The organism is Mammaliicoccus sp. RAM2, assembly GCF_045897195.1.
In the GTDB taxonomy this organism is placed as follows: Bacteria; Bacillota; Bacilli; order Staphylococcales; family Staphylococcaceae; genus Mammaliicoccus; species Mammaliicoccus sciuri.
This window is the reverse complement of record NZ_JBJNWI010000009.1, coordinates 57672-115342: the sequence shown is the minus strand read 5'-3', so window position 1 is coordinate 115342 and position 57671 is coordinate 57672. Positions and strand designations below refer to the sequence as shown.

Genomic DNA, 57671 nt, shown 5'->3' with positions numbered 1-57671 from the left:
GAAAGAAAAATTCCGTTAATATTAGTATACGAAGGCATGGATGCAGCCGGTAAAGGTGGCAATATTAAAAGAGTTAGAGAAAAATTAGATCCAACCGGTTATGAAGTAAATGCAATAAGTGCCCCAACAGATGTTGAGTTGAATCATCATTACTTATGGAGATTTGCTAAAGATATGCCTAGAAGCGGCCATATTGAAATATTCGATAGAAGTTGGTACGGAAGAGTATTAGTCGAAAGAGTAGAAGGATTTGCTACTAAGAAAGAATGGAAACGTGCATATGAAGAAATCAATCAATTTGAGAAAATGTGGACAGACGAAGGTGCAATTATCTTGAAATTCTTCTTAACTTTAGATAAAGATGAACAATTAAGAAGATTTAAAGAAAGAGAAGAAACACCAGAAAAACAATGGAAAATTACAGACGAAGATTGGCGAAATAGAGAAAAATGGGATCAATATATCGAAGCAAGTCACGATATGATTAAATTAACAAACACAGATCATGCACCATGGCTTGTCGTACCAGCTGACAATAAAAAATCAGCTAGAATCGAAGTTATTAAATACATTATTAAAAAATGTGAAGAAGTATTATGGGGCGTTAAACAATATTAGAATATGTTAGGGACATAATTGTGAGAAATGTCTCTAAGAAGTGTCCCTCTAATTACCACAATTCAGAATAATGATAGGTAGCGCGTTCTAATTACCAGAATTCGAAATAATGGAAGTTAGCCGCTCTCTAAATACAAAAAATAAGCATATCACTTAAGGCTGAGTTCTTCAGTTCGGTGATATGCTTATTTTATTTTCATTTAGCTATACATGCTCAAGATTGTATGATAAATCAGTTGTGAAATTTGAGATTGCTTCTCTAATTGTTCGTTTACTTGATCTTTAAATACAATTTGTCCCAAAACAACTATACCGTTCATTCCCATATGCGCAATCATTGGTACGATGATACGTTTCGTTAATACATAAAGTCCACTAAATACAGTTCCCATTACAACATATATTAATGTATGTTCTGGATCTGAATGTGCTAATGAAAAGATAAAAGAACTGACTAATACTGCTACGATAAAGCTTAACCACTTAGGTGCTTTGATCATATTGTATATCTCTCCGAAAATTAATTTACGGAATATTAATTCTTCTAATATTGGACCTGCTAATACGATATAAATGATTAATATATGTGATTGTTGTGCAATCTTCATGAGATTTTGAGTATTGCCACTTTCTACTGGTTGATTAAATATATATGTATTAATCAAAGCGGCGATGATTTGTCCAAGCATGGCCATTATAATACCTGCAACACACCAGAAAATCACGTATACCCATGGTTCTTTCTTTTGTTGTTCTAATCGAGTTGGGTTTTTAATATTTGAGTTCATATACCATAATAATAAAACAGTAATGATAGCTGTTGTTGCCATCCAAGTTAAGCTGATTTCTAATCTTGTGACTTTAGATAATCCTGAATCAGCGTATAAACTATTTGGAATAATTGCGATTGTTTGTACAACACCAAATAGTAATAGGGTAGCAATATTAACAGTTAATCGATTAAATTGCATTTTCAATTCCTCCAAAAATAAACATGTAAACATTGTACCTTATTTAGCAGAAAAAGAGAAAAATTTAAGTTATATTGCTTGTAATTTTGACCAAATTTGATTATTATAAAAATGTAGTTAGCACTTAAGTATAAAGAGTGCTAACATTATTAGCGACAAGGAGGATTTTATAAATGTTAAAACCATTGGGAGATAGAATTATTATTGAGAAAACAGAAACAGAACAAACTACAGCTAGCGGAATTGTATTGACAGATTCAGCTAAAGAATCGTCCAACGAAGGAAAAGTTGTTGCTGTTGGACCAGGTAAGCGTCTGGAAGATGGTACAAGACTTACTGTAGATGTTGCTGTAGGTGATCAAGTTGTATATCAACAATACGCAGGAACAGAAGTTAAACGAGATAAAGAAACATATATTATCCTTTCAGAAGATGACATTTTAGCAGTTATTGAATAATTTAGATAATATTTTTGAAGATATTTTATGGAGGTTTTTATAAATGGCTAAAGAACTAAAATTTTCAGAAGACGCTAGACGTTCTATGCTTGCTGGTGTTGATAAATTAGCAAATGCAGTTAAAGTAACTTTAGGACCTAAAGGACGTAACGTCGTTTTAGATAAAAAATTCACTTCACCATTAATCACAAATGATGGTGTTACAATCGCTAAAGAAATTGAATTACAAGATCCATATGAGAATATGGGTGCTAAATTAGTTGCAGAAGTTGCAAACCAAACAAATGATGTTGCAGGTGACGGTACAACTACAGCAACTGTCTTAGCTCAAGCGATGATTCAAGAAGGTTTAAAAAACGTAACAAGTGGTGCAAATCCAGTTGGTATTCGTGAAGGTATTGATAAAGCAGTTAAAGTAGCTTTAGAAGAATTACACAATATCTCTCAACCAGTTGAGAAAAAAGAAGAAATTGCACAAGTTGGTTCTATTTCTGCTGCTGATGAAGAAATTGGTAAATTTATTTCAGAAGCAATGGAAAAAGTAGGTAATGACGGTGTTATTACAATTGAAGAATCTAAAGGATTCAGCACTGAATTAGAAGTTGTTGAAGGTATGCAATTTGATAGAGGATATACTTCACCATATATGGTGACAGATTCAGATAAAATGACTGCTGAATTAGAAAATCCTTACATCTTAATTACAGATAAAAAGATTTCTTCATTCCAAGATATTTTACCTATCTTAGAAAAAATCTTACAAACAAATAGACCAATTTTAATTGTTGCTGACGATGTTGATGGAGATGCATTAACAAACTTAGTATTAAACAGATTACGTGGTACATTTACAGCAGTAGCAGTTAAAGCGCCTGGATTTGGTGACCGTCGTAAAGCAATGTTAGATGACTTAGCAATTTTAACTGGTGGCCAAGTGATTACTGATGACTTAGGTTTAGACTTAAAAGAAACAACTCTAGATATGCTTGGTGAAGCAGGTAAAGTTCAAGTTACTAAAGACGACACTACAATTGTTGAAGGTCAAGGTGACTCAGTAAACATCGACGCTCGTGTTGGTCAAATTAAAGCTCAAATTGAAGAAACAACTTCAGACTTTGATCGTACGAAATTACAAGAACGCTTAGCTAAATTAGCAGGTGGCGTTGCAGTTATTAAAGTAGGTGCTGCAACTGAAACAGAATTAAAAGAACGTAAATTAAGAATTGAAGATGCTTTAAACTCTACACGTGCTGCAGTTGAAGAAGGTATAGTAGCAGGTGGTGGTACAGCATTAGTATCTATTTATAATAAAGTAGCTGAAGTTGAAGCGAAAGGCGATGTACAAACTGGTGTGAACATTGTGTTGAAAGCTCTTGAAGCACCATTACGTCAAATCGTTGAAAATGCTGGCTTAGAAGGATCAATTATAGTTGAAAAACTTAAAAATGCTGATGAAGGTATTGGTTACAATGCAGCAACAGATGAATGGGTAAATATGTTAGACGCAGGTATTGTCGATCCTACAAAAGTTACACGTTCAGCATTACAAAATGCAGCATCTGTAGCAGCAATGTTCTTAACTACTGAAGCAGTAGTAGCAGACATTCCAGAAGAAGAACCAGCAGCACCAGATATGGGCGGCATGGGCGGAATGCCAGGTATGATGTAATTCGGTAAATATAACCGACATTACAAATTTAGAGATATGTCTAATCCCCTTTCTAAATGGTATTAAACCATATGGAAAGGGGATTTTTATGTTAAAATGAATCTAATTTGTATTAAAGGAGTAGAAAATATGATTAGACCTGCTGTTAAAGAAGATGCGAAAAAACTAAGTGAGTTAATGTTTATGATTTGGCATGATATGGAACTACCTTTAGTTGTTCAAAATGATAAGGAAACTGTTTTAAGATTACTTGAACAAGCGAGTGTTGAGAGTGAATATAGAAACCATTATAAACATAGTCAGGTATATGAAGTCGATGGTGAAGTAGCAGGTTTTCTTAATTGCTATAGTGGTACTGACGAAAAACAACTTGAAGAAAATTGGTACAATATTGCATTTAAAGATTCTTTTAAATTAGAAGGAACGCCGTTACCTGAACATGAAGCGGATAATGGTGATTTATATATTGATTCAGTTGCGGTCTTTTCAGAATATAGAGGTAGAGGTATTGCTTCTAAACTTATAGAAGATGCTATTGAACGAGCTAAAGAAAGAGGATTTAAGCAAGTATCATTAAATTGTGAATTTGATAATGAAGGTGCAATGAAATTATATGAGAAACTTGGTTTCAAGTCATCATATGATCTAAAACTAAGTGGACATGACTACAAATATATGATTAAACATTTATAGTAAACTAAAAAAAGTAACATCGGTTGAAAATATTAGCTGATGTTACTTTTATTTTTCTCAATATCAAGCAAGATTTCTTTTCGTTCTATGCCACTGGAATATCCACCAATTGAACCATCAGCAGCTATCACACGATGACAAGGTACAAGAATCGTAATAAAATTCTTACCATTTGCATTAGCGACAGCACGAAAAGCAGTAGGTTTACCAATATTTTCAGCTAACTGCTTATAAGATATCGTCTCGCCAAACGGAATATCACATAAAGCACGCCACACTTTTTGTTGAAAAGTTGTACCAAAATTAAAATGTATAGGTGTTGTAAAATTAGAAAGATTACCTTCAAAATAAAGATTCAATTCCTCTTCAAGCTTATCTAAAACATGATTACTTTCATCATTAATTTCTGAATTAAGTTGTTTACGTACAATTTGTAACTCTTCTTCTAACGAAGGTTTATTCGTAAAATGTAACATTAATAAGTACTCATTATTAGCAATTGCTAACATTTCACCAGCATTCGTTTGAATTAACTTTTGATATAAAGCCATAATTATCACTCCTAATGAAAGTTTAACATATAGACAACTCATACTTTATGAATTTGAATAAAAATATATGTTCATATACAATTATGATAATAAGTTTGAAAGGGTGATGTATTATGTTGGATTTAAATCAATTGTTTCTTGTTAACTTAAGTATGGGTGGCCATAATTCCTAATTTATATAAATGGGGAGTTAAATGAAAATAGAACAATTAGGTATTAAAGAAGAACAATTATCATATTATAAGAATAATTTTAATGATGAATTTAAAATTGGAAGAATATCTTTCGTCTCTAAAAATCATTTTAAAGTCATAACAACCACAAGTCAGTATAAAGCAGAAATTACACAAAAATTAGTTAATCAAAAATTGATACCTGCTATAGGAGACTGGGTTGTCGTTAATGAACTAGATGATTTTAAATTGATAATTGATATATTACCAAGAACTAGTGAGCTAAAACGGCAATCTAAAAAACATGAATCACTTGACCAATATATAGCAACGAATATTGATGAAGTGTTTATTGTAATGGGACTAGATGGCGACTTTAATTTAAACAGGTTAGAAAGATATGCGATTCAAATTAAAGAAAGTGGTGCCTTGCCTGTTATCATTTTGAATAAGTTAGACATTATTGATGATTACAAAGAAAAAGTTCAATTAGTCAACAGGAGATTAAGTAATGTCCCTATTATCACTACTAGTGTGATTAAAAATATCAATATGGATCAAATTAAGAAAAGGTTCTATGAAGGTATGACTGCAACACTAGTAGGGTCGTCGGGTGTTGGAAAATCGAGTATAGCAAATTATTTAGTTGGCAAAGATATTTTAAAAACTCATTCAACAAGAGAAGATGATCAAAAAGGTAGACATACAACAACACATAGAGGCTTGTATTTGATTCAGCCTACCGGTGTAATAATTGATACACCTGGAATGAGAAGCTTAGGGCTTTCAGTTGACCAAGATAATATAATAGACAGTTTTGAGGATATTAAATTACTCTCCCAAAATTGTAAGTTTAGTGATTGTAAACATGAGACTGAACCTGGATGTAAAGTACAAGAAGCTTTAAAAAATGGTGATTTAGATATAAGTCAATATAACAACTATCTAAAACTTAAAAAAGAAATTGCTTATAACAATTCGAAAGTATCTAAAAAAGCGGCTTCTGAAAAGAAAAAACAATGGAAATCATTAACTAAAATGAATAGAAATAAACCAAAATATTAAACGAACTATTAAACAGAATTCTTCAATAGAGGATTTCTGTTTTTTTATTATGTTAAAAGTACAGTCATTTCACCAGCATTCGTTTGAATTAACTTTTGATATAAAGCCATAATTATCACTCCTAATGAAAGTTTAACATATAAAAATTTGATTGACTTTAGATTACTAAATGATAATATAGTAATTAAACAGATGAGTTTAGTCGGAATTAAGGGAGGCGTTTTTATGAAAAGATACATATTTTTAGCTTTGACACTTATTTTATCAGTTGTAGTAGCAGCTTGTGGAAATAATGATGACAAAGAAAAGAAGGAAATTACTATTGCTACATCACCGGGACCTTATAGTGAGTTGTTTTTGAAAGGTATTAAACCTGAATTAGAGAAGAAAGGTTATACTGTTAAAGATAAAGACTTCACTGAATTACTACAAGCTGATGTTGCTTTGCAAGAAGGTAGTGTGGATGTTAACGTTGATCAACATAAAGCGTATATGGATACGTTTAATAAAGAAAGAGATGCTGATTTAACGAATATTACTAAAATACCAACAGTGCCTGCACAAATTTTCTCTAATAAAAATAAAGATCTTAAAGGTATTAAAAAGGGAGATACAATAGCTATACCACAAGATCCATCAAATGCAGCTAGAGCTTATCGTTTATTAGAAAAAGCAGGTTGGATTAAATTAAATGCAGATAAAAATGATATTAAAATCACGAAGAAAAATATTTCTGATAATCCAATGAATCTTAACATCAAAACGATGGATTCTGCAAATATTCCTAGAATTTTAGACGAAGTTGATTATGCAGTTATACCAGGTTCAATTGTTTACGCTTCGAAAGTTGATCCAGCTAAAGGACTTCTAAAAGAAGATTTAGTAGAAGATTTATATTTACAAGTTGTTGTAGATAGTAAAAATAAAGATGCTAAATGGGTAAAAGATATAAAAGAGGCATATCAATCAAAAGGATTTAAGAAAGTATTAGATAAAGAAAATAAAGATGATTATTGGAAAATACCAAAGCAATCATAATATAAATATAGAGACTGGGACATTACCTTATGTTCCAGTCTCTATATTTTTTTACTTCTTTTTATTAGCCTTTTTTCGGTCGCCATTTCTACTTATAAATGCAGCTACTAAAAATAATATTGATGCGAATGTAAATTGAATGCCTGAGTTGCCGCTTATTTGAATGCCTATTCCAATAATTAAGCAGATTATAGCTAAACCAACGAGAACTTTTGTAATTGTAGACATATATTTTGCTCCTTTACTTTATTTATTATATCAATTATTTCTTTGTTATCCAAAAAGGGATCATTTTCTAAAATTAAATGATGAAATTTAGTGAACACACTTTTAATTTTCATAATTCTCGTCTAGTATAGAAGTATCATAACAATGAAAGAGGATGACTTTCTATGAACCCACTAGCATTAGAATTAAATGAACAACTGAAAAAAGAATATCCTGTTGTATTAGATATGCTTTCCGATTTAGGTAAATCTATTTATTATCCAAAGGGTATTTTATCACAATCTGGAGAAGCAAAAGGTACAAAGTATAATGCAACAATCGGTATGGCAACTACTGATGAAGGTATTATGTACACAGATGCTTTATATAACCAATTTGGTACCCAAGATCCAAGTGATATATTCCCATATGCACCGCCACAAGGTGATGAACGTTTACGTACATTATGGCAACATAAAATTTTAAAAGACAATCCTGATTTAAGTGCTGATGATATTTCTAAACCAGTCGTAACAAATGCATTAACACACGGATTATCTTTAGCTGGAGACTTATTTGTAGATGCCCAAGATACAATTTTATTACCTGAACATAACTGGGGGAACTATAAATTAGCTTTTGGTGTAAGACATAGTGCGAACATTGAAACTTATAAAGCATTTGAAGAAGATGGCAGTTACACTTTAGAATATTTCAAACATGCTTTAGAACAATATAATAAAGAAAAAGTTATTCTCGTTTTAAACTTCCCAAATAATCCAACAGGCTATACACCAGTAGTTGAAGAAGTAAAAGAAATGGTTGAAGCTATTAAACAATTAGCTGATAAAGGTACGCAAGTAATTACTTTAGTTGATGATGCTTATTATGGATTATTCTTTGAAGATGTTTATAAACAATCTGTCTTTACAGCAATAACTGCGCTAAATCATGAAAATATTATGCCGGTTAAAATTGATGGGGCAACTAAAGAATACTTCTCATGGGGCTTCCGTGTTGGTTTCTTAACATTTGGTAGTCAAAATGATGTTGTTAAAGATGTATTAGTTGCTAAATTAAAAGGATTAATTAGAAGTAACTTATCAAGTTGTTCTTTACCAAGCCAAACTGCAATTATTCATGCAATGGAAGATCCTTCTTTCCAAGATCAAGTTGATCATAACGTGAATATTTTAAAAGAAAGATATGAAGTAACTAAAGAAGTCGCTTATCGTGATGAATTTAAATCATTATGGAAGCCGTATGCATTTAATTCAGGTTACTTTATGGCACTTAAAGTGTTAGATGTAGACCCTGAGCAATTAAGATTACATTTAATTGAGAAGTATAGTATCGGTATTATTGCTTTAAATAAAACAGATATCCGTATTGCGTTTAGCTGTATTGAAAAATCTGATATAGAACATGTATTTGAATCTATTGCTAAAGCAATCAATGACTTAAAATAATAAAATTAAACAGAGTGTGTATATATATTGTATATACACACTCTGTTTTTTTGTGTCTAAAAACGCTAATTTATAAGCTTTTTGTTGAATATGTTTGACAAATATGTATATAATGTATATACTTTTTATACACAGTTATAGAGAGGGAGGTTAAACATGAAGATTCTACTTCAAAATAATAGTAATCAACCAATTTATGAACAGATTAAAGAACAAATCAAAGCACAAATATTACAAGGTAAAGTAGAACAGGGTGCTTCATTACCTTCTATGAGAGAGTTAGCAAGTGATTTAGGTGTCAGTTTAATAACAACTAAACGTGCTTATGTTGATTTAGAACAAGAGCAATTTGTCACGACCATAAGAGGGAAAGGCACTTTTGTAAAATCACAAGACCCCTCAATCATGAAAGAAAAACAGTTTATTGTCATAGAGGATTTAGCAAGAGATTTAACTAAACAAGCAAAGTTAATCGGAATGGATGTTAAAGAACTCAATGAAATCGTTAATTTGATTTATGAGGAAGGTGAATAAAATGGACAATGCGATAGACGTTAAAAATCTAAATTTTAGTCATAAAAATCTTAAATTATCAGATGTTAATTTTGAAGTACGTAAAGGTTATGTAACAGGATTTATTGGTGCGAATGGTGCTGGTAAAACTACTATTATTCGTATAATTATGGGCCTTCTTAAAGAACAAAGTGGAGATTTAAAAATACTTGGAGAATATTTAAGTGAGATTCCAGTTGAAATTAAAAATAAAATCGGCTTTGTCTATTCTGAATTATATATGTATGAAAACTGGAATATTAAAACAATCGAGAAAGTTGTCAGTAAATATTATAAACAATGGGACCACGATGTATTTGAAGGTTATATTAAAGAATTTAAATTACCTTATAAACAAAAAATTAAGCAATTTTCAACAGGTATGAAAATGAAATTGTCATTAGCAATCGCATTAAGTCACCATGCTGAACTTTACATTCTAGATGAACCAACTGCAGGACTTGATCCAGTCGTACGTAATGAAGTGCTTGAAATTCTACAAAGAGAGTTAATTGATGAAGAAAAAACTATCTTCTTCTCTACACATATTATTTCAGATTTAGAGAAAATTGCTGATTATATCGTTTATTTGAAAAATGGATCCATTGTTATTAATGAAAGTGTAGATGATTTAACAGATGGTTATCGAATCATTAAAGGAGACCAATCCATACTTGATGATGAATTAAGATCGTTATTAATCAGTGTGAAAGAAACGAATACAGGTTTCTCAGGATTAACAAGACAAAGCTCAGTATTTGTTGAGTTATTTGGAAATGAAGTAGTCGTTGAAACACCATCAATAGAGGATATTATGGTAAGAATTGAGAAAGATCAATTCGATAAGGAAGTGGTATAAATGAAAGCTGTTTTCTACCGGAACTTTCAATATGAGAAGGGGTATTACTTACTTTATTTAATCTGCTTCGGATTAGTATTTATAACGAAGTTTACTGTATCTTTTCAAAATATAGAACTCATGAATGTATTAGCGGTATATTTTGTCGCAGTAGTTTCAGTTCATAGTATTAATCATGCGATATTTTTAAATAAACAAAGTAGTCAAATCTTTTATATGAGTTTACCAATTTCTAAAGTTGATATTGTAAAAGGGCATTATTTATATAACTTATTAGTAACAGGTGTTTCATTTATCATGATTATGGTCATAGCATTCGTAAAACAAGACACAATATTTATTCAAGCTGGGTTATTTATTGTAGCAACGAATTTATTTACGTTAAGCATCGTTTATCCAACATTTGCTCATTTAAATATTAATCAATTAGGTGCTTGGATATTAGTTGCTATGTATGGCATATTCACAATGTTTTACTTTGGTATATATTCGAATCGACAATATCCATTTGCTGATTTATTAGGTTGGAAAATATTTTTATACTATACACCAGCAATCATATTATTAATCGTTGCAATCATATGGTTGATTCAGTTTAGTAGAGCTATCAAACAAGCGAAAAAAGATCAAGTTACGGTTTATGGAGGTATAAAATGAAGGCAATCTTATATAGAAACTTAATTTTATCAAAATCATACCTATATTTAATGTTGGCTACAACATTGTTACTACCATTAATAGTCATATTACCTGTCAATGGCTTTATTAAAATGGGTATTTTAGGCATAGTCGTCGTTATGATCTATGTCGTGTTCCTAGTACCAATGTATTTTTTATTTAATAGAATCAATAAAAATCATTCTGAGTATACATTTTTAAGCTTGCCTGTTAAGCAATCAACAGTCGTTAATGCACATTATTTAACAGGATTAATATTTATTTTATTAACACAAATACTACTTGGTTTATGTACGATTGTTGCTTTTTTAATACAAGAAAGAGGGATGGAGATATCATTTGATCTTACAGGAACTTTTATGAGTATTGCAGGAAATTTGTTAACAATCAGCTTAATCTTGCCATTTGCTGAGTATAAAAGATTGATCAATATTCCTATTATATTTTGGATGATTATAGTCGGTGCAATTGTACCAAACTCAATACAGTTTATAGATTATGTGCTTAAATTCTTTTCAATACAATCTCAGATATTTACGACACACGATATGTCTATCTTTTTAGGCTGTTCCATGATTCTATTTATCGTGAGTTATATCATTTCAATCAATAAAGCGCGAAAGCATGCAATTACAATTTAAAGGAGAGGTGAATAATCGTGAAATTAAAAAATATACAAAAGTATTACGGTAAGCAACATATCCTCAAAAATATTGACTTTGATTTTGGGGAAAGCCAAATTGTCGGACTAATAGGTAAAAATGGTGTAGGTAAAACAACATTAATGAAAATTATGAACCAGAATATTATGAAGTATGAAGGAACTTTCAACAAAGAAAATAGTGACAAAGTGGGTTATTTAATAGAAAATCCAAAATTATATTTAAATAAAACGGGTTATTATAATTTAAACTTCTTTAGAAATGTATTAGGGACAAATGTAGATGATGATTATATCAATATGTTAATCGAGTCATTTGGCATTAAGCCTTATATCGACAAAAAAGTAAAAAAATATTCAATGGGTATGAAGCAGAAGTTATCTATTGCAGTGGCACTTATGAATAAACCACAATATTTGATTTTAGATGAACCGACAAACGGGATGGATCCAGACGGTTCGATTGACGTCTTAAAAACTTTAGAAAAAGTAAGTAAAGATTTGAATATTAAAGTACTTATTTCAAGTCATAAATTAGAAGATATTGAATTAATATGCGATAGAACAGTATTTATGAAAGATGGGGCGATCGTTGAAGATTACGATATGAAAGCTCAATCAAAAGACGTTACCAAATTTATTTTTGACCATTCAAACTATAATGAGGCGCTTAATCTTCTTACGATGAATTACAAAGTGGTAACAAGTAATAAACAAGAATCGATTATTTCAGTTGAAGCACTACAAGATTATCAAGAAGTGTTAAAAGTATTAAGCGCTCAAAATATTTATCCTAAGTTTATTCAAAATAATAAAACGACTTTAAGAGATCAATACTTTAATATTAACAAAGGAGTTGAAGTATCATGAATATCGCCCAACATGTAAAATATGATTTAACGAGAATATTTAAAAGCCCATTAGGCTATTTAGGATTTCTCATTTCATTGTTTCCAGGAATAGCCATCATGATTTCTGTTAAAATATTAGATGGACCATTTGATGCACAAGTTGTATTGGCTATGTTCTTCGTATTTGGAGGACTTGTATTATTAATGTTCTCTATTAGAACGATAGTACGTGATATGCAGTATGGCACCATTCAGTTGTTCTTAAATTCTAAAACAAATAGAGTGAAGTATTTATATGGCAAGTTACTATCTATCATTGGCATTGTTATTATATTTACGATTTTAGGTACGCTATTTACATTATTAGCATCAACTATTATCGATGCAGGCGAATTAAGTGTCACTGACTATTTCAAAATGCTTGGTGAATTTCTACTTATCATGCTATTTTACGGAACATTATTAAATATCCTTAATTTACTTACAGGTAAATCGGCAGTTGTTTATACTACTGCCATCATATTAATATTATTTTTACCTAATATCTTTGATGCATTTATATTTATTCCTGAAATAGGAGAAGATTTATCAAAAATGATGAAATACAATCCTTTAGACTTTTTACCTAAAATATTGAATCAAGGTTTACTAACAATGAAAGTATCACAAATATGGATATCTGTAGCATGTATTGCTGTATTTACGGGTATCAATCATTACATGATAAGAAATAAGAATATTTAATGGTTTATCCCTCATTTCTATGTTAAATTTAACTTATTAGACATAAGAATGAGGGATATTTTTGGGTAAAAAATTTATTAAACATTATATCATTATTGGTATAATATGTATTGTCGCAAGTTTCTTTTTCCACGGTACACCTAGCTCATTAATGATTGGAGCTGGACTAGGATTTTTCTTAACAGCCGTATTAGCGAAATTTGAAAAAGAAGATAAAGTTGATGAACATCCAGATAAATTAAAAGATAAAAATGAAAAAAAGTAGCTACTACATTTCGTAGTAGTTACTTTTTATGAAATTGAGGGGGTGAATCTATGTTACGTAGTTTACTATTCAAAAAGCTTGAACAAAAAGAACAAGATATGATTAAGCATTATCAATATTTACATCAATATCCTGAACCGTCATTTATTGAAGTGAAGACTTCACAATATATAGAAGCATTTTATGAAAATAAAGATGTCGTTATACATAAACGCATTGGTGGTAATTACGGACTGATTGTAGAGATTGAAGGCAGTTTACCTGGAAAAAGAATTGCATTACGAGCAGACTTTGATGCTTTAAATATTACTGAAGATACAGGATTACCATTTAGTTCTAAAAATAAAGGGTGGATGCATGCTTGTGGGCATGATGCACATACTGCATACTTATTAATACTTGCGGAATGTTTGATCGAACTTAAAGCGTATTTACCAGGTAAGATTATGATTATCCATCAACATGCCGAAGAGTTAGCACCAGGTGGAGCGATTGACATGATGCAGTCAGGATATTTAAATGGTGTGGATGAAATCTATGGTATTCATTTATTCCCTGATTATACACCTGATGTTATTTCATATAGGAAAGGTCCCACAATGGGTGGTAGATCATTATTTCATCTTAAAGTTAAAGGGAAAGGTGGTCATGGATCAAGTCCGCACCTTGCGAACGATGCCATAATGGCAGCGAGTACTTTCGTAACGAATGTTCAAACAGTTGTATCGAGAAGGCTGAATCCATTTGATATGGGCGTCGTTACGATTAGTTCATTTAATGGTTTAGGATCATTAAATGTTATACAAGATAGTGTTGAATTAGCTGGTGATGTGAGATATATGGAAAGTCGTATTGGGCATCAAATCCATGATGAAATAGAGCAGTTAATTAAAGGATTAGAAGATACATTTAATATACGATGTGAGTTTAAATATGAATTAGATTGTATTCCACTAGTCAATCACTATAAACAAACAGATTACTTAATAGATATTTTAGCAACGAGTCAAGGTGATTATTTTGAATCTTTAAAAGAACATGAACAATTAACGAGTTCTGAAGATTTTGCGATATATCTTGAAAAAATACCAGGTACATTTTTCTTTGTCGGATGCAAACCATATGGAATTGATAAAGCACACTTTAACCATAGTCCGAAATTTGTCGTAAATGAAGATGCTTTGTTAACGGCGAGTAAAGCATTAGGGGAAGTTGTACTAAATCGATTATCAATAGAATAACGCTATATTTATAAGAGTTTGGGATTTGAAAATTTCCTAAACTCTTTTTTGTATTTTAAAAAATGAGCAGTAACCGTTTACAAATAATTCGAAAACGTTTACAATAACTTGTATACAAGTATACGAAGTTTGGAGGTATTTTATGAAACATCATTATCATTATCCAAGCGAATGGTTAAAGCATCGTTCAACGGGAGAGCAAGTAGCGAGTGAACTTAGGCTAGCAATTATAAGTAAGATTATAGAAGAAGGCGATAAGTTAAGTGAAAATAAAATTGCTCAACAATTTGAAGTGAGTCGATCGCCAGTAAGAGATGCACTTAAACTCCTGCAACAAGATGGACTTATATCTTTAGAGCGTATGGGAGCAGTTGTTATGGGTTTATCTAAAGCAAACCAAAAAGAAATATATGACATTAGGTTGATGTTAGAGTCATTTGTATTTGAAAGATTACTAGTTGAAAATAATGATGAAGTGATTAAACAGCTGAATAAAATATTAAAAATGATGACTGTAGCTGTTGAATTTGAAGATGCAGATGAATTCACGAGATTGGATTTACTATTTCATGAATCAATGATCACTGCTATTCACCATCAATATATTGAAATGATATGGCACAATTTAACGCCAGTTATGGAATGTTTAGTTTTAATTTCAATGAGAAAAAGAATGCAGAATGAACCTGAAGATTTTAAAAGAGTGATTCATAACCATAAAGTATATATTGAAGCGATTGAAAATAAAGATAGAAATAAAATGAAAGAAGCATTTCATTTTAATTTTGATGACGTTGATGAACAAATTGATGTCTTGTGGAATTCTCAAACTAATATAGATAGAAAGTAGGATTTTGTAATGAAATATATGATTGGTGTAGATATTGGTACAACGAGTACTAAAGCTGTTATTTATGATAGCGAAGGGAACTTTTTGAAAAAACATAATATAGAATATCCAATGACGACCCATGAGATTGGCGTTGCAGAAGAAAGTCCTGCAGAAATATTCGACGCTGTACTATTTACAGTAAAAAAAGTGATTAGAGAAGTTGGTGCTAAGCCAGAAGAAATCAAATTATTAAGTTTCAGTAGTGCGATGCACAGCTTGATAGCAATGGATAAAGACAATCAGCCATTAACTGAATGTATCACTTGGGCAGATAATAGAGCAAGTGAATACGCAGATAAGATAAATAATGAACATAATGGATTAGAAATATATAAAAGAACAGGTACACCTATTCATCCAATGTCTCCATTATCAAAAATTTATTGGTTAAAACATGAACATGCTGATATATTCAAGAATACTGAGAAATGGATAGATATTAAGACTTATGTATTCTATCAATTATTTGAAACTTACGTTATGGACCACTCAATTGGTTCAGCGACAGGTATGATGAATTTGAATACATTAAATTGGGATAAAGATGTCTTATCCTTGCTTGAAATTAGTGAAACACAATTACCTGAATTAGTGTCAACAACACATATTATGAAACAAGTTAAAAAGAATTATGCTGATATTATGGGCATCAATGAAGATACACCGATAGTAATCGGCGCTTCAGATGGTGTATTGTCCAATTTAGGTGTTAATAGCTATCGTGAAGGAGAAGTAGCTGTAACGATTGGAACGAGCGGTGCTATTAGAACAATTATTGATAAACCAAAGACAGATGATAAAGGTAGAATATTCTGTTACGTATTAACAGAAGATCATTATTGTATCGGAGGACCGGTGAATAACGGTGGTGTCGTTCTAAGATGGTTAAGAGATGAATTGTTAGCAAGTGAAGTTGAAACAGCTAAAAGACTTGGCGTTGATTCATATGATGTCTTAACTAAGATTGCAAGTAGAGTAAAACCTGGGGCAAATGGTTTGTTATTCCATCCATATTTAGCTGGTGAAAGGGCGCCACTTTGGAATGCGAATGCAAGAGGTAGTTACTTTGGTTTGACACTGTCTCATAAAAAAGAACATATGATACGTGCTGCGTTAGAAGGTGTTCTACTTAATTTATATACAGTATATCTCGCTTTAATAGAAGTGATGGATAAAGCACCTGAACAAATTAAAGCAACAGGTGGATTTGCTAAAAGTGAAGTATGGCGCCAAATGATGGCAGATATATTTGATACTTCCGTTGAAGTACCAGAAAGTTACGAAAGTTCTTGTTTAGGTGCTTGTATATTAGGATTAAAAGCTATTGGGGAGATAGAGGATTTTGAAGTTTTAAGCGAAATGGTCGGTAAAACATATCAACATGAACCTAACCAAGAGAATGTCGATATTTACCAATCGTTAATCCCAATTTACATCAATTTAAGTCGTAAATTAAATGAAGAATACGATTTAATTTCAGAATTTCAATCAACACATTCATAAGGAGATGTTTATATGTTTTCAGAAATTGCACCATTATTAATTGTAGCACTTGCAATTGTAATATTATTAGGTTTAATTATGTGGCTAAAACTTAACACATTTGTATCTCTGATTATCACGGCTATGTTAACAGGTATTATGCTTGGTATGCCACTAAGCAAAGTCATTGGTACAATTGAAACAGGAATGGGATCTACACTCGGTCACATTGCTTTAATATTTGGTCTCGGAGCTATGTTAGGTAAGTTACTAGCAGACGGAGGCGGTGCAACTAGAATTGCACATACATTGATTAATAAATTTGGTCAAAAACGCATTCAATGGGCAGTTGTAACAGCATCATTTATTATTGGTATAGCATTATTCTTCGAAGTAGGGTTAGTATTATTAATTCCGATTGTCTTTACAATTGCTAAAGAGTCTAAAGTTTCAACATTATACTTAGGTATTCCAATGACAGCTGCATTATCTGTTACGCATGGATTTTTACCACCTCACCCAGGTCCAGTCATGATCGCTAAAGAATTTGGTGCAGATATTGGTCAAGTATTACTATTCGGCTTTATTGTTGCAATACCAGTAACGATTATTGCAGGTCCTATTTTTACAAAATTTGCGAAAAAAGCAATTCCAGAAGCATTTACTAAGTCAGGTGACTTAGCTTCATTAGGTAAACAAAAAACATTCAATATAGACGAAACACCTAGCTTCGGAATTTCTGCTTTAACAGCTTTATTACCTGTATTCATTATGCTTATTTCTACTATTGTAGATTTATTAACAGGTTCACCAGAAAACCCACAAGGTATTTTAGGTTTTATTAGTTTTATTGGTGAAGCGGGTACTGCAATGTTAATTTCAGTATTATTTGCTATTTATTCAATGGGACTTAAACGAGGATATAAAGTTACAGAAGTTATGGATACATTAACAAATGCCATTTATCCAATCGGTATGATGCTCTTAATCATCGGTGGCGGTGGAGCATTTAAGCAAATATTAATTGATGGTGGCGTAGGTAAAACAGTTGAGTCACTATTTACAGATACTGCAATGTCTCCAATATTATTAGCTTGGATTGTTGCAGCAGTACTAAGATTAGCATTAGGTTCTGCTACAGTTGCTGCGATATCAACGGTTGGTATTGTTATGCCATTATTAGAATCATCAGATGCTAATTTAGCATTAGTCGTATTAGCAACTGGTGCTGGTAGTGTAATCGCGTCACACGTGAATGATGCAGGTTTCTGGATGTTTAAAGAATATTTCGGTTTAACGATGAAAGAAACATTCTTATCATGGACGCTTCTTGAAACAGTTATCTCAGTTTCAGGTATTATCTTTATACTATTTATAAGTCTATTTGTTTAAAATATTTAAATATGAATATTAAAACCTCCAAATCTGTTTATTTAAAGATTTGGAGGTTTTGTTATGTGATTTTATTTGATGTTACTGTGCTTGCATTTCTTTAATTCTTTTAATATCTACTCTAATTAGGAATGAAATCGCTAAAGCTACGACAAAGAATGCTGCGAAAATATATAAAGTTGCCATGTAACTTTGTGTAATTTCTCTGACAGTTGCCGATATAAAAGGTCCAACCAATCCAGCTGCTGCCCATGCCGTTAATATATAGCCATGTATGGCACCGAGTTGTTTCGTACCAAATATATCACCGATATAAGCGGGGATAGAAGCGAAACCACCGCCATAACAAGAGATGATGATGAATAGAATAATTTGAAACAGCATTGGACTATCTACGATTGGTAACCATAAGAATAATGCGATTTGAATGACAAAGAAAATTGTATAGACATTTGTTCTGCCAATAAAATCAGAAATACTTGCCCAAATGAGTCGTCCAAGTCCATTAAACACACCGATAATACCAACCATTGTCGCGGCTTTGGCAGGTGTTAAGTTTACAATTTCTTGTGCCATTGGACTTGCTACTGATAAAATCGCTATACCACAAGTAACATTGATAAAGAGCATTAACCATAAATAATAAAACCTTTTAGTTCTAACGGCCTCATTGGCAGACATTTGAACTAAGTCTGGCTTTTTCTTTTTATCCTTTTGAGGATTAAAACTATTAGGTCTATAATATTCTGGTGGTCTTTCTAAATATAAACTAGAGATCAGCATGATAATACAATACACGACTGCTAAAATAATAAAAGTCGATACAAGATTAAAATGTGTAATGAGAAATTCTATAACTGGACTGGCAATCATTGATGCGAATCCAAATCCCATAATTGCTAATCCTGTAGCCATACCACGCTTATCGGGGAACCATTTTACTAATGTAGATACAGGTGCAATATATCCAACACCAAGCCCAATACCTGATAACACACCATATCCTAAGTAAAGTAAGGGCAAGCTCTCGACGGAAATCGCATAACTAGAAAGTAACAATCCTGAGATGAAAAATATCGTAGAAACGAGTCCGGATAAACGTGGACCAAATTTCTCAACGAAATGTCCCATAAAAGCTGCAGAAAGCCCTAAAAACAATATTGCAATACTAAATATTCTTGATACTTCACTTAATGTAAAACCTAAATCATTTTGAATATGTTTCGTAAATACACTCCATGAATAAACAGATCCTATTGAAATATGTATTCCAACAGCTGCAACAGCAATTAGCCACCTGTTTTTAATTTTCTTGTTCATCAAATTCCCCCTATAGTAATTGTGTCCAATTGATGTCATTATAGCTAAATTCAGAATATTCAGCAATCAAAATTTTAAAAAGTGTCATTATTCAACAGTTAGGCAGCTTTATTGCATGTTGATTTAATCGTCTTTTTAACAGTTAGGCAGCTTTATTGCATGTTGATTTAATCGTCTTTTTAACAGTTAGGCATGCCTAACTGTTAAAAAAATAGTTGTAAAATACACTTAAGAAATGAAATATTTGAGTTAAGAATGAATCAACAAAAATTCCTATCTCACTGATATACTTTAGTCATAGATAACACAACACGAAGCACAATCCATTCAATTCCTCAAAACTATTTCGTATATGTTTTTTCATGATTGTAAATGACTTTGTGTAGAACGTGTTTTGATAGTTATCTGTAATTGTAACGTTGAAATGGATCATAAAATGATTCAAGATATTTTTATAAAGTTTCCCGGCTTTATAAAAATACATGTTTCCTTAATTAATAACCCTTCCCCGAAAAGCGCTCGTTAATTCCCGGACGAGCGCTTTTCACATGCCCAAATTTAGATGTTAACTTTGATAACATGAATTTTCTGTTTTTAATGATTTGAAGTATAGTTATATTAGTAGCCATGGGGATGGCGAGAAATTCTCCTAAGTTGAATAGGGGCACACATACATAAATAAGGCTCGGACTGAATGTCCGAGCCTTTGTACGTCTGATTATGAGATTGAACTAACGATTGATTCATATACGTCATCCCAAAATTCTGTTTTATTTTGATAAGTTTCATGGATGCTATGATGTACTTCTTTTTCTTTTTCAGCATATGTTGGATCGTCTTTACTTGGTAAATCTTTACGAATATTTTCTACAAATTTTTGGACGCTGATTGCTCTTGGTCCCCAAACATGTTCTTGTTCATGCTTTTCATTTAAAAATACAAAAATAGGTATAGAGCGAGCAGTACCGTTTGTTAAGTATTGATCAATTAAATTAGTATCTTCATCACGATGGAAAGCTTTCACTTCAATATTAGCGTAATCAGCAATGTTTAATAGAACAGGTATGTTCATCATTGCATCTCCACACCAATCTTCAGTAATAACAAGTACTTTATAATTTTTATCTTTAATTTTATCTAATCGTTCGTCATTTTTAGGTAATTGGAAAGATTGATAAATATCGAGTAATTGCTCTTTATTTGTGGTCATCTCATTAACATATTCTTTAATGGGTTGTGCCTGTTCATAGTATGTAGCTAACTTTGTCATTATAAAAATCCCCCTTTTATATACTTAATATTATAACAATTCTGAAATATTTCGCAAAGTACAATACTTTAAAATGAATAATTAATCTACAGCATTATCGATTATTGTAAATGTCTTATTATCAATATTTAATTCAGCTTGTACACCGTATGGAATAATGCATTTTGGTTCATTATGTCCAAAACTAGCATTATAAAAAACAGGCATATCTTCTTGATGCCACTCTTTTAACATTTTAACCCAGACTTCTTTATATTCTTCATAATATACATCGTCTTGAGGTCTTCCGATAATAACGCCATTAATTCTATCAAAAATACCCATAGAACCAAATGCGCGAACATAATCTTCCATCAACCATGGTGGAGCATGAACTTCAGCAGTCTCAATGAAAAGAATAGCACCATCAAAGACATCTTTATTAGGGAACACATCAGTTGCTTTTAATGAATGGAATAATTCCATACAACCGCCAATAAGATGTCCTGTAGCTTTGCCAGAACCATTTAGAATTTCATATCCGTTATTATCAAAAGATTCTCGATTGATACTTTTGTTCTTTTCATCCCACTGTAAACCGTATTTTCTAATTTGTGGTGAAGTAGGTACATTACCAACAACACCGTTTTGGAACCACGTTTGATTGATCGATTGAACAGTGTAGTCATCCATTTGAACATTTTCTGCAAAATCCGTTAATAACAATGGCCCGTAGAAGCTAGAAACACCTGCTTGATAAAACATAAAATGAAGTGCAGTCGTGTCAGAATATCCACTGAAAATTTTAGGATTATCCTTAATAATATTTAAGTCTATGTATGGCCATAATCGTACAGAATCATCTCCACCTAGTGTACAGATAATGGCTTTAACTTCTGGATCTTGTAGTGCTTGATGTAAATCTTCTACTCGTTTTTCTGGATGGTTATATGTGAAGTCAGCGCCTTTTAATGCGTGTGGCATGACTTTGACATTTAATCCGAACTCATCTTTTAATCTTTGTATACCAACTTCAGTTCTCCATAATATGTCTTTTTCGCCAGCTAAACCTGATGAAGGAGAGACAATTGCTACAGTGTCACCTTTAGAAAGCTTACTCGGTTTAATTAATTCTTTCACATCATTACCCCCTTATTTCTATGTTGAAATTAGTATAGCATATGGGTATAACTTGAAATCAAATAATTCAAATGATAATATAAGTTTGTTTGTAAAAAGAATGGTAAAATAATGAATAATGTAAGGTTAACTTCAGAATATAAGGGGTATTTCTATGGATAAAATAACCTTCCTTAATTACCTTGAGGATGAATTATCTCGACTGCCTAAAGTAGAGCGAGATAAAATAATGTACGAATATGAAACGAAATTTTTTGAATCAGAAGATGAACAAAGTTTGATACAAGAACTTGGTGAACCTAAAGCAATTGCCAAGAAAATATACGCAACAAGTGCCATTCATGATGCTGAGCTATCACCCAATTTTAAGAATGTATTTCAAGCAATTTTAGCGACATTAGGGTTGAGCTTTTTTAGTATATTTTTTATTATTATTCCATTTCTTATCATTGCCTTTTTACTTCTCATCGTAGTCGTTATCGGCGCTTTAATGATGTTAGGTCCTATCGTTAGTGTGATCAATGTATTTGTTCACGGTTTTTATTGGGTAGATATTACAAATATCATTTTTTCAATCTCTTTCTTAGGATTAGGACTTATGTTGTTAGTAGCAGGGCTAAAATTAATAGAAGTGAGTTACAAAGGTATCTTAAAATATTTAAGATGGTGTGTGAAACTCGTTAAGGGGCGTGCTGAATCATGAAGAAGTTATTTTTATCTGGTCTAGGCATCTTCTTAATTTTTGGCATTTTAGGAACGATATTATGGTTCACGGTTAATAATAAATATGAAAAGCAAGAAACATATGAAAAAATATATAAAAACAACCAAGTTGAACAAGTTATCGTGAATGGGCAAAATACAAATGTTGAAGTTAAGAAAGGGAAATATTTAGGTATTAAATATAATGGTAATCAAGACGTTAATGCGAGCATAGAAAATAATTTATTGCATTTTACGGAGAGAGAAAATAAATACAAATTTAATGCCAACTTTATTCCATTTAGAAAAACCATTAATCACTTAGTAATCACTTTGCCACCTAAAAATTACGAATCATTTAACATTACAACGAATACAGGAAACATTTCAGTTCGTGATGCTAAAAGTAACAATAGTAATATGATAACGGACACAGGTGACATTGTTTATCAAAATGTAAACTTGAAACATGCTAAAGCGATGACAGACTTAGGAAGCGTTAAAGTTAAACATTCGGATTTAACGGAGTTTACAGGTGAAATCAAAACAGGTAATATATCTGTCGATAAAAGTAGTCTCGTCAATAGTGAAATGATTACATCTCTTGGTAATATTAATATTAGCCAACTTAAAAATGAATGCGATATTAAATCATCAACAGAAGACGGAGATATTTCAATTTCTTATATGAATCCACCTAAGAATACTTTGTTACAACTACAATCTGAATCAGGCAATACAAAAATTGAAAATAAAGCATTTAATGGCGAAAAAGTAGGGAAAGGGAAACACGTTATTGAAAGTTATACAGATAACGGAGATATTTATATAAAATAATATAGAAATAGGCTGAGACTTCTAAGTCTCAGCCTATTTTCATTCACTCACTAGCAAATAGAATGTCTGAATCAATCTGACCTGTTATTGTTGGGAGGGTAATGGATTTACCATCTAACCATTCTTTGAAATCAAATGTATGTATGGTACCATTTTCACCAAGTGCAATTTTCATTTTTAATTGGCTAGGTATGTATGCTGATGTATGTATCGTACCCGACCAACTTTTGAATAACTTGCTGTATATTTCATACTGAGGATCATTAAAATATCGAAAAGCATCTTGTAAAGACATTTCGTCATTTGTGATTTGGTCGATTCGATTATATCTTTCGACAGACTCTTTAATATAATTTCGATTCTCATGACTTAATATTTCAAAATGATTAGTACATAAATTGTTTTGTTTAGTAACAACTTCTCTAGGTGTCGCTTCTACAGTAAACCTTTTGTTTGTTTTATCCATTAAAATATAGCTAAAAGAGCTACGGTGAGGAATTTCATTTAATAGTCTAACAGCATCATCGATATCTTTACATGTTTCTAAAATCAATCTTCCAATCATATAGCAAACAAATCCATCACCAGGTTTTTTACGATGCATAAAATTATAGCCCATCGCTAAACCATGTTCATTCATGCCATCCATTCTGCCTGTTACTCTGGAAGTAGGGCCGATTTGTGCATATCCACCATCTGTAGGTTGGAATAGACTAAATCTTCCATCATATGTAGCAGGACTATAATCATAGTTTCTAACCATATAATCTTCTCCTAAGAAGATGGAACAACCACTATCTTTAGCATATACTCTATAATGACCATAGTTTAACAAGATTGTTTCTAACGGAAATTTTAATGTATCTTGAATACCCATTAGTTCGTCCCAAATTTTTGGTGCGAATTTTTGATATATATTTTTTGTTTCATCTATATTAATATCGAAGCGGGGTCTTCTAATTCGCCATTCTTTTTCTCTATTTTGCAACATTTTAGTATACTTTAACCATTCTGCTTGGGCAACACCATAATCATAATGGTTACCTCTAAATTCTAATGTTTGCATCTTAACATTTTGCACAGTATCACTCCTCTTATATTTATTTTGATTGAACTTATGTACTTTGTCACGTAAATCCTCTCATATAATTGGAAATATGATGTTAAAGAGATTGTAATAATCGCTTAACCTATGTAATTTATTACCATGTTATATTTGAATTACCAATTATCTCACTGATTATGTGAGAAGGGGGTATGTAAAATGTGGAATCAAGGATATATTTACGTAAAGAAAATATGGCAAGAATGGTATAGAAGATAATCTATTAAATGACGCTTATAGAACAGCTAGAATATATATTTTTGAAATAAAGGAGCAAGAGACAATTTAATGTCTCTTGCTCCTTAATATTTATATTTGATCTGTTGATGTTGTATAAGACTGCGCTTTGTTAGTCTTTTTAGTTTGGTTAGACCATATAATAGCAATTGTAGGTCCAGTGATTAAGTGGATAAAGCTGAATATTGCACCTGGAACAGCGGATAAGGGATTGAAATGTGCTGTTGCTAGTGACACAGCAAGTCCAGAATTTTGCATACCAACCTCTATTGAAATGGCACGTTTATCTGGTCGGTTAAGTTTGAATAATTTCGCTAATAGGTATCCGATTGTTAAACCACAGACATTATGCAATAACACAACGCCAAACATAATTAGACCAGTTTCAATGATTTGTGATTTATTACCTGCAACTACGCTTGCAAGAATAAGTGAAATAGATACTACCGAAATAATAGGTAAAATATCAATAGATTTTTCAGCTACTGGTTTAAAGAATCTTTGGACGATAAAACCTAATATAATTGGGATCAATACAACTTGAACTACTGATATAAACATAGATGCAAATGATACTTGTAACCATTCTCTTGCGAATAAATAAATTAAACTAGGTGTAACAATAGGTGCTAATAATGTAGACACAGTTGTGATAGAAACGGATAACGCAGTATTTGCTTTAGCTAGATAGCTAATAACATTTGATGCAGTTCCACCAGGACAACAACCTACTAAGATAACACCTAATGCTACGTCAGGACTTAAATTAAGACCTTTAGCGATTAAATATGCAGTAACAGGCATTACAGTATATTGAAGAATAACACCAATTAACACACTTTTAGGAGATTTAAATACTTCTTTAAAATCATTTGTAGAAATAGTCATGCCCATTCCAAACATTACAATTCCTAATAAATAAGGAATGTAAGGTGCTATTTGAGCAATGATATTTGGGAAGCTAAAGCCTAACACTGCTGCCAAAAGCATCCAAAATACAAATGTTTTATTGATAAACTGACTGAATTTCTTAATATTACTCATATATACACCTTCCAATTAAATAATAATCAGAATATTAACAATAATACAAAATTTTTTCAATACTTTATTTGATTTAATTATTTATTTTGCATATTAATGATGAAATGATACATATATGAAGTGAAATTATACTAAAATATCTATATATCGATAATATCTCACTTAGAAAAGGATAATATCTTTTATGTATTTTAAATATTATGTTATGATGAAAGAGGTAGAAAATGATGAATGAGGTGACTTCAATGGATTGTATTAAAGGGATATTCAAATTCTTTTTCATCTTAATTGCTATAACAACAGTTGCTGTTGGGGCAGGTATTGCTGTCTTAGCATTTGTATTTAAAAAAGACTTTGAAGAATTAGAACAAAAAACAAAAGAAATTGTATCTGAAATCGAATCTAATAATTAAAATAAAGGAGCAATCACAATATTTCTGTGATTGCTCCCTTTTTTATATTTAAAAATTAGGAGGGTTTATATTTGCGATATGAGCGTAATGTTTTAATATCCCCAAGACTAGAAAATGACAAGTGTCATCAATTAAAAGCTTTATCTCATAATCTCAAAGTACCGAGCAAAGATGAATTATATGCCATACTTGAAAGCATTGAATATGACCAACCATTTTTAAAATCGATTACAATTGGAACGAGTAATGAAAAAGAGATGATTAATACAGCAATTCATTTAAAAGCTATCATAGAGTATATGTGGTACGAACGAAAAAAATCTGAAGTATATGTTAATATCGTCATTTGGAAGAATCATGTTGGTTCTTCTAAAAAGTATGTGGATAAATTTATGAAGTATGAACCAGATGCGTGGATAATATTAGGATCTCATATAGGCTTCTGCAATTTGTTAAAAAGATTATATAGATTTGAAAGTTGGGATGCTAATCGAACATATTGTTCAAATGCGTTGTTGTCCCAATTGATGTTTCAAATCGTAGGTGAAAAGTACTTCGAACATATTAATAGTATTAACCATCTCGGTAAACCAATTATAATTGAAGACGGTAAAATCATTTCAAAATACAATGCTATTGTTTAGACCGCTTCTTTTTGAATATAAAAAATAGAATTGATGCAATACATATGAGTAATGCACTTATTAAATAATTTAAGTAATGTTTTGAACTTTGACCAGTTTCAGGAAGCTTTGATGTTTCTGATTTGGTCTTTTTTTCTTTATTAGTGTAATCGTTAGTAAGTTTATTAGGGTTTGGAATTAAAGAGTCTTTAATGACTGAGATTTGGTATGTCTGATTTTGACTTGGAATTTGATTAGAATTCGGATTATCTGTAATTTGACTTTGACTTTGTTGAACTTGATCTATTTGAGTATGTTGATTTGTATTTTGCTCAAAAGTTAAAGTAGTCTTATCGTCAGAATTAAATGTATAATATTTATCCTCTCCTAGTGTAATCGTTGAATGGCTATCTATGCCGTTAATCTTCACATTAAATTTAGTAGACTTAAGAAATGTAGTGGGTATATTGATTGTAGTATTACCGTTTTGATCTGTTATGCCAGAAAGTTCTTGCTTATCTGCAATGAGTTTAACTTCCACATTATTTAAAGGGTGATAGGTTTTTGAAAGTACATTAATTGAAATGGATTGATTATTTGTATTCGTTATATTGCTTTGGTTATTGCTAGAAGAAGTCAATCTATATAACTTGTTAGGTTCAACAGTAAAAATTTGATTATTTGAAGTGGTTAAAGTGTAGTGAGGCTTAATATTCTTATTAGGAATTTCTATAAATGCTAAACCATCAGATTTAGTTGTTAAAGATTTAACTTCTTGGTCTAAATGTAATTGGAAAGTTTCATTTGATATCGGGGTATTATCAGAAGCATAAAATTGAAAGCCAATAGGTGTCATATCATTATTAGCGTGTGCAGTTCGTGACGTATTGAATGATGTAGCGACCATACATACAATACTAAATAAAAAGATTGGGAAAGGTTTCATATTGACCTCCTTTCATCTCTTAAATAATTAGATGATCATCTGATATCATTATGCCATAAACACTATAGATATTCCACTATTATTTTATGTATTTTATATAAAATTTTTAACACAACTAAAATCTTCCTATATATATATCATTCAAAATTTTTGAGAATGGGTGCTTGAATCTTTTTGCAAGTGATAAAATAAAAGAGTAAAATATAATCAGAACGAGCATAATCTAAAAGGGGATGTCTTATATGAAATGTGCAAGTTGTAATCAAGAAATGGTAGATGATCTTCGTACGAATGTTCCAGGTACTCTAGTTGATGTTAGATTAATAAAAGAAGAAAATGAAGATATTTTAAACAAAGCGATTGCAATACCAAAAGCAGCAGTATGTTTACAATGCGGCGAAGTAAAATATTACATAGAAGATATTGAATCATTTAGAAATGCTATAAACCACGAATAAAATGTGAATAATGAATAAAAAACAGCGTACATTTGAAATAAATCATGTACGCTGTTTTGTTTATATTTTTTTAATATTTCGTACAGATGCATAACAATGCTCACCATTACTAAAATATACTGCCCGATCTTTCGTGTTAATGGTATCAACGTTATTACGATTAATGACATAACTGTTATGGCATCTAAAGAAGCGGTCATCTAAATTAGATAAATCTTTTAAACTTCCATAGAACTCAATTTGTCTATTGTCTAGATGTGCTATTAGTCGATGTGATTTTGATGATGACTCAAAGAACATAACATCATCATACTGAACATAGACAGAATTGCTACCTCTCGTTAATTCTATCTTTTCAACGTTTGTATTTTTTGAAAGCATACCTAATCTTATGTATGCAGTGTCTAAACAATCTAACACTCTTGTCTTCAGTTGATCTGGATCATCCTTAAAAATAAAATCCATTGCAGCAACTTTATAAACAAATGTTAAATAAGTCAGTTCACTGTGACTTGTGACAAAAACAATATTACCAATAGGGTCATACTTACGTATCTCACTTGCCAATGTAATACCATTAATATCAGCGTCTAATTGAATATCTAAAAAGTAACAACCTATATCATTTGAAGATTTAACGTGATCCAACAACTCATATGGATCTCGTGTTGCAAGTTCAATAGACATTTCTTTTTCTTCAATCATAATATAATTATTGATAATCGTCTGCATGCGCTCTAATTGTTTGGGGTCATCTTCACAAATGATGATTTTCATTGAATCACTTCCTCATTGCTATCATTTAAAATTTCAAGCTTTTGAATAAAGTATTGATTATTAATAAAAGTATCTAAGAAAACATGGTCTGTTTTCTCAGTGATTTCTTTCAACGTAGTTAACCCAATACCACGCTTACGACCTTTAGTAGAATAATGATTTTCAAATAGTTTATGTACCTTAGGCGTATCTTTTGAACATTTATTCATGAATACAAGTAAAATCGATTTCTCATTTTTAATAAATGCAATTTGAATCGTTGGATTATCAACAAACTCAGAAGCCTCAATTGCATTATCCATAATGATGCCGATACATCTACTTAATTCAACAATGTTCATATTTATATGATCAATCTGTTCAGTAATCTCAACACTAATATTGATATTCTGTTCCTGAGATTGAATAATTTTCGTTGTTAATAATCCCTTAATTTCTCTAACATGTAAATTTTGAAGACCATTAATTTTTATCGCATTTAATTTCATATCATCATGAAGATGTGCAATATTTTGGTCAAAGTATGTTCTCAAACCGTCCATATCATCTTCTCTAATATATTCAGATAAAGTCGCTAAAATATTTACATAATCATGACGAAACTTACGCATCTCATTATTAATCTGCTCAATCTGCAAAGTATACTTATAATACTGATTGATTTCTTTCTTCGTACGTTGCAATGCCATCTCTCTAATAACTGTGAAAGAAATTAAAATAATAAAAATAGCAGCAACACATACATAGATCACATAAAATAAAGTTTGGAATTCAAACTCTTTTTCAGTATTGTAAGACTTTGGCATGTACACGTAGAACACCATGAATGATATAGCAAGAAAAGCAGCAATCAATAATAAATATACTCTATTATTATATAAATAACTAATTTTTAATCGATTCATTAATCGTCTTATTAAGAATGCTATTATAATCGTGAATGTACTATGAAATATCATATAATACATGAAAAAGTGAGGTACGTTATTTAAACTATCAATTAAGTATTTGGTTATAAAAACAGACATATAATCTGAAACTACTGAGATTAAAACAACAATAAGCGTATTTATAATACCTAGTAATCTAAATTTTTTATAGAAAAAGATAAAATAGAATAGACAAACATATACGATTGCACTCATTCCAAAAATATAATAAAAAGCAAGAGAAGGGATCATGTATCCCGTTGAAAGAATAACATAATCCCTTTTGCTATAACGATAATTTTGAGTTATAGCTAATAAAATCGTAAATAATAAAATTTGTAATATGCCAAATGGTAAAGATTCTATATTTGTAAATGATTCCATATACCCTTACACTTCCCTAAAACAATCTTATTGTTTTTCTTTTAATAATTCTGCTGGTACTTCTGTTTCATCTAAAAATGCCATACAACCTCTAATTACCGCTTTTTCACCGATTGCTGAAAGGATATTTGATACTGATTTTGAAAATAGGCTAGATAATAAATTCATGATAATGTTTCCTCCTCTTTGTAAAATATAGGTAATAGTGATACTGCTTCAAAGATTAATCCTAAACATATTAATTGTTGATAGGGTTCTTTAAGGAATAAAGTTAATACTATCAAAATTGTTGCTGCTAGGATTGATCTTAGTTTAAGTCCTTTTTTCCATTTGCCTAATATTGGGTGTTTCTTTGTTTGCATTGGTGCGTACTTTATAATGATAAGATAACCGACTAACGCTATGGCTAAGAATGGCCAGTAGGGTATGTTGGTATTTATGATTATGAGTGGTACAACGACAAACATGATTAGGCTTTGTATCGTACATAGAAAAGTGGACTTAGCGTGCGCGCCAAACGCGAAATATCGAATGGCAAAATAACTAAGATGTACAATAAGTGTGTATAAAAATATATGGCATAGAAGGGCAGCGCCGTATATAACTATGGTCTTCATCATATTCCCTACAAATACTTCTAGTCCATACTTTACCTTTAAATAACTAACATGATCTAGATTATTTGAATTTTGAAGACTTGCAGCAATTTTATCTATTTGTGTTTGGACAGGTTGATACATAGCGCCCCTCCTTCATTATGATTATAGAACATATTGATTTACATTTTACTTCTTTTGCCTAACTGTATTATTTCAATGCCTAACTGTTTGAATTTATAATATATTTGTATTTTAACATAATTTTAATGCAGTTAAGAACTTAAATTAACGACTTAGGGAAAATATAAAATTCTATTATTGAAATACTATAATATATTTAGTGAATATTTAATTTTTTATGATAAATTAAAAAGTTTAAATATAAAGGAGGATCCTTTATGGCAGGCGATATCGTCAATGCTATTTGTAGTATTTTTAATTGGTTAGTGGAACTTTTTAATGGGTTGTTTACTTAAATATCTGCTGTGTTTGATACGTGGTTATTCATATAATAAATATTTTAACGTGTACCATTGGGTATGCGTTTTTATTATAGTTATTGAGCGTTTTCATGTAGAATGATATTAAAGAACAAATTAGGGAGGAATTTAATTTTATGAAAACAAAAGGTTATATTGGTAGTTATACTAAGAAAGATGGTAAAGGGATTTATCGTTTTGATGTTGATGAGAATGATCAAACAATCGAGAAGGTTGAAGTTGGTTACGAAGTTGAAGCATCTACATATTTAACACAACATGGTCAATTTTTATATGCGATTAAAAGAGATGGCGATGATTGTGGTGTTGCAAGTTTTAATATCAATGCAGATGGTAGCTTAACATATATAAATGATTGCTTAGCTTCACAAGAAGGAACGGGTTGTTATATTTCAGTTTCTGAAGATGGTCAATATTTATTTGAAGCTGTATATGGAAGTGGTTATGTAAGACTTTATAAATTAAACGCTGAAAATGGCGAAATTATTGAGTTAATAGATGTGTATAAAGGTGAAGGTCATGGACCAAATGAAGCAAGACAAGAAGGTAGCCATATACACTTTGCAGAACAGACACCAGATTTAGATTATATCGTTACAGTTGATTTAGGTGCAGACGTGATTAGAACATTTAAATTCTCTGATGAAGGATTGGAATTATATGAAACATTAGAAGTTCAAGCTGGAAGCGGTCCAAGACATATTGCATTCCATCCAAGTGGTGTTTACGCATACTTAGTGAATGAACTAAGCAATACGATTCAAGTGTTATCATATAAAAATGGTGTATTTGCAACAATCAGTCCAGCACTATTAACGATTCCAGAGGACTTTGATTTAAACTCACAAGTTGCTGCTGTTAGATTAAGTCATGATGGACAGTTTATTTATGTTTCTAATAGAGGACATAATAGTATAGCTGTTTATAAAATATTAGGTGATGGTGCAAATGTTGAATTGGTTGAAATTGTAACGAGTGGTGGAACGTGGCCAAGAGATTTAAATATTACGCCAAGTGATTCATTTATAGTTGTTGCACATGAACATTCATATAATTTGGTATTATTTAGTCGAAATAAAGAAACTGGTAAGCTGACAGAAATAGAGAACGAACAAAAAGCTGCAGAAGGCGTTTGTGTTCAATTTATATAATGGTAGGTGATGAACGTTGAAAATAGCACTATATCAGATGCATGTAATACCTGGAGAACCAGAAAAAAATATCGAAAAAATTAATCAATGGTTAGATGAATTAGATGATGAAATTGACATAGCAGTGTTACCTGAAATGTGGAACACTTCTTATCGATTAAATGAGTTAACTGAACTTGCTGATGAAGACGGTCAAAGAATTTTACCTTTCATAGAGCGAAAAGCAAAAGAAATCCATAAACATATTGTGGCTGGTTCAATTGCATATAAAAAGGGAAATGAAATTTATAATCGAACAATTGTCGTCAATAACGAAGGAAAGTGTATTAATACTTACGACAAAGCACATCTCGTGCCAATGTTTAATGAGCATCATTTCTTAACTTCAGGAAGTAAGAAATCAACTGTATATGAGTTAGATGAAATAGAGATGGGAACGATTATTTGTTATGATTTAAGATTCCCAGAATTAACGCGTTCATTAGCTTTAGAAGATGCAAAAGTAATTTTTGTTCCGGCACAATGGCCGAAATTAAGAATTGATCATTGGAAAGTATTATTACGTGCTAGAGCAATTGAGAACCAAGTGTATATTATTGCTTGTAATAGTGTGGGTACTTGTGATGAAAATGAGTTTGGTGGGCACAGTTTAGCATATGCACCAGATGGCACATTAATTGATAGTTTATACTATGAAGAAGATACATTAATCGTTGATATAGACTTTGATTCGCAAGAAAAAATTCGTGAAGCCATTCCTATTTTCAATAGTTTAAGAACAGATTTATATTAGGTAGATGTAGTTAGAGACTGGGATATTATATGATATTCCAGTCTCTTATTATCTTACAAATGTCATATTGAACATTTGTAGAAAAAGTATAAAATCAATTATAAGACAGAAAATGGTTAAGGCATGGAGATGATTTATTTGGAAAGTAGTGTAGCAGTCCAATTTAAAAATGTAGAATATGAAATAGAACGGTCACTAATTTTAAAAGGTGTTACAGGTGCCATTTATAAAGGTAAAATTACTTCTATAATCGGGCCATCAGGTGCAGGAAAATCAACACTGCTCTCTTTAATTAATTTATTAAAGTCTAGTACAAGTGGCGAAATATTCATTGATCAACAATCTATTGAAACATATAATCCAATGGAACTTAGAAGAAAAGTTCAGTTAGTTTCTCAAGAAGCAACGATGATTAAAGGAACTGTAAAAGATAATTTAGAACTGCCATTAATACTACAAAATAAAAAAATGACAGATGAAGAAGCTAAATATTATTTGAAAATAGTCGATTTACCAGAAACTTTTTTGAATAAAAATAGTAAAGAATTATCAGGTGGAGAAAAACAAAAGTTATCTCTAGCCCGATCACTTGTTAATAAACCTAAAGTGATATTGCTAGATGAAGTGACATCGGCATTAGATAGAAACTCTAAACGTGCAATTGAACAACTATTGCAAAAAATTATTAAAGAACACGAAGTTACGATGATATGGATTACACATGATATTAACCAAGCCTTTAGAATGAGCGATTACATATGGGTTATGATCAATGGAGAAGTTGAACTAGCTGATACAGTTGAAAATGTTAAAAATTCAGAACAACCAAACGTCAGAAGCTTTATAGGAGAAAAATTAATATGAGTATAACATCAATCGTGTTAATGTTTGTTTTTATTATTATTCCAATAGTAATTTCGAAAAGTTTTAATCTAGGATTAGAGAAAGATACTTTAATTGCAGCTATTCGATCATTTGTTCAACTGTTAATAGTAGGGTATATTTTACAATTTATATTTGATCAAGAAAGCCATATTTTTATCATTTTAATGGTCATGCTTATAATAGGTGCGGCAACACAAAATGCGCGAAAAAAAGGTTTGGAAATACCAGGCATCACATGGAAATTATTACTGGCTTTTGTAGCAATAGAAGTCATTACACAAGGTATCTTATTAGGGTTTAAAATTACGCCACCAACAGCACAATACATCATACCAATAAGTGGCATGATTGTTGGTAATGCGATGGTATTAAGTATCTTGTTCTTAAATAGATTTATGTCAGAAGTTAAACAAAATGAAAATGTGATAGAGCTTGTTCTATGTTTGGGAGGTACACCTAAACAAGCAATACATAAGCAACTGATCACTTCTATACAGTCTAGTGTTATACCAACTATAGAACAACAAAAGACAATTGGCCTTGTGCAATTACCAGGTATGATGAGTGGTCAAATCATTGGTGGGGCAGATCCAATTGAAGCGGTACTCTTTCAAATATTAATCGTATTTATGTTATTAACAAGTGCTACAATGGCGAGTGTGATATTAGGCTTCTTGTCATATCCAACTTTATTTAATAAAAAGCAGCAACTCATTGAAAGTCAGTATAAATAAAATAAGCATGTGGTTAAGACGTAAATGAATGTCTATACCATATGCTTATTTTGTATGCTTAAAATTAATTGTGTGGCTCTCAGTAACACTTCTGTATTACTTTTTAAACATGGCTCTAACGTATTTAGCTTTTCCTTTATAAGGTGGGAAAAGGACGCCAGTTTCTAGTTTAGTTGTTTTAAACATGATGCTCTTTTCATTGCTAAAGAGTTCAAATGAAGCTTTGCCATGATATTTACCAATTCCTGAATGACCGACACCACCAAATGGTAAGTTATGGTTACCTAAATGTAAAAGTGTATCATTGATACAACCGCCACCGAATGATATTCTTCTTACGACTTCATCAGTATGATTTTCGTCTTCACTAAATAAATATAGTGATAGTGGCTTTGGTTTATTTTTTATAAATTGAATGGCATCACCGAATGCTTCATACGTCATAATAGGTAATATTGGACCAAAAATTTCGTCTTCCATTAGAATATCATCAAATTTAACATTATCGACAATAGTCGGTTCTATATATCGGTTATCTCTGTCCGAGCTACCTCCGTAGACAATGTCTCCATTAGTTTGATTAAGTAAATTCACTAATCGATTTGTATGACGTTCATTTACGATACGGCCATAATCTTCACTATTTTGTGCTGTTGACGTATAAAACTCTCGAATAGTTGTTTGAATCGCTTTAATGAATTGTTGTTTAATCGATGCGTCGATGATGACATAATCTGGCGCGACACATGTTTGACCGGCATTAATAAATTTACCAAATGCTATTCTTTCTGCTGCTACTTTAATATTTGCAGTCTTATCAACAATTGCTGGACTCTTTCCACCTAATTCAAGTGCTACCGGAATAAGTTGTTTACTAGCTTGTTCGTACACAATTTGTCCAACTTTAGTAGAGCCAGTAAAGAATATAAAGTCGAATGGGTAAGTTAACAGTTCTTCAGTTACAGTTTGGTCGCCAGTTATACAAGATACATATGAAGGATTAAATGCTTCTTGTATAATCTTTTCTAATACAATACTAACATTTGGTGTAAGTTCTGAAGGTTTGATAACAGCACAATTTCCAGCAGCAATAGCACCAATTAAAGGTTCTATAACAAGTTGAAACGGATAATTGAACGGACCGATGATTAAGACTGTGCCATATGGTTCGTTAATTGTGTAACTTTTACCTGGAAATAAAAATACAGGTGTATTCACGTTTCTTTTACTTGCTAAACTCTTGACTTCTTTTAGCATGAAAGAGATACTTTTGTAAATGTAACCAATTTCAGTAGCATAAGATTCAACAGAATTTTTGCCTAAATCTTGTTGCAATGCTGAAATTAAGGCACTTTCATTTGTTTTAATAGATTTTCTTAGTGCTCTTAACTGTTTTTTTCTGAATTTAATATCTTTTGTTACATCACTATCAAAAAGTGATTGTAAGTTTTCGAATTGAGTCGCGATAGTCAATATGGATGTCTCCTTTATACTTCTATTGTTTATATTTTAACAATAGTTATAATTAAAAGCGAAGTGTTTATTTATGAAATTTTTATTTTAAAAAAATAACGAAAAGGTGAAATAATATGAGATTTGGATTTATAGGTACCAACTGGATAAGTGATAAATTTATAGAGAATGGTTTAGAAGTTGAATCGTTTGAACCTTATGCTGTCTATTCACGAACTGAAGAAAGAGCAGACTATTATAAGGAGAAGCATCAACTTACTGAAACGTTCACAGATTTAGAGTTATTTTGTCAATCACCTAATTTTGAAGCGGTATATATCGCATCACCTAATGCGTTTCATTTTGAACAAGCAGAATTAGCGATTAAAAATAAAAAACATGTCTTGATCGAAAAACCAGCGACAATTGTTCAAGAACAATATGAAGCATTATCTAAACTTGCTTATGAATATAATGTCACTGTTATGGAAGCGATGAAATCAACATTATTACCGCCATTTGTAGAATTTACAAATGATCTTATTGATATTGGTGAAATTAGATATGCTGATTTTCATTATCACCAATATTCTTCAAGATATGATAACTATAAAAAAGGTATCATAGAAAATGCTTTTAAACCTGAGTTAGGGAACGGCGCTTTAATGGACTTAGGTGTTTATGCAGTAGCTCCGATGATACATTTGTTTGGTATGCCACAAAATATTAAAGCAAATGGTTTTAAATTAGATACTGGAGCCGATGGACAAGGTAATGCAATATTGGATTATCATACTTTCCAAGCAACGATTAGTTATTCAAAAATATGTGACCGCCCCAGTCCTTCAGAAATAGTAGGGGAAAATGGTTATGTATTAATTGATAAAATAAGTGCTCCTTCAAATATTAAAGTATTTAATAGAGAAGGGGTATTACAGAAAGAATATAATAATGATTCACCGTTAACGATGAAAGATGAAATAATTGAATTTATTAATTGTGTACAGAATCATAAGGTAGAATCATCTATTAATACACATCAAAGATCATTAGAAACGATTAAAGTATTAGATGAAATTAGACATCAAATTGGAGTTCAATTTAATGTCTAAAAAGTACTTCATCATTACAGCTGTGATTATTATCGTTTTACTACTCGTCGTGGTATTTATACCATTTAAACAAAATCCATCTTCCACATCAAGAGTGGTCGTTGATCACTTTAATCATAAGTATGCATTTCCGAGTTGTTATGATTACGAAAAAGCATCAAATTATATTGATGAAGTAACATATAAAGATGCTCAAGATTTAAAATATCCACCTATGAATACGTGCACAGAAGAAAAGGCAAAGCCTCAATATAAATCATTGCTTAAACGGTTATTAGAAAGTACAGAAATATAAAAAGTCCTGACGAAATGATATCATTTCGTCAGGACTTTTTGATTATTTTTTTAATACATCATGTGTGCTTTCATCTTTAGTCATAACATCTTTAACGTACGGACAAACTGGATCAATTACTTTCTCTTCAGATCTTGCTTTTTCAATAACAACATCAACCAATTTTCTAGCAATACCTTGTCCTCGTAGTGAAGGATCTACAAAAGTATGATCGACTACAAGTGTCTTGCCATCTAAGTCTTGATACGTGATTTCCGCTTCAAAATCATTCTCAGAATTGCCTACATAAAATTTGTTTGTACCTTGTTTGATTTCCATTTAAAGCACACTCCTTATAAATTATTTCCCTAATAATTCATCAATTGGTGGAACGACTTGTTTCTTACGAGAAACAATGCCAGGTAATACAGCGACATTTCCATTTAATTCAGTGTTGAACGCTTTTGTTACGACTTGTTGTTCTTTACCTAAAGCAATAGCAGTTGAGTCACTGTTTAAGATATCTGTAATAACAAATACAAATAAGTCATATTGTTCTTTAGCAATAATTGCGTTGATTTCATTTTCAACGTCTTCTTGAATTTCAAGAACTTCGTTTACATCAACAGTATTAACTTGTGCAATACGTACAACTTTATCACCCATGTTGAATGATTTAGCATCCATATTTAAAAGGAATTCTGGTGATTTACCTTTTACTGAAGCTCCTGCTTTTAACATTTCTAAACCATATTCATTTAAATCAACATTGGCAATTTTAGCTAATGCTTCACAAGCTTGTTTATCTTGTTCTGTGCATGTTGGTGATTTAAATAGTAATGTATCAGAGATAATAGCTGAAATCATAAGACCAGCAATTTCAGGTTTAATTTCAATACCATTTTCTTCATACATTTTTTTAAGGATTGTAGTCGTACAACCAACTGGTTCAGCTCTGTAATATAATGGAGCTGCTGTTTCAAAATTGCTGATACGGTGGTGATCAACAACTATTGTAATTGTAGCATCTGTAATATCATCTGCACTTTGTTGGAATTCATTGTGATCGACTAAAATAACGTTTTTGTCTTTTAAAGGTGTTTCTAATAATGCAGGTGCTTGAACTTTGAAATAATCCAACGCAAATTGTGTTTCATCAGAAACGTCTCCAAGTCTTGCAGCTTGAACGTCATTTCCAAGTTCTTTTTGTAAATCTTCCATTACTAATGCTGAAGCAATTGTATCTGTGTCAGGATTCTTATGTCCAAATATAAATGTGTTTACCAATGTAATTTCTCCTTTTGCTTTGAATATTCTGTCACTTTATTTTAACATGAACACATTGTCTATTCTACAACTGCGCCTATACTATTTTCAAAATGTGTAAGCGCCCAATCGTGTCCAGCTTGATTAAAAGAAGCGACACAATTCTTAGGTATAATAATTTGATAATTTAAATTGTAAGCATCGACAGCAGTATGTAACACACAGATATCTGTACAAACGCCGACAATTTCAACAGTATCAATATGTCGTTCTCTTAATAAACTATCAAGATTTGTACCGAAAAATGCACTATATCTTGTCTTATCTATCCAAAATACGTGATTAGAATGTTTGATTGAATCGTATTGAGGCTTTAATGAGTTATATAAATTTCTACCTTCTGTACCTACGATATTATGAGGTGGAAATAATTTTGTTTCAGGATGATATGGATCATTCTCATGGTGATAGTCCATTAAATAAAAAATTAAATCTTCATTCAAGTTGTATGTTTCGATTTTATGGTGAATATTTTGTTCAATTTCTTGACCAGGTTCTCCGCATGTTAACTTACCATCTGACGCAACGAAATCATTTGAATAATCAACGATAATGAGTGCTTTCTTCAATTATATTCCCCCTAATTGTTTATAAAATGTTTTCAGTGTAATATAAATATACATGCAAGTATACGCTATATTAAGGTGGTTATGAAGTATGAAGCATATTGTTAATGTAAATCGTTATGGTGCTAAAGGTGGTTGTGGATTAACAGATACAATTGGTATTCAATTGGCTTTATTACAAGCTAAGAAGGGATCAGTAACAGTTTATATACCTAAAGGTGTTTATCATATTATTTATGAATTAGTGATATATGAACATACAACGCTTATTTTACATGATGAAGCTGTATTAATCAGAAAATCGCCTACAGCTATGCTGAAAAACGGACATAGATTGAAAAAATACTATGGCTACGATGGGCACGGTAATATCAATATTATCGGTGGGACATTTGATGCGTATGGACATACAAATAATACAAATAACACGATCATGTCTATTGGTCATGCACGCAATATTCAAATACATAATGTGACATTTAAGAATGTTGTAGGTGGGCATGCGATTGATGCATGTGGCTTAGACGGATTTTATGTAAATGAATGTAAGTTTCTTGGTTTCCGTGACGATAGTGGAACGAGATTATTTAGTGAAGCAGTTCAAATAGATATTCAAACTGAAGGAGCATTTCCTAAATTTGGGGCAACAGATGGTACGATAACTAAAAATGCACTGATTGAAAACTGTTATTTCGGAAATTCAGGTGATCCAAACATTTTACCTTGGAATAGAGCAGTTGGATCTCATGCAAGTATGTATGATGTGTTTTATGAGAATATAAATATTCAACATAATACTTTTGAAGGATTAGGGGATTTCGCAGTTACTTTATTAAAAGCGAAAGATTCATCCGTTACACACAATCAATTTATAAATTGTGAGGGCGGTATTCGATATTTAGCTGTACCAACAGGTAAATATTCATTAGATATCCATAAATTAAATAGAGGCGGACAAGCAGGGTCAACTATATTGATAGGTGATAATACATTTAAAGATATTAAAAGTAAACCAAGTATTTTAATTAAAAGTTATGAAGACGTTATGAATAAAGATATTTATATTTATAATAATCATTTTGAAGGAGAATATTCAAATAATATTAAATTCATTAAGACGACAGATATTTATTTATACAACAACCGTAATTTAAGCAATATCAAACAAGATCAAGTTGAGAACCTTATTCATATATAATTAAAATGGAGGATATGATGAATAGCATAGACCGTTATATTGAACAAATTGATGAAAAGAAAAAAGAAACATATATTCATTTGCTAAATACAATCAAAACGCATTTACCACCTGGCTATGAACTAGTCATGCAATACGGTATGCCGACATTTGTAGTACCTTTAGATAAATATCCAAAAGGTTATTTAAATAGAGCAGATGAACCACTTCCATTCATTAGTCTTGGTGCTCAAAAAAATCATATTGCCTTATATCATATGGGGTTATATGGGATGAATGAATTGAAAGAATGGTTTGAGAATAGATACAGAGAACAAGTACCAACTAAATTAAATATGGGGAAAAGTTGTATTAGATTTACAAACAATAAAAACATACCCTTTACTTTAATAGGCGAGTTAAGTGAAAAAGTCACTGTAGATGAATGGATACAAAAATATGAATCAGGACATAGAAATCAAAAATAAAACGCTTCTGGGATTATAATTCCCAGAGGCGTTAATTTATGTAATTCGTTTATCAAAATTGCCTAGCACTTTTACATTAAAGTCTAATGTTTTTAGGATTGTGATTACTTTCTTCATTTCTACATCTTCAGCGCTACAATCTGCTTGAACAAAGAAATGATACATGCCGAGTTGTGTCTTGAGTGGTCGAGATTCAATCCATGATAAATTGATATTAAATAAAGCAAATGTATTTAATATACTTGCTAATAAGCCTGGTTTATCTTGGTCAGGTGTAATTAACAAAATACTATCTGTTGCTTTTTCAACATGTTTTTCTTGTGCTGATAAAATTAAAAATCTTGTTGTATTATGTGGATAGTCTTCAATGTGTTCATATAATGCTTCAACATCGTCATTAGATTTTTCTAAACCAATTGGTGCAATTGCGCCAGTATGTGCATCTATTTCATCTAAACTTTGAACGGTACTGTCAGAATATCTGTATGCAAAATTTTGATTTTTAATAAATTTAGATGTTTGATTGATTGCTGGGGCAATAGAAACAACTTCTTTAATATCTTCTAATTTTGCGCCTTTTTGAACATAAAGAGAAAATGATATATCTAGATGTAATTCGTCTATAACGTGGATTTTCTGTTCAGTTAATGAATCGGCAATGATGTTGATTGTACCTTCGATAGAATTTTCAATTGGGGCTATTGCGATGTTTTCTGGGTCAGCTTCAATTGCTTTAACCACTTCGTATAAATTTGCCTTAGGAATATATTCAGTGATTTCATCTGGCTTATATTTAAGTGCTGCAATATGTGAAAATGTACCTAATGGTCCTAAATAATATAACTTCATAAATGACTTCCTTTCTAATGCATTGGACAACCTTGTTGATTTTGTCTATATAAAAAGTTTGGACTTCTCACCTCATTATCATAGCCTTTATGATAATTATGTACAAGTGAAGGTGAAAGAGGAGGTGCAAGCCAACTCCATTTTCCGGTCACTTTTCTATTAGCTTTACATTCATTCTCTTCAAATTTCTTAAATTGTTTAGAGGCATTATAATGATCAACAATTGCAACACCAGCTTCTTTATACGAATGATAAATAGCATAATTAAACTCTACTAAAGCTCTATCTCTCCAGTAACTTGATGTTGTCGTCGTATCAAAATCAAATGCTTCTGCAATATCTTTTAATTTGTTATAGCGATATTCGTCTGTAAAATTTCTAACGCCTATTTCAGTTTCCATGTACCATCCGTTAAATGGGGCAGTATGATAATATATACCACCAATTTCTAAATCCATATTTGAAATGATAGGTACTGCATACCATTTAAGTTGTAGTGAAGCTAATTTAGGATACTGTTTATGGTTAATGTTAATTTCTTTAATGAGTTCTTGTGGGTATTGATGAATTTTTAGGCTTTGTTGATTAATTCGATACATTAATGGAAGTACATCAAAATCAGTATGTTGACTTTGCCAATTTAAATGGTGTGCTAATTTCGTCATTTCGATAGATTTAGGGTCACCTTTATCTTCGTATCCTGCATATCTAATCAACTGTTCATTCATAATTTCTATTTGGTTGTTATATATGCTGATCATGGGTTTGATTTTTCCATCATTTGTAGCGCCTTTAATGTGACTTTCAATTGAAGTAATAAATGCTTGTTCATCTTGAATATGTCTTAAATCTCTTACCGTCAATTTATCCCAAAAAAGTCTACCAATACATCTATTTGAATTTCTCCAAGCTACTTTCGCACCATATTCTAATTCTTCAGTTGTGTGGGTATAAGTACCAGTTTGAGAAATTTCATGTTCTATTTCTTGTATTCTTTTATTCATTTGTAATTCTGATATTTCTAATTCTTTATACATATCATTAATAAAAGCAGTCGCTTTATCTCGTAACATAAATACACCTCTATGTACTAGTATAAGCGAATGCTATTTTTTGACAATATATGAATTATGACAATTTACCAATTATTGATATCTTGTCGTTCACCTTTAAAATTACCTGACTTTTTATGACGTTCTTTCAATACTGATATGACATCTTCAAATTTAACACCTCTATCATGAAGCAATACAAACAAATGATAAAGTACATCAGCCACTTCATTTGTGAGTTCTAATTTATCATCTTTCATAGCTGCGATAACAACTTCAAATGATTCTTCTCCATATTTTTTAGAAATTTTATCTATACCTTTATTAAGTAAATAATTGGTATATGATTTTGGGTTATTAGAATCAACACTTTCTTGAATAGTCGTTTCTAATGATTCGAGCGTGTAAGGTTCTTCAGTATTAAAGCAACTAACAGATCCAGTATGGCAAGTAGGGCCATCAGGTTTGACTTGTAGTAAAATTGTATCTTGGTCACAATCTAATTGTATATCGATAACATGTTGGATATGATTGGATGATTCGCCTTTTTTCCATAGACGATCTTTACTTCTTGAATAAAACCAACAGACTTTCTCTTGAATGGTTAAGTTATAAGCTTCTTCATTCATATAACCTAACATTAATACTTGTCCAGTTTGGTAATGTTGTAAAATTGCTGGTACAAGACCTTTAGAAAAATCAGGTGCAAATTCACTCATCGTACATTCACTCCTTCATTAGATAAATGTGTTTTGACTGCTTGTATTGTTGTTTCTTTATCGTGAAAAATACTTGCAGCGAGACCTGCAGATACATCAGTTTGTTTAAATAAATCAACAAAATGCTGGCTATTACCGCCACCACCTGATGCTATTACAGGTAAAGTCACCAGTTGATTAATTTCAGTTAATAAACGATGATCAAATCCTTGTTTAACGCCATCATAATCCATACTTGTAATTAATAATTCACCAGCGCCGAGATTTTCAACTTCTTGAACCCAATCTAACACACGTTTATCTGTACGCTGTTTACCACCATGTGTATAACAGTACCAATCTTGATGTTCTTCTTCCCATTTAGCATCAACTGCGATACAGATACATTGTTTTCCGAACTTATCACTCGCTTCACGAATAAATGCTGGGTTACGCAAAGCACTTGAGTTTAAAGAAATTTTATCAGCACCATGATTAAGTAATACCGAAATATCTTCAAGTGTACTAATACCACCACCAATTGTAAGTGGAATGAATAATTTTGAAGCTGTTTCTGATATGATATCTAACATCATTTGATGTCCATTTTCTGTCTTAGAAATATCTAAGAACACAAGCTCATCTGCCGCTTCTTGATTATAATATTCAGCTAATTCAACTGGATGTCCAATATCTCTCAAACCTTTAAACTTTATGCCTTTAACGACACGTCCATCTTTAACATCTAAGCATGGGATGATTCTTTTTTTGATCATTCAATACCCTCCCAAAATGCATCCGTATTTGCTGCTTTTCCAACAATAGCAGCGTGCACATTTAATGCATCCAGTTGCTCAATGTCATCTTTATTTCTTATACCACCTGAAGCAATAACAGGAATAAATGTTGATTGGACTAATTTGCCTGTTAATTCAAAGTTTGGCCCAGATAATTTACCGTCTTTTGAAATATCTGTATAGATAATTCCGCCGAGAGGGAAAGTGTTAATTTTTTCAATGAAATCAAATAGGTTTATTCCGGCATCATCAAGCCAACCGTTTAATTTGATTTTTTCAACATACGCATCGACAGATAAATATATTTTATTTGGAAATGTATGCGTTACTTCTTTTAACCAGTCTAAGTCTTGTATACCTTTAGTGCCGACGATAATGTACTCAACACCTTTATTTAAATATGATTCAATCGTTTCAACACTTCGAATACCACCACCAACTTCAATTGGTAAATGGGTTAAGCTGACGAGTTGTTCTATGTAATCTGCTTCTGTTGGTTGTTGATTTTTAGCGCCGATTAAATCGATAACATGAATTCTAGAAACTTGTTTAAATTTTGAATAGAAAGCTATTGCTTCTTCTGCAGTTCTAGGCATAGATTCTTTAGAATCATATTTACCTTCAGTTAATCTCACGCTTGTGGAGTCTATTAAATCTATTGCTGGCCAAATTTCAATCATTTAAAAAACCTTCTTTCAATGCTTGGTCTAGTATTTTGAGTCCGTAATCACCGCTTTTTTCTGGGTGGAATTGTATACCGATAATATTTTTTTGTTGCACGATTGCAGTGATTGGTTGTCCATAATCTGCTGTAGCAACTATAGGTAAATTAGTAGAGACATGATAAGAATGTATAAAGTAAACATCACCATCAAGTAGAGGATGTTCACTTTGTAAATTGTTCCATCCTAAATGTGGAACAGGGTAGGGACTCTCTATAGGTATAACGTTCCCTTGCAATAAATTTAATCCTTTTGTTGAACCTTCTGCGCTGTATTCAAATAGCACTTGCATACCTAAACAAATGCCAATGATTTTATGCGTATCTTTAATATCTTTAATCACTTTGTCTAGACCATTTGATGTTAATTGTGTCATAGCATCTTTGAAGTGCCCGACACCTGGAAGAATAACATGTGTACTATTTTTTATAGTATCTTCATCTGAAGTTAATTTGGCATCATATCCTAAATGTAAGAGGGCACGTTCAATATTTTTAATATTGCCAAGTCCGTAATCAATGATTGCAATCATTATTCAATCACACCCTTAGAAGAAGGGATACCAGCATAATCATCTTGTGTTAATGCGATTTTTAGACTTCTAGCAAATGCTTTGAAAATCGCTTCGATTTCATGGTGCGTATTGCCACCTCTAATTAAATCAATATGTGTCGTTAATCTTGCATTAATCACAAGTGCTCTAAAGAATTCCTCTACAAGTTCTGTATCAAAAGTTCCAACTTTTTCACGAGAAAATGTCGCATTAAATGATAAATATGGTCTGCCACTAATATCCGTTACAACACGTGCTAAAGTTTCATCCATTGGTATATAGAATGAACCATATCTTGTAAATGATTTTTTATCTTTAACGACTTCAAGAAGTAATTGGCCTATTACAATACCTATATCTTCAACTGTATGATGATCATCTACTTGTGTATCTCCAACAACTTCTATATTTAATGCAATACCACTATGAAAACTAAATAACGTCAACATATGGTCTAAGAAACCAACACCAGTATTAATGTGTGAATCCTCTCCATCTAATCGTAGTTGAATTTTGATATCTGTTTCTTTAGTTGATCTTTCTTTTTGATAAGTCATATTCTTGTCTCCATTCTTTAACGATTTTTTCAAGTTCATTTAATTCTGATTTTGTAGCTATTGAGTATCTAACTGTTTGTTGCATGTTTGGTTCATCATAAAATCTTGGTAAATAGCCATGGTCATAAATATACTGACCTAATGAATCTGCTAAATCTCCATAAGTTAATACGAAATTTGTTTTTGAAGGTATCACATGGATAATATCGCTCACATGTTGTTCGAAAATATTTCTTAACTGACTACTCAATTGTCTTTGTTGCGTTAATAATGAATGTACAATTTCTTTGTTACTAAAAATTTCAGTCGCAATATTTAAAGTTAATGTGTTTAATGGATATGGATGTGCGATACGATTTAAAGTTTGAATGGTCTTCTCGGTAGAAATGACGATGCCGACTCTTAAACCAGCTATTGCAAATGCCTTACTTAACGTACGCATTTGAATGATATGGTCTTGTAATTCAATATCGTATGCATCTCCGAAATCTAAATAAGCTTCATCAATAATAAAATAACCACCAATTGCTTGCATTTCATTCGCGATTTCCTCTAAAAATGCTTTAGGATATTGAATGCCTGATGGATTATGAGGCACACTCATAATGAAAAATGCTGGCTTTAATTTTTGGATTGATTGCTTAATTTTATCTAACGAGAATGTATAGTCATCTTCTGCATCTACATAATGGATAGGGCGATTAATTTGATGCGCATATGCTGTATACATGAAGAAATCTGGATTCAGCGTTAGGACTGGTCCATCTGGTAATGCAATCATGCATTTTTGAATCCACTCATCTGAACCATTCGCTGCAGAAACTTGGTTAGGTAATAATTGATAGTAGTCTGCATAAGACTTGATAAAGGCATCATATTCCTCATCAGGATAAAAATTAAAATTTGATTTGGCGATAATATTTTTTAAAGTTGCATCATCTAATGCAGGAATAGGGCTTTCATTCTTGTTTATTCTAATCATGTTTCACGACTCCTCGTTGTTTGTTAATCTCACTTCTAAAGATTGCTTATGTTGATATAAACCTTCTTGTTCAGCTAAAGCTATAGCACTCGGTGCAATACTTTGATAAGTGTGTTCATCTAAATGAATGACAGAATGACTCGTTAAGAAATCATTGACTGTTAAACCATTCGAGAATCTTGCTGTTTTATCAGTCGGTAATACATGACTTGGTCCAGCAGCATAGTCACCAATTGCTTCAGGTGAGTATTGACCTAAGAACATTGCTCCGACGTATTTAATTTTACCAATATATTTACTTGGATCAGTCGTTTGAATAGATAAATGTTCTGGCGCAATATAATTAATGACTTCTATTGTTTCATGAATATCACGCGTTAAAATTGGATAATGATAATTTTTGATACTTTGTTCGATAATTTGTTTTCTTGGTGCTTGATCTATAGCTTGTTGTAGTTTCTGTTGAACTTTTGTTAAGAAAGAAGAATCTGTTGATACTAGAAATGTTCTAGCTTGTTCATCATGCTCTGCTTGGGCTAATATATCTTGAATGATGTAATCTACATTTGAATTTTCATCAGCAATAAGTGCAATTTCACTTGGACCAGCTATTTGATCGATACCAACTACACCGTATAATAACTGTTTACTTAATGAAACAAATTGATTACCAGGTCCAACAATTTTATCTACTTTCGGAATCGTTTCAGTACCGAAAGCTAAAGCAGCAATACTTTGAGCACCACCAACTTGGAATACACGATCTACACCCGTAATACAGCATGCAGCAAGTATAGCTGGGTCGATACCATCTTTTTGTGGTGGGGTAACAACAATAATTTCTTGAACATCTGCTACTTTAGCAAGGGTAGCTGTCATCAGAACTGTTGATGGATAACTTGCTTTTCCACCTGGTACATAAATGCCGACTTTTTCAAGAGGGTGATAAAGTTGGTAAGTTTGACCTGTTGTTACATTTTCATGTTTAATTTTTTGTTGAAAATTTTTAATTTGTTCAAAGCTTGTTTCAAGTGCTGATCTTAAAGTGTCTGATATAAGGTTAATGCTGTTTTTTATATCATATTGAGGGACTTCAAGTTGCTCCAATTCAACATTGTCAAATTTCTTATTATAGCGAAATAAAGCTTGGTCTTGATGTTCTTTTACATCTTGGATAATTTTTTTAACATCTTCAGTATTACTTTCGTCTGTTAATCTATCTTGTTCAAATTTATTTATGAATTCCGTTTTAGATAGCATTCATCGACACCCCAATTTCTTCTATAAATGATTCAATCATATTTGATTTACTAAAAAATGCATGTTTATTTGTAATCAGTTTAGCATTGATGTCACCGATGGATTCTTTTTCAACGAGTCCATTAGATTTTAATGTTGTACCTGTTTGTACGATATCTACGATTGCATCAACCATATTCACTACTGCTGCTAATTCTACAGATCCTGATAATGGAATAATTGAGACATCTTGTCCTTTATTTTTAAAGTACGCTTTCGTCGTTTTAACATAAGTCGTCGCAATTTTTTTGTATTCTGTTACTTCAGGTTTACTCGCAACAGCAAAGTGACAATAACCAAAAGGCAAATCAACTAAGTTGTTTACATTGAGTTTATCTTTTTCATCAAGAATATCACTGCCTGTAATACCAATATCAGCAATGCCTTCTTCAACATATGTTGATACATCATTTCCTTTAACAAGAATAAATCTAACGTTCGCAACTTCTATTTGAAGTTTACGTTCTCTATTATTTAATGCGTCTGCCCATTTTGGGTTGCCATTTTCATCAATAAATTTTATGAAATCTTTTAATAAACGTCCTTTACTTAATGCAACTGTTAACATAATGACCTCCTATGATAGTTGAATACCAAATCCAAAACCTTCTAACGTACCGTTATAATGTCCGCCTGAAGCAATTGGATTTCGATTGTTATTTTCATAAAGCTGAATGAAGCTCCCAACATAATATGATTTTGGGGGCATTGTTGTAATATCTAAATGTATATGGTTAATGCCTGATGCTTCTAATGTCGCTTTCCAATATAGTAAAGATTTATAAGTTGGATGGTCAGTATCAGCAAAAGTTGTTAAAAAATCTAATTGTTGATGAGTAGGTGTTTTAAGTAATTGTACGAGTGAATGATTTTGTGATAGTAGTTTAGAAATTTTTGAAATATTTCTTTCACTAATAGCCGTAAATAATTCTTCGTTCTGTTCTTCTTTAGAAAGTAAAAGATCAAATAATTGATAATGTCCTATAACAGCAAAATCAACATTTAAATCAAGTTCATTTTGGATAAAGTCATGTATATATTCATAACATTGCAACATGTCATTCCTTTTAGGATTAAAAATTTCAACACCTAAATTTGTATATATGTGTTCATTAATTGCTATAGGGCCAGCATATGTTACAGAACGTGCATCAAGATGATATTCACGACTATAATGTTGGATTTGATCCGTCCAATCATTTCTTAAACTATAAAATGCATCGCCATTTTTCCAAATACTTCTTGTATCTAAACTATTCAAGTCATCTTGCGTCAATTGTTTCCAATGAAGTTTCTCTATGAAACTCATATCAATCACTTCGTAATCTCGAGTACTAAAATATTTTAGAAATTTAAGTTCTTTTTCTTTCTTTTGAATAACGTCATCTCTGTAATTTACATAATCCATATTATAAACCTCGCTTTTACTCTCTACCAAGTTAAAGTATTTATTTAATTATAAATGATACTATAACATGCATAACGAAACATATCAATTGAAAGTTCTGAATATTTAAAATATCAAAAAAAATAAACCCAAAGACATTTGAATTAATCAATGTCTTTGGGTTCTCATTATATTTAAACGATGTGATTTTAAATTTTAATAATATCTTAAATTATGCTTCAACTTTTGTAGGTGTTCTATGAATGAGTAATAGAATAAACACGATAAATACAAACGCAGCAATCATCGTAAAGAATATTGTTCCGTTTGATAATTGTATAATCGTTCCTCCAAGCATTGGGCCAATTATGCTACCGACACTAAATGACATAGCTATCATTAAATTACCAGCTGGTAGATTATGCTTTGGTGTTAAATCTGTCATAAAGCTTACACCTAATCCATAAAAAGATCCTGTGAATAATCCTGCGATTAAGAATAATCCCATCATAATAAATGTACTTGTTGGTAAAAAGTCTCCTAACATAAACACGATACTGCCGATTAATGTTAATCCAGTTAATACTTTCTTTCTACCATGAATGTCACTAAACATGCCTAATGGTACTTGGAAAAGAATAGCACCAAGACTAAATGCAGGTAAGATTAACGTAATACTAGTGACATCAAGGCCATTTCTTAAACCATAAACAGGGAAGTTACTATGTAATCCAGCTTCAAACAATCCATATAATAATGGAAACATAAATGCAATCCATGATGTTCGTATTACATCTCCAAAGTTTTTTAAAGTGTTTAGTATACTGACTGGTCTAACATTAGATGAAGGGAATTCATTGTGTATTAAAAGGACTAATGAAATAGTTATTAATGAAAGTATTGCTGAAAGGATGAAAGGTAAAGCTTCCGAAACGTCAACAAGTTTAGCTAAAAGAGGTCCTAACATGAAACCTGCTGAGAAACTGAAACCATATACAGAAATCGTTCTTCCTAATTTTTCTTTAGGTGTAATATGTGTTAACCAAGTTTGCGTGCTAAAGTGTAACATATTATCACCAATACCAATTAATAGTCTTAAAATAAACCAAATAGATAATGTCTTTAAAGTTGGAAATAACAATAAAGATAAGGCAACTATGGCTCCACCAATTAATATCATATATTTAAACCCAGACTTTCTAACAAGCCCTTCGATAAAAAATGAAGATAAGAACACACCTATATATAATGAAGTTGCATGTAAACCATTCATTGAACTTGAAATACCATTTCGTTCAAAAATGACCGATATAAGTGGTAAGAGCATTCCTTGTGAAAAACCAGAGACAGCTACAATAATTGAAAGTATAATAAATAATTTTTTGAATGAAGAGTTTTTCATTTGTATGCCTCCTTCTAAATTTTACATCTTTAGTATTTTATCACAGAGATAAATGACTTGATATATTTAAGTTACTTTTTAATTTTTAATTTAAAAAGTATGATAAAATAATATAAAATTAGATAACCTGAGGAGTATTGAATAATGTATAAATATGAAGACGATAGTTTGATGTTACACACGGATTTATATCAAATCAATATGGGTGAAACTTATTGGAATGATGGTATTCATGAGCGTACTGCTATTTTTGATTTATATTTTAGAAGTATGCCATTTAATAGCGGCTATGCTATTTTTAGTGGATTAGAAAGAATTGTGCAATTTATAGAGCATTTCAAATTTACAGAGACAGATATTGAGTATTTAAGAGAAGTTGGATATCAAGATGATTATTTAGATTATTTAAAGTCATTACGATTTACAGGGAACATAAGAGCAATGAAAGAAGGGGAACTTTGTTTCAATAATGAACCACTCATTAGAGTAGAAGCGCCACTTATTCAAGCGCAACTCATTGAAACAGCACTTTTAAATATCGTGAATTTCCAAACGTTAATTGCAACTAAAGCAAGTAGAATTAAACAAGTTGTTCGTGATGAAATTGTAATGGAATTTGGTACTAGAAGAGCGCAAGAAATGGATGCTGCGATTTGGGGAGCTAGAGCAGCGATGATCGGTGGATTTGATTCTACAAGTAATGTTAGAGCAGGTAAATTATTTGGTATTCCGATTTCAGGAACACATGCACATTCAATGGTTCAAACATACGATGATGAATATACAGCGTTTAAAAAATATGCTGAAAGACATAAAAATTGCGTGTTTCTTGTAGATACTTTCCATACTTTAAAATCTGGTGTGCCGAATGCAATTAAAGTAGCGAAAGAATTAGGAGATAAAATTAATTTTATCGGTATACGACTAGACTCAGGTGACATCGCTTATTTATCTAAAGAAGCAAGAAGAATGTTAGATGAAGCAGGCTTTACAGATGCAAAAATCTTTGCTTCAAATGATTTAGATGAACAAACAATTACAAGTCTAAAAGCACAAGGTGCAAAAGTAACGGCATGGGGTGTCGGTACGAAACTTATTACAGCATATGATCAACCAGCATTAGGTGCTGTCTATAAACTTGTAGCAATTGAAGAAGAAAATGGCGAATTATCAGATCGCATCAAAATTTCTAACAATGCTGAAAAAGTAACAACACCTGGTAAGAAAAATGTTTATAGAATTATCAATACTAAAACGAATAAATCTGAAGGCGATTATATTACATTAGAAGATGAAGAGCCTAATAAAGAAGAACGTCTAAAAATGTTCCATCCTGTTCATACTTATAAAATGAAATATATCAAACATTTTAAAGCTGTCGATTTACATCATGACATTTTTAAAGATGGTAAACGCGTATACACACTTCCAGAAATTAAAGAAATTAGAGAATTTGCTTTTAACAATTTAGATATATTATGGGAAGAAAATAAACGTTATTTAAATCCTGAAGAATATCCAGTAGATTTGAGTAAAGCATGTTGGGATAATAAGAATAAAAAGATATTCGATGTAGCTGAAAGAGTAGCAGAAGCGATAAAGGATGTGGAAGAGTCATGAGAGATTTACAATCAATCATTGTCAAAGAAATGAATGTTAAAAAATCAATCGATCCAAAAAAAGAATTTGAAGAAATCAAACAGTTCTTAAAATCTTACGTTAAAGCACATAGTTTTGTTAAATCTTTAGTTTTAGGTATTTCTGGTGGGCAAGATTCGACATTATTGGGTAAAATCGCACAATTAACAGTAGATGAACTAAATGCTGAAGAAAATCATCAATATGCATTTATCGCAGTAAGGTTACCTTATGGCGAACAATTTGATGAACAAGATACACAAGATGCATTAGATTTTATTAATCCAAGTAATCGTGTAACAGTAAATATTAAGCCTGCGGTTGAAGCGAGTATTCAATCTTTAAAAGAAGCAGGTGTAGAATTAACTGATTTTCAAAAAGGGAATGAAAAGGCGAGAGAACGTATGAAAGTTCAATATTCAATTGCTTCAGCTAATAATGGACTCGTACTTGGTACGGATCATTCTGCTGAAAATATCACAGGTTTCTATACGAAATTTGGAGATGGCGCTTGTGATATTGCACCGTTATTCGGTCTTAATAAACGCCAAGGCAAAGCGATTTTAAAATATTTAGGTGGTCCAGATCATTTAATCAATAAAGTACCAACTGCTGATTTAGAAGAAGATAAACCTGCTTTACCAGATGAAGAAGCGTTAGGTGTAACATATGATGCCATTGATGACTTTTTAGAAGGTAAAAAAATCAGTGAAAAAGATCAAGAAATTATTCAAAATCACTATGTAAGAAATGCACATAAAAGAGAAATGCCTTATAACCGTTATACATGGCCAAAATAATACGTGACTTTCATAAGTTTGCTTGATAAAATGATTCCAGTATTTTGATTTATGGAGGGTTTAAATGTCAGCTATATTAGATAATCCATGGTTAATGGTGCTATCTATATTTGTCATTAATATAGTATATGTATCTTGTTTAACAATGAGAACAATTTTAACATTGAAAGGATATCGATATGTTGCCGCTGCTGTTAGTGTACTTGAAGTAGTTGTTTATGTTATCGGGTTAGGTTTAGTTATCAATAGTCTTGACCAAATTCAGAATATATTAGCTTATGCGCTTGGGTTTGCTGCAGGCATAATTGTCGGTATGAAAATTGAAGAGAAAATTGCATTAGGGTATATCGTTGTAAATGTTACAACAGCTGAATATGAAACAGATTTACCAAGAACGTTAAGAGATTTAGGTTATGGTGTAACACATTACGTTGCTAAAGGACGAGATGGTGATCGCTTAGTGATGCAAATTTTAACACCACGTAGATTTGAATTAAAATTAATGGAAACAATTAAACAATTGGATTCTAAAGCCTTTGTAATCGCTTATGAACCTAAGAATATACACGGTGGATTCTGGGTTAAAGGTGTACGAAGCAAAAAATTAAAGGCGTATGATACTGATGAAGTTTAGAGTAGAAGACAATGAAACGATTGAAATGTGTCTAAAAAGAATGAAAGTTCAAGGTTATACACCTGTAAAAAGATTTGAAAAACCTGTATTTATTGAGATAGAAAATGGTGACATTGAGGTTCTCAAACAAGAAATACAATTCGTAGGTAAGAAAATCAAAGAATGACAATAAATCTGGGACATGAGAATGTGGCCCAGATTTTTTCTACTTTTAGTTTATTCTCCTACTGTTACAATATATAATGAAAGATATTAGGATTAAAATTATAAATCACGAACAATTTTGTATTTTTTATAAATAATGTACGTGTTCGTAGAAGTCTGTTATACTATAAATGACTAAAATATGTTAGGAGAATTTATCAATGATTGAACGTTATTCAAGAGAAGAAATGGCTAATATTTGGACAGAACAAAATCGTTTTGAAGCTTGGTTAGAAGTTGAAATACTAGCTTGTGAAGCATGGAGTAAATTAGGACACATTCCTGAAGAAGATGTAAAGCTTATAAGACAAAATGCTAAGGTCGACGTTGATAGAGCTAAAGAAATTGAACAAGAAACACGTCACGATGTTGTGGCATTCACAAGACAAGTTTCTGAAACTCTAGGTGAAGAACGTAAATGGGTACATTACGGTTTAACTTCAACAGATGTTGTTGACACAGCTTTAAGTTATGTCATTAAACAAGCAAATGAAATCATTGAAAAAGACTTAGAAAGATTTTTAGAAGTATTAAAAAATAAAGCAATTGAACATAAAACAACTTTAATGATGGGTAGAACTCATGGTGTCCATGCAGAACCAACAACATTTGGTATTAAAATGGCACTTTGGTATACAGAAATGAAACGTAATTTAGAAAGATTCAAACGTGTTCGTGAAGAAATCGAAGTTGGAAAAATGAGCGGTGCAGTTGGTACATTTGCAAATATTCCACCAGAAATAGAAGAGCATGTATGTACAGAATTAGGATTAGGTTGTGCACCAGTTTCAACTCAAACACTTCAACGTGATCGTCACGCGTATTACATTGCGACATTAGGTTTAATCGCAACATCTATTGAAAAATTTGCAGTAGAAGTTCGTGGTTTACAAAAAACTGAAACGCGTGAAGTTGAAGAAGCTTTTGCTAAAGGTCAAAAAGGCTCTTCAGCTATGCCACATAAACGTAATCCAATTGGTTCAGAAAATGTTACAGGTTTAGCACGTGTTATTAGAGGATATATTACGACTGCATATGAAAATGTACCTTTATGGCATGAAAGAGATATTTCACATTCATCTGCTGAAAGAATTATGCTACCAGACGTAACAATCGCATTGGATTATGCATTAAACAGATTTACTAATATCATTGATCGTTTAACAGTATATCCAGAAAATATGAAACGTAATATCGATAAAACATTTGGTTTAATTTATTCACAACGTGTTATGTTAACGTTAATTAATAAAGGTATGGTCAGAGAAGAAGCATATGATATCGTTCAACCAAAAGCAATGGAATCATGGGAAACTCAAACACCATTTAGAACATTAGTAGAACAAGATGAAAAAATTACAAACTTGTTAAGTGCTGATGAATTAGATGAATGCTTCGATGAGAAACACCATTTAAATCAAGTCGATACCATATTCAGAAGAGCTGGTATAGAATAAGACACGTTTTACTGTACTTTAATAGGTTAGTGCGTTAAAATGCAATTAATGAACTTATATTAAACAGGGGTTGATTTTTTGCAAATTGAAAAATTAAGAGGAAAAGCATTAGATGAACTATTTGATGCAGTTCTGACATTAGAGACAAGAGAAGAATGTTATCAATTTTTTGATGATTTATGTACAGTTAATGAATTACAGTCATTGTCACAAAGGCTACAAGTGGCAAAAATGATTAAACAAGGATACACTTATGCTCATATAGAAAAAGAATCAGGTGCTTCAACTGCAACAATTTCAAGAGTTAAACGCTCATTGCAATGGGGTAATGATGCATATACAATGATTCTTGAAAGAATGAATATTGACTTCGAAAAATAATCATAAATATGTATGTAAGGCTGGGACATTAATGGATGTCTCAGCCTTAATTGGTTAAAATAGTATATAAATAGTAAACTTTAAGAAATAAGGAGCTTTACGCATGAAGAAATTATTTTTAATAATTGGCATATCTACTTTAGTATTAAGCGCATGTAGTGATGATCAGAATACAGATAAGAAATCTACTAAAGAAGAACATACTCAAAAAGATAAAAAAGAGACAGCACAAAAATCTAAAAGGCAAGAACAAAAGAAACATGAAGTTACAAAGAAAGATGGCATCACTTATGTTGATGGGCATGTTTTTGTAAACAAAAAAGTAGGCTTACCACATGATTATGCCCCTGGTGAAAATAGTACTGCTAGAAATCAATTAAATAAATTGATACAAGATGGAACGAATGAAGGATTAGACTTAGTATTTAGAAGCGGGTATCGTTCTTATGAAAATCAAAAACAACTATATAATGATTATGTAGCAAGAGATGGTGAAGAAGCGGCCAACC

67 protein-coding genes (2 of these 67 cut by a window edge) are annotated in these 57671 nt (G+C 31.4%); 38 read left to right on the top strand and 29 right to left on the bottom strand.

The genetic code is table 11. The annotated features are described in order from the left end of the window. Nucleotides 1–618: the final stretch of a phosphate--AMP phosphotransferase gene (locus ACJTHF_RS13010; protein ID WP_232157318.1), read on the top strand. Its footprint begins 810 nt before the window's first position; 618 of the gene's 1428 nt are visible here — the last part of the coding sequence; its start codon lies off the left edge, out of view; it ends in the stop codon at nt 616–618. 200 nt (nt 619–818) lie between these two features. On the opposite strand, the gene mroQ is transcribed toward ACJTHF_RS13010, so the two are convergent. Next, entirely contained in the window at nt 819–1589 is a 771-nt protein-coding gene (gene mroQ / locus ACJTHF_RS13005) for an intramembrane glutamic endopeptidase MroQ (RefSeq protein WP_048540600.1), read from the bottom strand. A 173-nt stretch (nt 1590–1762) separates the two neighbouring features. Here mroQ and groES point away from each other — a divergent pair, with 173 nt between their 5' ends. From groES to ACJTHF_RS12990, 3 genes are all read left to right on the top strand, one after another. Further along, nucleotides 1763–2047 carry a co-chaperone GroES gene (groES, locus tag ACJTHF_RS13000; RefSeq protein ID WP_025905068.1) on the top strand — a complete coding sequence of 95 codons (285 nt, stop codon included), beginning with the start codon at nt 1763–1765 and terminating at the stop codon, nt 2045–2047. 43 nt (nt 2048–2090) lie between these two features. Continuing rightward, the gene (groL, locus tag ACJTHF_RS12995) at nt 2091–3716 is read left to right on the top strand and encodes a chaperonin GroEL (RefSeq protein WP_037589599.1); all 1626 of its coding nucleotides are present in this window, start codon (nt 2091–2093) and stop codon (nt 3714–3716) included. 129 nt (nt 3717–3845) lie between these two features. After that, complete coding sequence (locus ACJTHF_RS12990; RefSeq protein ID WP_232157316.1) at nt 3846–4409, top strand: GNAT family N-acetyltransferase; 564 nt, start codon at nt 3846–3848, stop codon at nt 4407–4409. 32 nt (nt 4410–4441) lie between these two features. Here the strand turns inward: ACJTHF_RS12990 and ACJTHF_RS12985 are convergent, their stop codons facing one another. Then, the gene (locus ACJTHF_RS12985; RefSeq protein WP_232157315.1) at nt 4442–4960 is read right to left on the bottom strand and encodes a methylated-DNA--[protein]-cysteine S-methyltransferase; all 519 of its coding nucleotides are present in this window, start codon (nt 4958–4960) and stop codon (nt 4442–4444) included. A gap of 194 nt (nt 4961–5154) precedes the next feature. On the opposite strand from ACJTHF_RS12985, the gene rsgA reads away from it, so the two are divergent. Both rsgA and ACJTHF_RS12975 read left to right on the top strand, forming a co-directional pair. Then, nucleotides 5155–6198 carry a ribosome small subunit-dependent GTPase A gene (gene rsgA / locus ACJTHF_RS12980; RefSeq protein WP_058591828.1) on the top strand — a complete coding sequence of 348 codons (1044 nt, stop codon included), beginning with the start codon at nt 5155–5157 and terminating at the stop codon, nt 6196–6198. 225 nt (nt 6199–6423) lie between these two features. After that, nucleotides 6424–7236 carry a MetQ/NlpA family ABC transporter substrate-binding protein gene (locus tag ACJTHF_RS12975; protein ID WP_048540604.1) on the top strand — a complete coding sequence of 271 codons (813 nt, stop codon included), beginning with the start codon at nt 6424–6426 and terminating at the stop codon, nt 7234–7236. 51 nt (nt 7237–7287) lie between these two features. Here the strand turns inward: ACJTHF_RS12975 and ACJTHF_RS12970 are convergent, their stop codons facing one another. Continuing rightward, nucleotides 7288–7464: a hypothetical protein gene (locus ACJTHF_RS12970; protein ID WP_048540605.1), complete on the bottom strand. Its 177-nt coding sequence runs from the start codon at nt 7462–7464 to the stop codon at nt 7288–7290. A 164-nt stretch (nt 7465–7628) separates the two neighbouring features. Between ACJTHF_RS12970 and ACJTHF_RS12965 the strand changes: the two genes are divergently transcribed. The 12 genes from ACJTHF_RS12965 to ACJTHF_RS12910 all read left to right on the top strand — a co-directional run bounded on the left by ACJTHF_RS12965 (nt 7629) and on the right by ACJTHF_RS12910 (nt 18529). Beyond that, complete coding sequence (locus tag ACJTHF_RS12965; protein WP_058591830.1) at nt 7629–8912, top strand: aminotransferase class I/II-fold pyridoxal phosphate-dependent enzyme; 1284 nt, start codon at nt 7629–7631, stop codon at nt 8910–8912. A 156-nt stretch (nt 8913–9068) separates the two neighbouring features. Then, the gene (pmtR, locus tag ACJTHF_RS12960; protein WP_048540607.1) at nt 9069–9446 is read left to right on the top strand and encodes a PSM export ABC transporter transcriptional regulator PmtR; all 378 of its coding nucleotides are present in this window, start codon (nt 9069–9071) and stop codon (nt 9444–9446) included. Between the two features lies 1 nt (nt 9447). Next, nucleotides 9448–10323 (top strand): phenol-soluble modulin export ABC transporter ATP-binding protein PmtA, encoded by an 876-nt coding sequence (pmtA, locus tag ACJTHF_RS12955; protein WP_232157313.1) that lies wholly within the window; start codon nt 9448–9450, stop codon nt 10321–10323. Further along, a complete protein-coding gene (locus ACJTHF_RS12950; RefSeq protein ID WP_078354818.1) occupies nt 10324–10980 on the top strand; it encodes an ABC-2 transporter permease in 657 nt (218 codons plus the stop codon). After that, nucleotides 10977–11642 (top strand): phenol-soluble modulin export ABC transporter permease subunit PmtB, encoded by a 666-nt coding sequence (gene pmtB / locus ACJTHF_RS12945; protein WP_153654383.1) that lies wholly within the window; start codon nt 10977–10979, stop codon nt 11640–11642. The genes ACJTHF_RS12950 and pmtB overlap by 4 nt, the downstream gene beginning before the upstream one ends. A 17-nt stretch (nt 11643–11659) precedes the next feature. Continuing rightward, on the top strand, nt 11660–12532 hold the full coding sequence (gene pmtC, locus ACJTHF_RS12940) for a phenol-soluble modulin export ABC transporter ATP-binding protein PmtC (RefSeq protein ID WP_078354816.1): 873 nt from the start codon (nt 11660–11662) through the stop codon (nt 12530–12532). Then, nucleotides 12529–13257, top strand: a complete 729-nt coding sequence (locus tag ACJTHF_RS12935; protein ID WP_078354815.1) for an ABC transporter permease subunit — start codon at nt 12529–12531, stop codon at nt 13255–13257. The genes pmtC and ACJTHF_RS12935 overlap by 4 nt, the downstream gene beginning before the upstream one ends. Before the next feature lie 61 nt (nt 13258–13318). Continuing rightward, on the top strand, nt 13319–13522 hold the full coding sequence (locus ACJTHF_RS12930; RefSeq protein ID WP_025905081.1) for a hypothetical protein: 204 nt from the start codon (nt 13319–13321) through the stop codon (nt 13520–13522). A 50-nt stretch (nt 13523–13572) separates the two neighbouring features. Beyond that, nucleotides 13573–14763, top strand: coding sequence for an amidohydrolase (locus ACJTHF_RS12925; RefSeq protein ID WP_232157311.1), 1191 nt, complete (start codon nt 13573–13575; stop codon nt 14761–14763). A gap of 142 nt (nt 14764–14905) precedes the next feature. Then, nucleotides 14906–15613: a GntR family transcriptional regulator gene (locus tag ACJTHF_RS12920; RefSeq protein WP_058591838.1), complete on the top strand. Its 708-nt coding sequence runs from the start codon at nt 14906–14908 to the stop codon at nt 15611–15613. Between the two features lie 9 nt (nt 15614–15622). Next, on the top strand, nt 15623–17158 hold the full coding sequence (gene gntK, locus ACJTHF_RS12915; RefSeq protein WP_058591839.1) for a gluconokinase: 1536 nt from the start codon (nt 15623–15625) through the stop codon (nt 17156–17158). A 12-nt stretch (nt 17159–17170) separates the two neighbouring features. Next, nucleotides 17171–18529 (top strand): gluconate:H+ symporter, encoded by a 1359-nt coding sequence (locus tag ACJTHF_RS12910; RefSeq protein WP_048540617.1) that lies wholly within the window; start codon nt 17171–17173, stop codon nt 18527–18529. Nucleotides 18530–18610: 81 nt separating this feature from the next. On the opposite strand, the gene ACJTHF_RS12905 is transcribed toward ACJTHF_RS12910, so the two are convergent. The 3 genes from ACJTHF_RS12905 to ACJTHF_RS12895 all read right to left on the bottom strand — a co-directional run bounded on the left by ACJTHF_RS12905 (nt 18611) and on the right by ACJTHF_RS12895 (nt 22238). Beyond that, nucleotides 18611–19849, bottom strand: a complete 1239-nt coding sequence (locus ACJTHF_RS12905) for an OFA family MFS transporter (protein ID WP_232157309.1) — start codon at nt 19847–19849, stop codon at nt 18611–18613. A gap of 718 nt (nt 19850–20567) precedes the next feature. After that, nucleotides 20568–21119: a thioredoxin family protein gene (locus ACJTHF_RS12900; protein WP_058611167.1), complete on the bottom strand. Its 552-nt coding sequence runs from the start codon at nt 21117–21119 to the stop codon at nt 20568–20570. An 81-nt stretch (nt 21120–21200) separates the two neighbouring features. Further along, nucleotides 21201–22238 carry a S66 peptidase family protein gene (locus ACJTHF_RS12895; RefSeq protein WP_078354814.1) on the bottom strand — a complete coding sequence of 346 codons (1038 nt, stop codon included), beginning with the start codon at nt 22236–22238 and terminating at the stop codon, nt 21201–21203. Nucleotides 22239–22392: 154 nt separating this feature from the next. On the opposite strand from ACJTHF_RS12895, the gene ACJTHF_RS12890 reads away from it, so the two are divergent. Beyond that, entirely contained in the window at nt 22393–22941 is a 549-nt protein-coding gene (locus ACJTHF_RS12890; RefSeq protein WP_058591843.1) for an HAAS signaling domain-containing protein, read from the top strand. After that, entirely contained in the window at nt 22938–23777 is an 840-nt protein-coding gene (locus tag ACJTHF_RS12885) for a DUF4097 family beta strand repeat-containing protein (RefSeq protein ID WP_048540622.1), read from the top strand. Before ACJTHF_RS12890 ends, ACJTHF_RS12885 begins: the two co-directional genes overlap by 4 nt. 43 nt (nt 23778–23820) lie before the next feature. On the opposite strand, the gene ACJTHF_RS12880 is transcribed toward ACJTHF_RS12885, so the two are convergent. Further along, a complete protein-coding gene (locus ACJTHF_RS12880) occupies nt 23821–24858 on the bottom strand; it encodes a C45 family autoproteolytic acyltransferase/hydolase (protein ID WP_078354812.1) in 1038 nt (345 codons plus the stop codon). Nucleotides 24859–25191: 333 nt separating this feature from the next. Next, nucleotides 25192–26163: a bile acid:sodium symporter family protein gene (locus tag ACJTHF_RS12875; protein ID WP_058591845.1), complete on the bottom strand. Its 972-nt coding sequence runs from the start codon at nt 26161–26163 to the stop codon at nt 25192–25194. A 245-nt stretch (nt 26164–26408) separates the two neighbouring features. Between ACJTHF_RS12875 and ACJTHF_RS12870 the strand changes: the two genes are divergently transcribed. Together ACJTHF_RS12870 and ACJTHF_RS12865 are read left to right on the top strand one after the other, a co-directional pair. Beyond that, the gene (locus ACJTHF_RS12870) at nt 26409–26576 is read left to right on the top strand and encodes a hypothetical protein (protein WP_049320466.1); all 168 of its coding nucleotides are present in this window, start codon (nt 26409–26411) and stop codon (nt 26574–26576) included. A gap of 71 nt (nt 26577–26647) precedes the next feature. Beyond that, on the top strand, nt 26648–27220 hold the full coding sequence (locus ACJTHF_RS12865; protein WP_106417975.1) for a hypothetical protein: 573 nt from the start codon (nt 26648–26650) through the stop codon (nt 27218–27220). On the opposite strand, the gene ACJTHF_RS12860 is transcribed toward ACJTHF_RS12865, so the two are convergent. Continuing rightward, nucleotides 27210–28145 (bottom strand): LPXTG cell wall anchor domain-containing protein, encoded by a 936-nt coding sequence (locus ACJTHF_RS12860; protein ID WP_232157307.1) that lies wholly within the window; start codon nt 28143–28145, stop codon nt 27210–27212. The two genes, ACJTHF_RS12865 and ACJTHF_RS12860, sit on opposite strands and share 11 nt — an antisense overlap. A gap of 242 nt (nt 28146–28387) precedes the next feature. Here ACJTHF_RS12860 and ACJTHF_RS12855 point away from each other — a divergent pair, with 242 nt between their 5' ends. Further along, nucleotides 28388–28603 (top strand): hypothetical protein, encoded by a 216-nt coding sequence (locus ACJTHF_RS12855; protein WP_049320428.1) that lies wholly within the window; start codon nt 28388–28390, stop codon nt 28601–28603. Between the two features lie 60 nt (nt 28604–28663). Here ACJTHF_RS12855 and agrA read toward each other — a convergent pair whose 3' ends face one another. From agrA to ACJTHF_RS12835, 4 genes are read right to left on the bottom strand one after another with little or no spacing between them, the layout of a single operon-like run. Beyond that, nucleotides 28664–29380, bottom strand: a complete 717-nt coding sequence (gene agrA, locus ACJTHF_RS12850) for a quorum-sensing response regulator AgrA (RefSeq protein ID WP_048540627.1) — start codon at nt 29378–29380, stop codon at nt 28664–28666. Next, the gene (agrC, locus tag ACJTHF_RS12845) at nt 29377–30693 is read right to left on the bottom strand and encodes a quorum-sensing sensor histidine kinase AgrC (RefSeq protein WP_058591847.1); all 1317 of its coding nucleotides are present in this window, start codon (nt 30691–30693) and stop codon (nt 29377–29379) included. Before agrC ends, agrA begins: the two co-directional genes overlap by 4 nt. Nucleotides 30694–30720: 27 nt before the next feature. Next, complete coding sequence (gene agrD, locus ACJTHF_RS12840; RefSeq protein WP_078099959.1) at nt 30721–30861, bottom strand: cyclic lactone autoinducer peptide AgrD; 141 nt, start codon at nt 30859–30861, stop codon at nt 30721–30723. After that, the gene (locus ACJTHF_RS12835) at nt 30858–31433 is read right to left on the bottom strand and encodes an accessory gene regulator AgrB (protein ID WP_232157305.1); all 576 of its coding nucleotides are present in this window, start codon (nt 31431–31433) and stop codon (nt 30858–30860) included. Before ACJTHF_RS12835 ends, agrD begins: the two co-directional genes overlap by 4 nt. A 475-nt stretch (nt 31434–31908) precedes the next feature. Between ACJTHF_RS12835 and ACJTHF_RS12830 the strand changes: the two genes are divergently transcribed. From ACJTHF_RS12830 to ACJTHF_RS12815, 4 genes are all read left to right on the top strand, one after another. After that, the gene (locus ACJTHF_RS12830; RefSeq protein ID WP_078354809.1) at nt 31909–32943 is read left to right on the top strand and encodes a lactonase family protein; all 1035 of its coding nucleotides are present in this window, start codon (nt 31909–31911) and stop codon (nt 32941–32943) included. 16 nt (nt 32944–32959) lie between these two features. Beyond that, a complete protein-coding gene (locus tag ACJTHF_RS12825; protein WP_058591849.1) occupies nt 32960–33736 on the top strand; it encodes a carbon-nitrogen family hydrolase in 777 nt (258 codons plus the stop codon). A 123-nt stretch (nt 33737–33859) separates the two neighbouring features. Continuing rightward, entirely contained in the window at nt 33860–34600 is a 741-nt protein-coding gene (locus ACJTHF_RS12820; RefSeq protein WP_243561582.1) for an ATP-binding cassette domain-containing protein, read from the top strand. Next, nucleotides 34597–35355, top strand: a complete 759-nt coding sequence (locus tag ACJTHF_RS12815; RefSeq protein ID WP_078354807.1) for an ABC transporter permease — start codon at nt 34597–34599, stop codon at nt 35353–35355. The genes ACJTHF_RS12820 and ACJTHF_RS12815 overlap by 4 nt, the downstream gene beginning before the upstream one ends. Nucleotides 35356–35451: 96 nt before the next feature. On the opposite strand, the gene ACJTHF_RS12810 is transcribed toward ACJTHF_RS12815, so the two are convergent. Further along, nucleotides 35452–36831 (bottom strand): aldehyde dehydrogenase, encoded by a 1380-nt coding sequence (locus tag ACJTHF_RS12810; protein ID WP_058591850.1) that lies wholly within the window; start codon nt 36829–36831, stop codon nt 35452–35454. Nucleotides 36832–36944: 113 nt separating this feature from the next. Here ACJTHF_RS12810 and ACJTHF_RS12805 point away from each other — a divergent pair, with 113 nt between their 5' ends. Beyond that, complete coding sequence (locus tag ACJTHF_RS12805) at nt 36945–37919, top strand: Gfo/Idh/MocA family protein (protein ID WP_058591851.1); 975 nt, start codon at nt 36945–36947, stop codon at nt 37917–37919. Beyond that, on the top strand, nt 37912–38214 hold the full coding sequence (locus ACJTHF_RS12800; RefSeq protein ID WP_058591852.1) for a hypothetical protein: 303 nt from the start codon (nt 37912–37914) through the stop codon (nt 38212–38214). Before ACJTHF_RS12805 ends, ACJTHF_RS12800 begins: the two co-directional genes overlap by 8 nt. A gap of 42 nt (nt 38215–38256) precedes the next feature. Here the strand turns inward: ACJTHF_RS12800 and ACJTHF_RS12795 are convergent, their stop codons facing one another. From ACJTHF_RS12795 to ACJTHF_RS12785, 3 genes are read right to left on the bottom strand one after another with little or no spacing between them, the layout of a single operon-like run. Next, on the bottom strand, nt 38257–38532 hold the full coding sequence (locus tag ACJTHF_RS12795; RefSeq protein WP_025905106.1) for a GNAT family N-acetyltransferase: 276 nt from the start codon (nt 38530–38532) through the stop codon (nt 38257–38259). Between the two features lie 21 nt (nt 38533–38553). Then, nucleotides 38554–39480: a manganese-dependent inorganic pyrophosphatase gene (locus tag ACJTHF_RS12790; RefSeq protein ID WP_153654374.1), complete on the bottom strand. Its 927-nt coding sequence runs from the start codon at nt 39478–39480 to the stop codon at nt 38554–38556. A gap of 59 nt (nt 39481–39539) precedes the next feature. Beyond that, nucleotides 39540–40088: a cysteine hydrolase family protein gene (locus ACJTHF_RS12785; RefSeq protein ID WP_058591855.1), complete on the bottom strand. Its 549-nt coding sequence runs from the start codon at nt 40086–40088 to the stop codon at nt 39540–39542. An 88-nt stretch (nt 40089–40176) separates the two neighbouring features. On the opposite strand from ACJTHF_RS12785, the gene ACJTHF_RS12780 reads away from it, so the two are divergent. Both ACJTHF_RS12780 and ACJTHF_RS12775 read left to right on the top strand, forming a co-directional pair. Further along, complete coding sequence (locus ACJTHF_RS12780; RefSeq protein WP_232157303.1) at nt 40177–41283, top strand: glycosyl hydrolase family 28-related protein; 1107 nt, start codon at nt 40177–40179, stop codon at nt 41281–41283. A gap of 17 nt (nt 41284–41300) precedes the next feature. Further along, a complete protein-coding gene (locus ACJTHF_RS12775; RefSeq protein ID WP_088592246.1) occupies nt 41301–41750 on the top strand; it encodes a DUF1801 domain-containing protein in 450 nt (149 codons plus the stop codon). A 36-nt stretch (nt 41751–41786) separates the two neighbouring features. Here ACJTHF_RS12775 and ACJTHF_RS12770 read toward each other — a convergent pair whose 3' ends face one another. The 12 genes from ACJTHF_RS12770 to ACJTHF_RS12715 form a co-directional block, all read right to left on the bottom strand. Further along, nucleotides 41787–42599: a prephenate dehydratase gene (locus tag ACJTHF_RS12770; protein ID WP_153654372.1), complete on the bottom strand. Its 813-nt coding sequence runs from the start codon at nt 42597–42599 to the stop codon at nt 41787–41789. 14 nt (nt 42600–42613) lie between these two features. Further along, nucleotides 42614–43672, bottom strand: a complete 1059-nt coding sequence (locus ACJTHF_RS12765) for a nitric oxide synthase oxygenase (RefSeq protein ID WP_153654370.1) — start codon at nt 43670–43672, stop codon at nt 42614–42616. Nucleotides 43673–43737: 65 nt separating this feature from the next. Continuing rightward, nucleotides 43738–44370 carry a bifunctional phosphoribosyl-AMP cyclohydrolase/phosphoribosyl-ATP diphosphatase HisIE gene (hisIE, locus tag ACJTHF_RS12760; protein ID WP_048540643.1) on the bottom strand — a complete coding sequence of 211 codons (633 nt, stop codon included), beginning with the start codon at nt 44368–44370 and terminating at the stop codon, nt 43738–43740. Further along, a complete protein-coding gene (gene hisF, locus ACJTHF_RS12755; RefSeq protein ID WP_048540644.1) occupies nt 44367–45125 on the bottom strand; it encodes an imidazole glycerol phosphate synthase subunit HisF in 759 nt (252 codons plus the stop codon). Before hisF ends, hisIE begins: the two co-directional genes overlap by 4 nt. Further along, nucleotides 45122–45826 carry a 1-(5-phosphoribosyl)-5-((5-phosphoribosylamino)methylideneamino)imidazole-4-carboxamide isomerase gene (hisA, locus tag ACJTHF_RS12750; protein WP_058591861.1) on the bottom strand — a complete coding sequence of 235 codons (705 nt, stop codon included), beginning with the start codon at nt 45824–45826 and terminating at the stop codon, nt 45122–45124. The genes hisF and hisA overlap by 4 nt, the downstream gene beginning before the upstream one ends. Beyond that, the gene (gene hisH, locus ACJTHF_RS12745; protein WP_106417507.1) at nt 45819–46400 is read right to left on the bottom strand and encodes an imidazole glycerol phosphate synthase subunit HisH; all 582 of its coding nucleotides are present in this window, start codon (nt 46398–46400) and stop codon (nt 45819–45821) included. Before hisH ends, hisA begins: the two co-directional genes overlap by 8 nt. Beyond that, complete coding sequence (hisB, locus tag ACJTHF_RS12740) at nt 46400–46978, bottom strand: imidazoleglycerol-phosphate dehydratase HisB (RefSeq protein WP_058591863.1); 579 nt, start codon at nt 46976–46978, stop codon at nt 46400–46402. Before hisB ends, hisH begins: the two co-directional genes overlap by 1 nt. Beyond that, nucleotides 46950–47960 carry a pyridoxal phosphate-dependent aminotransferase gene (locus ACJTHF_RS12735; protein WP_106417508.1) on the bottom strand — a complete coding sequence of 337 codons (1011 nt, stop codon included), beginning with the start codon at nt 47958–47960 and terminating at the stop codon, nt 46950–46952. The genes hisB and ACJTHF_RS12735 overlap by 29 nt, the downstream gene beginning before the upstream one ends. A 3-nt stretch (nt 47961–47963) precedes the next feature. After that, nucleotides 47964–49220, bottom strand: a complete 1257-nt coding sequence (gene hisD / locus ACJTHF_RS12730) for a histidinol dehydrogenase (RefSeq protein ID WP_078354800.1) — start codon at nt 49218–49220, stop codon at nt 47964–47966. Next, entirely contained in the window at nt 49210–49827 is a 618-nt protein-coding gene (gene hisG / locus ACJTHF_RS12725) for an ATP phosphoribosyltransferase (RefSeq protein WP_025905120.1), read from the bottom strand. Before hisG ends, hisD begins: the two co-directional genes overlap by 11 nt. Nucleotides 49828–49836: 9 nt before the next feature. Further along, nucleotides 49837–50667 (bottom strand): ATP phosphoribosyltransferase regulatory subunit, encoded by an 831-nt coding sequence (locus tag ACJTHF_RS12720; protein ID WP_078354799.1) that lies wholly within the window; start codon nt 50665–50667, stop codon nt 49837–49839. A 211-nt stretch (nt 50668–50878) separates the two neighbouring features. Further along, nucleotides 50879–52048 carry an MFS transporter gene (locus ACJTHF_RS12715; RefSeq protein ID WP_048540651.1) on the bottom strand — a complete coding sequence of 390 codons (1170 nt, stop codon included), beginning with the start codon at nt 52046–52048 and terminating at the stop codon, nt 50879–50881. Nucleotides 52049–52192: 144 nt separating this feature from the next. Between ACJTHF_RS12715 and ACJTHF_RS12710 the strand changes: the two genes are divergently transcribed. The 7 genes from ACJTHF_RS12710 to ACJTHF_RS12680 form a co-directional block, all read left to right on the top strand. Continuing rightward, complete coding sequence (locus ACJTHF_RS12710) at nt 52193–53668, top strand: nicotinate phosphoribosyltransferase (protein ID WP_048540652.1); 1476 nt, start codon at nt 52193–52195, stop codon at nt 53666–53668. Beyond that, nucleotides 53665–54486, top strand: a complete 822-nt coding sequence (nadE, locus tag ACJTHF_RS12705) for an ammonia-dependent NAD(+) synthetase (protein WP_048540653.1) — start codon at nt 53665–53667, stop codon at nt 54484–54486. Before ACJTHF_RS12710 ends, nadE begins: the two co-directional genes overlap by 4 nt. Nucleotides 54487–54550: 64 nt before the next feature. Further along, on the top strand, nt 54551–55120 hold the full coding sequence (locus tag ACJTHF_RS12700; protein WP_048540654.1) for a DUF2179 domain-containing protein: 570 nt from the start codon (nt 54551–54553) through the stop codon (nt 55118–55120). Then, the gene (locus ACJTHF_RS12695; protein ID WP_078354798.1) at nt 55110–55286 is read left to right on the top strand and encodes an NETI motif-containing protein; all 177 of its coding nucleotides are present in this window, start codon (nt 55110–55112) and stop codon (nt 55284–55286) included. Before ACJTHF_RS12700 ends, ACJTHF_RS12695 begins: the two co-directional genes overlap by 11 nt. Nucleotides 55287–55485: 199 nt before the next feature. Continuing rightward, nucleotides 55486–56781, top strand: coding sequence for an adenylosuccinate lyase (purB, locus tag ACJTHF_RS12690; protein ID WP_075578456.1), 1296 nt, complete (start codon nt 55486–55488; stop codon nt 56779–56781). 78 nt (nt 56782–56859) lie between these two features. Then, on the top strand, nt 56860–57162 hold the full coding sequence (locus ACJTHF_RS12685) for a YerC/YecD family TrpR-related protein (protein WP_025905127.1): 303 nt from the start codon (nt 56860–56862) through the stop codon (nt 57160–57162). A 103-nt stretch (nt 57163–57265) separates the two neighbouring features. Continuing rightward, nucleotides 57266–57671 carry the 5' portion of a M15 family metallopeptidase gene (locus tag ACJTHF_RS12680; RefSeq protein ID WP_048540656.1) on the top strand. It continues 293 nt past the right edge of the window, so the window shows 406 of its 699 coding nt (coding positions 1–406); the start codon lies at nt 57266–57268; the stop codon falls past the right edge of the window.

Coding starts and splice junctions, on each gene's coding strand:
- ACJTHF_RS12805 (WP_058591851.1), top strand. CDS start 36,945: ATGAGATTTGGATTTATAGGTACCAACTGGATAAGTGATAAATTTATA.
- ACJTHF_RS12795 (WP_025905106.1), bottom strand. CDS start 38,532: ATGGAAATCAAACAAGGTACAAACAAATTTTATGTAGGCAATTCTGAG.
- groL (WP_037589599.1), top strand. CDS start 2,091: ATGGCTAAAGAACTAAAATTTTCAGAAGACGCTAGACGTTCTATGCTT.
- pmtR (WP_048540607.1), top strand. CDS start 9,069: ATGAAGATTCTACTTCAAAATAATAGTAATCAACCAATTTATGAACAG.
- ACJTHF_RS12920 (WP_058591838.1), top strand. CDS start 14,906: ATGAAACATCATTATCATTATCCAAGCGAATGGTTAAAGCATCGTTCA.
- agrD (WP_078099959.1), bottom strand. CDS start 30,861: ATGAATTTATTATCTAGCCTATTTTCAAAATCAGTATCAAATATCCTT.
- ACJTHF_RS12815 (WP_078354807.1), top strand. CDS start 34,597: ATGAGTATAACATCAATCGTGTTAATGTTTGTTTTTATTATTATTCCA.
- ACJTHF_RS12860 (WP_232157307.1), bottom strand. CDS start 28,145: ATGAAACCTTTCCCAATCTTTTTATTTAGTATTGTATGTATGGTCGCT.
- hisD (WP_078354800.1), bottom strand. CDS start 49,220: ATGCTATCTAAAACGGAATTCATAAATAAATTTGAACAAGATAGATTA.
- ACJTHF_RS12990 (WP_232157316.1), top strand. CDS start 3,846: ATGATTAGACCTGCTGTTAAAGAAGATGCGAAAAAACTAAGTGAGTTA.
- gntK (WP_058591839.1), top strand. CDS start 15,623: ATGAAATATATGATTGGTGTAGATATTGGTACAACGAGTACTAAAGCT.
- ACJTHF_RS12835 (WP_232157305.1), bottom strand. CDS start 31,433: ATGTATCAACCTGTCCAAACACAAATAGATAAAATTGCTGCAAGTCTT.
- hisB (WP_058591863.1), bottom strand. CDS start 46,978: ATGACTTATCAAAAAGAAAGATCAACTAAAGAAACAGATATCAAAATT.
- mroQ (WP_048540600.1), bottom strand. CDS start 1,589: ATGCAATTTAATCGATTAACTGTTAATATTGCTACCCTATTACTATTT.
- ACJTHF_RS12775 (WP_088592246.1), top strand. CDS start 41,301: ATGAATAGCATAGACCGTTATATTGAACAAATTGATGAAAAGAAAAAA.
- ACJTHF_RS12715 (WP_048540651.1), bottom strand. CDS start 52,048: ATGAAAAACTCTTCATTCAAAAAATTATTTATTATACTTTCAATTATT.
- ACJTHF_RS12975 (WP_048540604.1), top strand. CDS start 6,424: ATGAAAAGATACATATTTTTAGCTTTGACACTTATTTTATCAGTTGTA.
- hisF (WP_048540644.1), bottom strand. CDS start 45,125: ATGATCAAAAAAAGAATCATCCCATGCTTAGATGTTAAAGATGGACGT.
- ACJTHF_RS12875 (WP_058591845.1), bottom strand. CDS start 26,163: ATGAGTAATATTAAGAAATTCAGTCAGTTTATCAATAAAACATTTGTA.
- ACJTHF_RS12695 (WP_078354798.1), top strand. CDS start 55,110: ATGAAGTTTAGAGTAGAAGACAATGAAACGATTGAAATGTGTCTAAAA.
- ACJTHF_RS12970 (WP_048540605.1), bottom strand. CDS start 7,464: ATGTCTACAATTACAAAAGTTCTCGTTGGTTTAGCTATAATCTGCTTA.
- hisIE (WP_048540643.1), bottom strand. CDS start 44,370: ATGAGTGAATTTGCACCTGATTTTTCTAAAGGTCTTGTACCAGCAATT.
- ACJTHF_RS12885 (WP_048540622.1), top strand. CDS start 22,938: ATGAAGAAGTTATTTTTATCTGGTCTAGGCATCTTCTTAATTTTTGGC.
- ACJTHF_RS12900 (WP_058611167.1), bottom strand. CDS start 21,119: ATGACAAAGTTAGCTACATACTATGAACAGGCACAACCCATTAAAGAA.
- ACJTHF_RS12965 (WP_058591830.1), top strand. CDS start 7,629: ATGAACCCACTAGCATTAGAATTAAATGAACAACTGAAAAAAGAATAT.
- ACJTHF_RS12700 (WP_048540654.1), top strand. CDS start 54,551: ATGTCAGCTATATTAGATAATCCATGGTTAATGGTGCTATCTATATTT.
- rsgA (WP_058591828.1), top strand. CDS start 5,155: ATGAAAATAGAACAATTAGGTATTAAAGAAGAACAATTATCATATTAT.
- ACJTHF_RS12950 (WP_078354818.1), top strand. CDS start 10,324: ATGAAAGCTGTTTTCTACCGGAACTTTCAATATGAGAAGGGGTATTAC.
- ACJTHF_RS12890 (WP_058591843.1), top strand. CDS start 22,393: ATGGATAAAATAACCTTCCTTAATTACCTTGAGGATGAATTATCTCGA.
- agrC (WP_058591847.1), bottom strand. CDS start 30,693: ATGGAATCATTTACAAATATAGAATCTTTACCATTTGGCATATTACAA.
- ACJTHF_RS12830 (WP_078354809.1), top strand. CDS start 31,909: ATGAAAACAAAAGGTTATATTGGTAGTTATACTAAGAAAGATGGTAAA.
- ACJTHF_RS12770 (WP_153654372.1), bottom strand. CDS start 42,599: ATGAAGTTATATTATTTAGGACCATTAGGTACATTTTCACATATTGCA.
- ACJTHF_RS12985 (WP_232157315.1), bottom strand. CDS start 4,960: ATGGCTTTATATCAAAAGTTAATTCAAACGAATGCTGGTGAAATGTTA.
- nadE (WP_048540653.1), top strand. CDS start 53,665: ATGAGAGATTTACAATCAATCATTGTCAAAGAAATGAATGTTAAAAAA.
- ACJTHF_RS12800 (WP_058591852.1), top strand. CDS start 37,912: ATGTCTAAAAAGTACTTCATCATTACAGCTGTGATTATTATCGTTTTA.
- hisG (WP_025905120.1), bottom strand. CDS start 49,827: ATGTTAACAGTTGCATTAAGTAAAGGACGTTTATTAAAAGATTTCATA.
- ACJTHF_RS12735 (WP_106417508.1), bottom strand. CDS start 47,960: ATGATTAGAATAAACAAGAATGAAAGCCCTATTCCTGCATTAGATGAT.
- pmtB (WP_153654383.1), top strand. CDS start 10,977: ATGAAGGCAATCTTATATAGAAACTTAATTTTATCAAAATCATACCTA.
- purB (WP_075578456.1), top strand. CDS start 55,486: ATGATTGAACGTTATTCAAGAGAAGAAATGGCTAATATTTGGACAGAA.
- ACJTHF_RS12910 (WP_048540617.1), top strand. CDS start 17,171: ATGTTTTCAGAAATTGCACCATTATTAATTGTAGCACTTGCAATTGTA.
- hisA (WP_058591861.1), bottom strand. CDS start 45,826: ATGATTGAAATTTGGCCAGCAATAGATTTAATAGACTCCACAAGCGTG.
- ACJTHF_RS12925 (WP_232157311.1), top strand. CDS start 13,573: ATGTTACGTAGTTTACTATTCAAAAAGCTTGAACAAAAAGAACAAGAT.
- ACJTHF_RS12870 (WP_049320466.1), top strand. CDS start 26,409: ATGGATTGTATTAAAGGGATATTCAAATTCTTTTTCATCTTAATTGCT.
- ACJTHF_RS12765 (WP_153654370.1), bottom strand. CDS start 43,672: ATGTTACGAGATAAAGCGACTGCTTTTATTAATGATATGTATAAAGAA.
- agrA (WP_048540627.1), bottom strand. CDS start 29,380: ATGAAAATCATCATTTGTGAAGATGACCCCAAACAATTAGAGCGCATG.
- hisH (WP_106417507.1), bottom strand. CDS start 46,400: ATGATTGCAATCATTGATTACGGACTTGGCAATATTAAAAATATTGAA.
- ACJTHF_RS12855 (WP_049320428.1), top strand. CDS start 28,388: ATGAAATGTGCAAGTTGTAATCAAGAAATGGTAGATGATCTTCGTACG.
- pmtA (WP_232157313.1), top strand. CDS start 9,448: ATGGACAATGCGATAGACGTTAAAAATCTAAATTTTAGTCATAAAAAT.
- ACJTHF_RS12780 (WP_232157303.1), top strand. CDS start 40,177: ATGAAGCATATTGTTAATGTAAATCGTTATGGTGCTAAAGGTGGTTGT.
- ACJTHF_RS12820 (WP_243561582.1), top strand. CDS start 33,860: ATGGAGATGATTTATTTGGAAAGTAGTGTAGCAGTCCAATTTAAAAAT.
- groES (WP_025905068.1), top strand. CDS start 1,763: ATGTTAAAACCATTGGGAGATAGAATTATTATTGAGAAAACAGAAACA.
- ACJTHF_RS12720 (WP_078354799.1), bottom strand. CDS start 50,667: ATGGATTATGTAAATTACAGAGATGACGTTATTCAAAAGAAAGAAAAA.
- ACJTHF_RS12935 (WP_078354815.1), top strand. CDS start 12,529: ATGAATATCGCCCAACATGTAAAATATGATTTAACGAGAATATTTAAA.
- ACJTHF_RS12710 (WP_048540652.1), top strand. CDS start 52,193: ATGTATAAATATGAAGACGATAGTTTGATGTTACACACGGATTTATAT.
- ACJTHF_RS12905 (WP_232157309.1), bottom strand. CDS start 19,849: ATGAACAAGAAAATTAAAAACAGGTGGCTAATTGCTGTTGCAGCTGTT.